The 57,671-nt window shown below is 50.6% G+C and carries 57 protein-coding genes, 2 tRNA genes and 7 pseudogenes (2 of these 66 cut by a window edge); 35 read left to right on the top strand and 31 right to left on the bottom strand.

Translation table 11 applies throughout. The features are described from left to right. From ttdA to ureG, 10 genes are all read left to right on the top strand, one after another. Positions 1-217 carry the final stretch of a L(+)-tartrate dehydratase subunit alpha gene (gene ttdA / locus OGY07_RS15350; protein ID WP_120714909.1) on the top strand. Its footprint begins 695 nt before the window's first position, so 217 of the gene's 912 nt are visible here — the last part of the coding sequence; its start codon lies beyond the left edge, outside the window; the stop codon is at positions 215-217. Further along, positions 214-819, top strand: coding sequence for a L(+)-tartrate dehydratase subunit beta (ttdB, locus tag OGY07_RS15345; RefSeq protein WP_042324302.1), 606 nt, complete (start codon positions 214-216; stop codon positions 817-819). The genes ttdA and ttdB overlap by 4 nt, the downstream gene beginning before the upstream one ends. A 48-nt stretch (positions 820-867) precedes the next feature. Then, a complete protein-coding gene (locus OGY07_RS15340) occupies positions 868-2,331 on the top strand; it encodes an anion permease (protein ID WP_060570855.1) in 1,464 nt (487 codons plus the stop codon). A 141-nt stretch (positions 2,332-2,472) separates the two neighbouring features. Then, entirely contained in the window at positions 2,473-3,297 is an 825-nt protein-coding gene (locus tag OGY07_RS15335; RefSeq protein ID WP_286601886.1) for an urease accessory protein UreD, read from the top strand. A 9-nt stretch (positions 3,298-3,306) separates the two neighbouring features. Beyond that, a complete protein-coding gene (locus tag OGY07_RS15330; protein WP_042289336.1) occupies positions 3,307-3,609 on the top strand; it encodes an urease subunit gamma in 303 nt (100 codons plus the stop codon). Positions 3,610-3,618: 9 nt separating this feature from the next. Next, positions 3,619-3,939 (top strand): urease subunit beta, encoded by a 321-nt coding sequence (locus tag OGY07_RS15325; RefSeq protein ID WP_042289337.1) that lies wholly within the window; start codon positions 3,619-3,621, stop codon positions 3,937-3,939. Beyond that, on the top strand, positions 3,932-5,635 hold the full coding sequence (ureC, locus tag OGY07_RS15320; RefSeq protein ID WP_286601514.1) for an urease subunit alpha: 1,704 nt from the start codon (positions 3,932-3,934) through the stop codon (positions 5,633-5,635). Before OGY07_RS15325 ends, ureC begins: the two co-directional genes overlap by 8 nt. 9 nt (positions 5,636-5,644) lie before the next feature. After that, entirely contained in the window at positions 5,645-6,109 is a 465-nt protein-coding gene (ureE, locus tag OGY07_RS15315) for an urease accessory protein UreE (RefSeq protein ID WP_060570858.1), read from the top strand. Further along, on the top strand, positions 6,109-6,783 hold the full coding sequence (locus OGY07_RS15310) for an urease accessory protein UreF (protein WP_286601510.1): 675 nt from the start codon (positions 6,109-6,111) through the stop codon (positions 6,781-6,783). Before ureE ends, OGY07_RS15310 begins: the two co-directional genes overlap by 1 nt. A gap of 9 nt (positions 6,784-6,792) precedes the next feature. Beyond that, complete coding sequence (gene ureG, locus OGY07_RS15305; protein WP_042289346.1) at positions 6,793-7,410, top strand: urease accessory protein UreG; 618 nt, start codon at positions 6,793-6,795, stop codon at positions 7,408-7,410. A 35-nt stretch (positions 7,411-7,445) separates the two neighbouring features. On the opposite strand, the gene OGY07_RS15300 is transcribed toward ureG, so the two are convergent. Beyond that, positions 7,446-9,497 carry a S8 family serine peptidase gene (locus OGY07_RS15300; RefSeq protein ID WP_286601508.1) on the bottom strand — a complete coding sequence of 684 codons (2,052 nt, stop codon included), beginning with the start codon at positions 9,495-9,497 and terminating at the stop codon, positions 7,446-7,448. A gap of 303 nt (positions 9,498-9,800) precedes the next feature. On the opposite strand from OGY07_RS15300, the gene OGY07_RS15295 reads away from it, so the two are divergent. Continuing rightward, entirely contained in the window at positions 9,801-10,469 is a 669-nt protein-coding gene (locus tag OGY07_RS15295; protein ID WP_286601506.1) for a LuxR C-terminal-related transcriptional regulator, read from the top strand. Between the two features lie 21 nt (positions 10,470-10,490). Here OGY07_RS15295 and tsaD read toward each other — a convergent pair whose 3' ends face one another. Continuing rightward, positions 10,491-11,504, bottom strand: a complete 1,014-nt coding sequence (gene tsaD, locus OGY07_RS15290; protein WP_042289353.1) for a tRNA (adenosine(37)-N6)-threonylcarbamoyltransferase complex transferase subunit TsaD — start codon at positions 11,502-11,504, stop codon at positions 10,491-10,493. 227 nt (positions 11,505-11,731) lie between these two features. On the opposite strand from tsaD, the gene rpsU reads away from it, so the two are divergent. From rpsU to rpoD, 3 genes are all read left to right on the top strand, one after another. Next, positions 11,732-11,947, top strand: coding sequence for a 30S ribosomal protein S21 (gene rpsU / locus OGY07_RS15285; RefSeq protein ID WP_001144069.1), 216 nt, complete (start codon positions 11,732-11,734; stop codon positions 11,945-11,947). A 235-nt stretch (positions 11,948-12,182) separates the two neighbouring features. Then, on the top strand, positions 12,183-13,928 hold the full coding sequence (gene dnaG, locus OGY07_RS15280; RefSeq protein ID WP_042289356.1) for a DNA primase: 1,746 nt from the start codon (positions 12,183-12,185) through the stop codon (positions 13,926-13,928). Between the two features lie 258 nt (positions 13,929-14,186). After that, a complete protein-coding gene (gene rpoD, locus OGY07_RS15275) occupies positions 14,187-16,034 on the top strand; it encodes an RNA polymerase sigma factor RpoD (protein WP_042289358.1) in 1,848 nt (615 codons plus the stop codon). 89 nt (positions 16,035-16,123) lie between these two features. Here rpoD and mug read toward each other — a convergent pair whose 3' ends face one another. Continuing rightward, positions 16,124-16,630, bottom strand: coding sequence for a G/U mismatch-specific DNA glycosylase (mug, locus tag OGY07_RS15270; RefSeq protein WP_042289361.1), 507 nt, complete (start codon positions 16,628-16,630; stop codon positions 16,124-16,126). Positions 16,631-16,755: 125 nt separating this feature from the next. Here mug and OGY07_RS15265 point away from each other — a divergent pair. From OGY07_RS15265 to OGY07_RS23385, 10 genes and pseudogenes are all read left to right on the top strand, one after another. After that, a tRNA-Ile gene (locus OGY07_RS15265) sits at positions 16,756-16,831 on the top strand. A 135-nt stretch (positions 16,832-16,966) separates the two neighbouring features. Beyond that, positions 16,967-17,146 carry a hypothetical protein gene (locus tag OGY07_RS15260; protein WP_072197146.1) on the top strand — a complete coding sequence of 60 codons (180 nt, stop codon included), beginning with the start codon at positions 16,967-16,969 and terminating at the stop codon, positions 17,144-17,146. A gap of 453 nt (positions 17,147-17,599) precedes the next feature. Continuing rightward, a complete protein-coding gene (locus tag OGY07_RS15255) occupies positions 17,600-17,758 on the top strand; it encodes a hypothetical protein (protein WP_233467549.1) in 159 nt (52 codons plus the stop codon). 428 nt (positions 17,759-18,186) lie between these two features. Continuing rightward, positions 18,187-18,501 (top strand): hypothetical protein, encoded by a 315-nt coding sequence (locus tag OGY07_RS15250; RefSeq protein ID WP_200035268.1) that lies wholly within the window; start codon positions 18,187-18,189, stop codon positions 18,499-18,501. A gap of 360 nt (positions 18,502-18,861) precedes the next feature. Continuing rightward, complete coding sequence (locus OGY07_RS15245; RefSeq protein ID WP_233467550.1) at positions 18,862-19,488, top strand: adhesin; 627 nt, start codon at positions 18,862-18,864, stop codon at positions 19,486-19,488. 246 nt (positions 19,489-19,734) lie between these two features. Then, positions 19,735-20,034: a hypothetical protein gene (locus OGY07_RS15240; RefSeq protein WP_286601499.1), complete on the top strand. Its 300-nt coding sequence runs from the start codon at positions 19,735-19,737 to the stop codon at positions 20,032-20,034. 15 nt (positions 20,035-20,049) lie between these two features. Then, entirely contained in the window at positions 20,050-20,328 is a 279-nt protein-coding gene (locus OGY07_RS15235) for a hypothetical protein (protein WP_286601497.1), read from the top strand. Positions 20,329-20,521: 193 nt separating this feature from the next. Then, positions 20,522-20,773: a MafI family immunity protein gene (locus OGY07_RS15230; protein ID WP_286601495.1), complete on the top strand. Its 252-nt coding sequence runs from the start codon at positions 20,522-20,524 to the stop codon at positions 20,771-20,773. A 455-nt stretch (positions 20,774-21,228) separates the two neighbouring features. After that, positions 21,229-21,366: pseudogene (locus OGY07_RS15225) on the top strand (transposase); the annotation flags it as partial. After that, a pseudogene (locus OGY07_RS23385) lies at positions 21,366-21,476 on the top strand (hypothetical protein); the annotation flags it as partial. The pseudogenes OGY07_RS15225 and OGY07_RS23385, both read left to right, overlap by 1 nt. 37 nt (positions 21,477-21,513) lie before the next feature. Here OGY07_RS23385 and OGY07_RS15220 read toward each other — a convergent pair. From OGY07_RS15220 to OGY07_RS15165, 12 genes and pseudogenes are all read right to left on the bottom strand, one after another. Continuing rightward, a pseudogene (locus tag OGY07_RS15220) lies at positions 21,514-21,773 on the bottom strand (integrase core domain-containing protein); the annotation flags it as partial. Between the two features lie 2 nt (positions 21,774-21,775). Then, positions 21,776-22,453 carry an NADPH-dependent F420 reductase gene (locus tag OGY07_RS15215; protein WP_286601493.1) on the bottom strand — a complete coding sequence of 226 codons (678 nt, stop codon included), beginning with the start codon at positions 22,451-22,453 and terminating at the stop codon, positions 21,776-21,778. A gap of 19 nt (positions 22,454-22,472) precedes the next feature. Next, positions 22,473-23,138 carry a 4'-phosphopantetheinyl transferase family protein gene (locus tag OGY07_RS15210; protein WP_286601491.1) on the bottom strand — a complete coding sequence of 222 codons (666 nt, stop codon included), beginning with the start codon at positions 23,136-23,138 and terminating at the stop codon, positions 22,473-22,475. A gap of 86 nt (positions 23,139-23,224) precedes the next feature. Continuing rightward, entirely contained in the window at positions 23,225-23,536 is a 312-nt protein-coding gene (locus OGY07_RS15205; protein WP_060570869.1) for a hypothetical protein, read from the bottom strand. 55 nt (positions 23,537-23,591) lie between these two features. Beyond that, entirely contained in the window at positions 23,592-24,368 is a 777-nt protein-coding gene (locus tag OGY07_RS15200) for an SDR family NAD(P)-dependent oxidoreductase (protein WP_286601490.1), read from the bottom strand. Between the two features lie 8 nt (positions 24,369-24,376). After that, positions 24,377-25,147, bottom strand: a complete 771-nt coding sequence (locus tag OGY07_RS15195; protein WP_060570871.1) for an SDR family NAD(P)-dependent oxidoreductase — start codon at positions 25,145-25,147, stop codon at positions 24,377-24,379. Between the two features lie 2 nt (positions 25,148-25,149). Further along, positions 25,150-26,277: an oxidoreductase gene (locus OGY07_RS15190; protein ID WP_072197148.1), complete on the bottom strand. Its 1,128-nt coding sequence runs from the start codon at positions 26,275-26,277 to the stop codon at positions 25,150-25,152. Positions 26,278-26,281: 4 nt separating this feature from the next. Further along, positions 26,282-27,370: an AfsA-related hotdog domain-containing protein gene (locus OGY07_RS15185; protein WP_082636860.1), complete on the bottom strand. Its 1,089-nt coding sequence runs from the start codon at positions 27,368-27,370 to the stop codon at positions 26,282-26,284. Positions 27,371-27,378: 8 nt separating this feature from the next. Next, positions 27,379-29,220, bottom strand: coding sequence for an asparagine synthase (glutamine-hydrolyzing) (asnB, locus tag OGY07_RS15180; RefSeq protein WP_060570874.1), 1,842 nt, complete (start codon positions 29,218-29,220; stop codon positions 27,379-27,381). 26 nt (positions 29,221-29,246) lie between these two features. Further along, positions 29,247-30,257: a 3-oxoacyl-ACP synthase III family protein gene (locus tag OGY07_RS15175; protein ID WP_060570875.1), complete on the bottom strand. Its 1,011-nt coding sequence runs from the start codon at positions 30,255-30,257 to the stop codon at positions 29,247-29,249. A gap of 11 nt (positions 30,258-30,268) precedes the next feature. Next, complete coding sequence (locus tag OGY07_RS15170; protein WP_060570876.1) at positions 30,269-30,496, bottom strand: hypothetical protein; 228 nt, start codon at positions 30,494-30,496, stop codon at positions 30,269-30,271. Between the two features lie 137 nt (positions 30,497-30,633). Next, positions 30,634-32,115 carry an MFS transporter gene (locus tag OGY07_RS15165; RefSeq protein WP_286601484.1) on the bottom strand — a complete coding sequence of 494 codons (1,482 nt, stop codon included), beginning with the start codon at positions 32,113-32,115 and terminating at the stop codon, positions 30,634-30,636. A 172-nt stretch (positions 32,116-32,287) separates the two neighbouring features. Here OGY07_RS15165 and OGY07_RS15160 point away from each other — a divergent pair, with 172 nt between their 5' ends. Then, positions 32,288-33,205, top strand: a complete 918-nt coding sequence (locus OGY07_RS15160) for a LysR family transcriptional regulator (protein WP_286601480.1) — start codon at positions 32,288-32,290, stop codon at positions 33,203-33,205. A 30-nt stretch (positions 33,206-33,235) separates the two neighbouring features. Then, positions 33,236-33,466, top strand: a pseudogene (locus OGY07_RS15155) (Rpn family recombination-promoting nuclease/putative transposase); the annotation flags it as partial. On the opposite strand, the pseudogene OGY07_RS15150 reads toward OGY07_RS15155, so the two are convergent. Next, positions 33,463-34,014: pseudogene (locus OGY07_RS15150) on the bottom strand (DUF2913 family protein). The pseudogenes OGY07_RS15155 and OGY07_RS15150 sit on opposite strands and share 4 nt — an antisense overlap. 163 nt (positions 34,015-34,177) lie before the next feature. Here OGY07_RS15150 and OGY07_RS15145 point away from each other — a divergent pair. Then, positions 34,178-34,459 (top strand): annotated as a pseudogene (locus OGY07_RS15145) (transposase); the annotation flags it as partial. An 86-nt stretch (positions 34,460-34,545) separates the two neighbouring features. On the opposite strand, the pseudogene OGY07_RS15140 reads toward OGY07_RS15145, so the two are convergent. The 6 genes and pseudogenes from OGY07_RS15140 to OGY07_RS15115 form a co-directional block, all read right to left on the bottom strand. Continuing rightward, positions 34,546-34,908: pseudogene (locus tag OGY07_RS15140) on the bottom strand (tyrosine-type recombinase/integrase); the annotation flags it as partial. A gap of 540 nt (positions 34,909-35,448) precedes the next feature. Further along, positions 35,449-37,782 carry a primase-helicase zinc-binding domain-containing protein gene (locus OGY07_RS15135; RefSeq protein WP_148733696.1) on the bottom strand — a complete coding sequence of 778 codons (2,334 nt, stop codon included), beginning with the start codon at positions 37,780-37,782 and terminating at the stop codon, positions 35,449-35,451. A gap of 14 nt (positions 37,783-37,796) precedes the next feature. Then, a complete protein-coding gene (locus tag OGY07_RS15130; RefSeq protein WP_094316788.1) occupies positions 37,797-38,117 on the bottom strand; it encodes a DUF5375 domain-containing protein in 321 nt (106 codons plus the stop codon). Further along, positions 38,114-38,341, bottom strand: coding sequence for a hypothetical protein (locus OGY07_RS15125; protein WP_001472076.1), 228 nt, complete (start codon positions 38,339-38,341; stop codon positions 38,114-38,116). Before OGY07_RS15125 ends, OGY07_RS15130 begins: the two co-directional genes overlap by 4 nt. Beyond that, a complete protein-coding gene (locus OGY07_RS15120; protein ID WP_116311778.1) occupies positions 38,338-38,886 on the bottom strand; it encodes a host cell division inhibitor Icd-like protein in 549 nt (182 codons plus the stop codon). Before OGY07_RS15120 ends, OGY07_RS15125 begins: the two co-directional genes overlap by 4 nt. Beyond that, entirely contained in the window at positions 38,883-39,149 is a 267-nt protein-coding gene (locus OGY07_RS15115; protein ID WP_000556587.1) for a helix-turn-helix transcriptional regulator, read from the bottom strand. The genes OGY07_RS15120 and OGY07_RS15115 overlap by 4 nt, the downstream gene beginning before the upstream one ends. A 539-nt stretch (positions 39,150-39,688) precedes the next feature. Between OGY07_RS15115 and sid the strand changes: the two genes are divergently transcribed. From sid to OGY07_RS15100, 3 genes are read left to right on the top strand one after another with little or no spacing between them, the layout of a single operon-like run. Further along, a complete protein-coding gene (gene sid / locus OGY07_RS15110; RefSeq protein ID WP_165383411.1) occupies positions 39,689-40,432 on the top strand; it encodes a capsid size-determining scaffold Sid in 744 nt (247 codons plus the stop codon). Between the two features lie 3 nt (positions 40,433-40,435). Beyond that, positions 40,436-40,675 (top strand): STY4826 family bacteriophage gene regulatory protein, encoded by a 240-nt coding sequence (locus OGY07_RS15105; RefSeq protein WP_000468229.1) that lies wholly within the window; start codon positions 40,436-40,438, stop codon positions 40,673-40,675. 15 nt (positions 40,676-40,690) lie between these two features. Beyond that, positions 40,691-41,257: a phage polarity suppression protein gene (locus OGY07_RS15100; protein ID WP_148733700.1), complete on the top strand. Its 567-nt coding sequence runs from the start codon at positions 40,691-40,693 to the stop codon at positions 41,255-41,257. Positions 41,258-42,228: 971 nt separating this feature from the next. On the opposite strand, the gene OGY07_RS15095 is transcribed toward OGY07_RS15100, so the two are convergent. The 5 genes from OGY07_RS15095 to OGY07_RS15075 form a co-directional block, all read right to left on the bottom strand. Further along, complete coding sequence (locus OGY07_RS15095) at positions 42,229-43,506, bottom strand: DUF6575 domain-containing protein (RefSeq protein WP_004177629.1); 1,278 nt, start codon at positions 43,504-43,506, stop codon at positions 42,229-42,231. Between the two features lie 2 nt (positions 43,507-43,508). Continuing rightward, positions 43,509-43,892: a hypothetical protein gene (locus OGY07_RS15090; RefSeq protein WP_123611198.1), complete on the bottom strand. Its 384-nt coding sequence runs from the start codon at positions 43,890-43,892 to the stop codon at positions 43,509-43,511. A 9-nt stretch (positions 43,893-43,901) separates the two neighbouring features. Next, the gene (locus OGY07_RS15085; protein ID WP_025983243.1) at positions 43,902-44,579 is read right to left on the bottom strand and encodes a DNA-methyltransferase; all 678 of its coding nucleotides are present in this window, start codon (positions 44,577-44,579) and stop codon (positions 43,902-43,904) included. A 138-nt stretch (positions 44,580-44,717) separates the two neighbouring features. After that, a complete protein-coding gene (locus tag OGY07_RS15080; protein ID WP_004177636.1) occupies positions 44,718-45,980 on the bottom strand; it encodes a tyrosine-type recombinase/integrase in 1,263 nt (420 codons plus the stop codon). A gap of 164 nt (positions 45,981-46,144) precedes the next feature. After that, positions 46,145-46,229 (bottom strand) — tRNA-Leu (locus OGY07_RS15075). A gap of 198 nt (positions 46,230-46,427) precedes the next feature. Here OGY07_RS15075 and ahr point away from each other — a divergent pair. Continuing rightward, positions 46,428-47,447: an NADPH-dependent aldehyde reductase Ahr gene (gene ahr, locus OGY07_RS15070; RefSeq protein WP_211934872.1), complete on the top strand. Its 1,020-nt coding sequence runs from the start codon at positions 46,428-46,430 to the stop codon at positions 47,445-47,447. Between the two features lie 135 nt (positions 47,448-47,582). Continuing rightward, positions 47,583-49,085, top strand: coding sequence for a helicase HerA-like C-terminal domain-containing protein (locus OGY07_RS15065; RefSeq protein ID WP_042289380.1), 1,503 nt, complete (start codon positions 47,583-47,585; stop codon positions 49,083-49,085). A 79-nt stretch (positions 49,086-49,164) separates the two neighbouring features. On the opposite strand, the gene lptG is transcribed toward OGY07_RS15065, so the two are convergent. The 3 genes from lptG to ytgA all read right to left on the bottom strand — a co-directional run bounded on the left by lptG (position 49,165) and on the right by ytgA (position 51,460). Continuing rightward, positions 49,165-50,247: an LPS export ABC transporter permease LptG gene (gene lptG, locus OGY07_RS15060; protein WP_042289381.1), complete on the bottom strand. Its 1,083-nt coding sequence runs from the start codon at positions 50,245-50,247 to the stop codon at positions 49,165-49,167. Beyond that, positions 50,247-51,347 (bottom strand): LPS export ABC transporter permease LptF, encoded by a 1,101-nt coding sequence (gene lptF / locus OGY07_RS15055; RefSeq protein ID WP_060570895.1) that lies wholly within the window; start codon positions 51,345-51,347, stop codon positions 50,247-50,249. Before lptF ends, lptG begins: the two co-directional genes overlap by 1 nt. A 62-nt stretch (positions 51,348-51,409) precedes the next feature. After that, the gene (gene ytgA, locus OGY07_RS15050) at positions 51,410-51,460 is read right to left on the bottom strand and encodes a protein YtgA (protein WP_211180521.1); all 51 of its coding nucleotides are present in this window, start codon (positions 51,458-51,460) and stop codon (positions 51,410-51,412) included. A gap of 153 nt (positions 51,461-51,613) precedes the next feature. Here ytgA and pepA point away from each other — a divergent pair, with 153 nt between their 5' ends. The 3 genes from pepA (at position 51,614) to OGY07_RS15035 (ending at position 56,543) form a co-directional block, all read left to right on the top strand. Beyond that, on the top strand, positions 51,614-53,125 hold the full coding sequence (pepA, locus tag OGY07_RS15045; RefSeq protein WP_060570896.1) for a leucyl aminopeptidase: 1,512 nt from the start codon (positions 51,614-51,616) through the stop codon (positions 53,123-53,125). Between the two features lie 119 nt (positions 53,126-53,244). Then, positions 53,245-53,688 carry a DNA polymerase III subunit chi gene (gene holC / locus OGY07_RS15040; protein WP_042289386.1) on the top strand — a complete coding sequence of 148 codons (444 nt, stop codon included), beginning with the start codon at positions 53,245-53,247 and terminating at the stop codon, positions 53,686-53,688. After that, a complete protein-coding gene (locus OGY07_RS15035; RefSeq protein WP_286601467.1) occupies positions 53,688-56,543 on the top strand; it encodes a valine--tRNA ligase in 2,856 nt (951 codons plus the stop codon). The genes holC and OGY07_RS15035 overlap by 1 nt, the downstream gene beginning before the upstream one ends. An 86-nt stretch (positions 56,544-56,629) precedes the next feature. On the opposite strand, the gene OGY07_RS15030 is transcribed toward OGY07_RS15035, so the two are convergent. Beyond that, positions 56,630-57,671, bottom strand: the 3' portion of a protein-coding gene (locus tag OGY07_RS15030) for a YjgN family protein (protein WP_286601465.1). 158 nt of this gene lie beyond the right edge of the window; only the last 1,042 of its 1,200 coding nucleotides appear in the window; its start codon lies off the right edge, out of view; the stop codon is at positions 56,630-56,632.

Raw genomic sequence — 57,671 nt, 5'->3', positions numbered from 1 at the left:
GCGTCTGGAAGAAGGATTGAACCGTCTGGGGATCGGCCCGCAGGGGTTAACGGGCAACAGCTCCGTCATGGGCGTACACATTGAATCCGCCGCGCGTCACCCCTCGACTATCGGGGTGGCCGTCTCCACCGGCTGCTGGGCGCACCGTCGCGGTACGCTGCTGGTGCATGCCGATCTCTCCTTCGAAAACCTGTCTCATACCCGGAGCGCGCTATGAAAAAGATCCTGACGACCCCGATCAAGGCCGAAGACCTGGAGGATATCCGCGTTGGTGATGTGATCTATCTGACCGGCACGCTGGTCACCTGCCGCGACGTCTGCCATCGCCGCCTGATCGAACTCAAGCGCCCGATCCCTTACGACCTGAACGGTAAAGCCATTTTCCACGCCGGGCCGATCGTGCGCAAAAACGGTGAAAAATGGGAGATGGTTTCCGTCGGCCCGACCACCAGCATGCGCATGGAGGCGTTTGAAAAAGAGTTCATCGAGCAGACAGGCGTCAAACTGGTGGTTGGCAAAGGCGGCATGGGGCCATTGACCGAAGAAGGCTGCCAGAAATTCAAGGCGCTGCACGTGATTTTCCCCGCAGGCTGCGCGGTGCTGGCAGCCACGCAGGTGGAAGAGATAGAGGAAGTCCACTGGATGGAACTCGGCATGCCGGAATCCCTGTGGGTGTGTCGGGTGAAGGAGTTCGGTCCGCTGATCGTCTCTATCGACACCCACGGCAATAACCTGATCGCCGAGAACAAAAAGCAGTTCGCCGAGCGTCGTGGTCCGATCGTCGACGAAATTTGCGAGCACGTTCACTACATCAAATAACCCTTCCGGAGAGGCGCCCCGCCTCTCCCTCTTCGCAGGGATACGACAATGGCACCTTTAGCTGGTTGGTGGCGATACCTGGCTCCGCTGGTGGTCATCGCCATTATTGCTGTTTTGCCCGTCCCCACCGGTCTTGAGAACCACACGTGGCTCTATTTTGCGGTCTTTACCGGCGTCATTGTGGGACTGATTCTGGAACCTGTTCCCGGCGCGGTGGTGGCGATGATCGGCATTTCGACGATCGCCGTCCTCTCGCCGTGGTTGCTGTTCAGCCCCGAACAGCTGGCGCAGGACGGGTTTAAATTCACCGCCAAAGCGCTATCGTGGGCGGTATCTGGTTTTTCTAATTCAGTTATCTGGCTGATCTTTGCCGCTTTTATGTTCGGTACGGGCTATGAAAAAACCGGGCTGGGGCGACGCATCGCGCTATGGCTGGTGAAAAAGATGGGGCACCGCACGCTGTTTCTCGGCTACGCGGTCATGCTCTCTGAGCTGATCCTCGCGCCTGTTACGCCCTCAAACTCCGCGCGCGGCGCCGGGATTATCTACCCGATAATCCGTAATCTGCCGCCGCTGTATCATTCGCAGCCGAATGACGCCAGTTCGCGCTCTATTGGTTCCTACATCATGTGGATGGGGATCACTGCCGACTGCGTCACCAGCGCCATTTTCCTCACCGCGATGGCGCCAAACCTGCTGCTGATTGGCCTGATGAAGGGCGCGGCGCACACGGCGCTAAGCTGGGGCGACTGGTTCTTAGGGATGCTGCCGCTGAGTATTTTGCTGGTTCTGCTGGTCCCGTGGCTTGCTTATGTGCTGTACCCGCCGGTGCTTAAGTCCGGCGATCAGGTGCCGCGCTGGGCAGAAGCGGAGCTGAAGGCGATGGGCCCGCTGAGCACGCGTGAGAAAAAGATGTTAGTGCTGATGGTCGGCGCGCTGGTGCTGTGGATTTTCGGCGGTGACTACATTGACGCGGCGATGGTTGGCTACAGCGTGGTGGCGTTAATGCTGGTGCTGCGCATTATCTGCTGGGATGACATCGTCAGTAATAAAGCCGCATGGAACGTCTTTTTCTGGCTCGCGTCACTGATTACTCTTGCGACCGGGCTGAACAATACCGGTTTTATCACTTGGTTTGGCAACCTGCTGGCAGGCAGCCTGAGCGGTTATCCCCCGACAATGGTGATGGTCGCGCTGATCGTGGTGTTTTATCTGCTGCGTTATTTCTTCGCCAGCGCCACGGCGTACACCTCCGCACTGGCGCCAATGATGATCGCCGCCGCGCTGGCGATGCCGGACATTCCGCTCCCCGTATTTTGCCTGATGGTCGGCGCGGCGATTGGTCTGGGTAGCATTCTTACCCCGTATGCTACCGGCCCCAGCCCCATCTACTACGGTAGCGGTTATTTGCCGACGGCTGACTACTGGCGGCTGGGGGCGATTTTTGGCCTGATCTTCATGCTGCTACTGATCGTCACCGGTTTGCTCTGGATGCCTCTCGTTTTGCTTTAACCCCCGTTGGGGCGGCCGGGCTGCCGCCCCCTTTTTTCTGATTTCCCTCCTTTCCCATAAGCGTCTCATATGACCGCTTTGCCGCCGTGCTGAGGCATACTTTTTGCCATGCACCTATCTTTAAACTGACAGGGGAACGCTCTGGACACGGTTGCGCACGAGACACTCATTCGGGGCTGGCAGGCCGAACTGGACCTGCGGTTTACTCGTGCCGCGCACAAAACGGTGCTCAACTCAGCGCGTCACGTTGGTCCGTTAGCCGTTCAACGACCGTTTTACCCGGAAGATGATGTTTGTCATCTTTATTTGCTTCACCCGCCTGGCGGTATTGTCGGCGGCGATGAACTGCACATTTCCGTCACCCTTGACGCCCACAGCCACGCGTTAATCACCCAGCCCGGCGCGGGAAAGTTTTACCGCAGCGCAGGGCAACTGGCGCAACTGCGTCAGGATTTCACCCTTGCGCCGCACGCCACGCTGGAATGGCTGCCGCAGGATACGATCCTGTTTCCCGGCGCTCGCGCCAGCCTGCGCACCGTGTTCCATCTGACAACCGAAAGCCAGCTGCTCGGCTGGGATCTGCTCTGCCTGGGTCGCCCGGTAATGCAGGAAACGTTCAGCCACGGCACGCTGGTCAACCGGCTGGAAATCTGGCGCGACGGCATACCGCTGCTTATCGAAGGCCTGAAAATTCGCGGGGGCGATCTTTCCGCCGTCGCGAACCAGCCGTGGTGCGGCACGCTGTTTTGCTATCCGGGGACAGAGGCGATGCTGGACGGAGCCCGTGAACGGCTTATGCCGCTTGGCGAATACGCAGGCGCGACGCTCGTTGACTCGCTGCTCACCGTACGCTTTCTGGCGGCAGACAACCTGCTTATCCAACGCGCGATGCGCGATATCTGGCGCTTTTTACGTCCGCTGTTAACTCACAAACAACCGCATCTGCCGCGTATCTGGCAGACCTAAGAGACACCGATGGAACTGACTCCCAGAGAAAAAGACAAGCTGTTGCTCTTTACCGCCGCGCTGGTGGCAGAACGCCGTCTGGCGCGCGGCCTGAAGCTGAATTATCCGGAATCGGTAGCGCTGATCAGCGCCTTCATTATGGAAGGCGCACGCGACGGCAAAAGCGTGGCCTCGCTGATGGAAGACGGCCGCCATGTACTCACCCGCGATCAGGTGATGGAGGGGGTACCGGAGATGATCCCGGACATCCAGGTAGAAGCAACGTTTCCGGACGGATCCAAGCTGGTGACCGTCCACAATCCGATCGTGTAAGGAGAGGTTATGATTCCAGGCGAATACCGGATCGCGGCAGGAAATATTGCGCTCAATCACCAGCGCGAGACCTGCACTCTCGTGGTGGAAAACCACGGCGATCGCCCCGTTCAGGTTGGATCGCATTACCACTTTTTCGAAGCTAACCCCGCCCTGCGCTTCCCGCGCGAGGCGGCGCGCGGATACCGCCTGAATATCCCCGCCGGCACCGCAGTGCGCTTTGAACCGGGGCAAAAGCGCGAGGTCGAGCTGGTGCGCGTGGCAGGCGCGCAGCGTATTTTTGGCTTTCGCGGCGAGGTCATGGGCGCGCTGGAGGTCAACAATGGCTGAGATCTCCCGGCAAGCGTATGCCGATATGTTTGGCCCCACCACCGGCGATAAAGTGCGTCTGGCGGACACAGATTTGTGGATCGAAGTGGAAAACGATCTCACTACCTATGGCGAAGAGGTGAAATTCGGCGGCGGTAAAGTGATCCGCGACGGTATGGGCCAGGGACAGATGCGCGCCGACGTCTGCGTGGATCTGGTGATCACCAACGCGCTGATCGTCGACCACTGGGGGATCGTTAAAGCGGATATCGGCATCAAAGACGGCAGGATCTTCGCCGTCGGCAAAGCCGGTAATCCGGACATTCAGCCTGACGTGACGATCCCGATCGGCGTCGGGACGGAGGCGATCGCCGGAGAAGGTAAGATCGTCACCGCTGGCGGCGTCGATACCCATATTCACTGGATCTGTCCGCAGCAGGCGCAGGAGGCGCTGGTTTCCGGCGTGACGACGATGATCGGCGGCGGCACCGGACCGGCGGCGGGCACCAACGCCACCACCTGTACGCCCGGCCCCTGGAACATCGCCCGGATGTTGCAGGCCGCGGATACCCTGCCGGTCAATATCGGTCTGCTCGGCAAGGGAAATGGCTCCAATCCGGATACGCTGCGCGAGCAGGTGACCGCCGGGGCGATCGGCCTGAAAATTCATGAAGACTGGGGGGCGACGCCTGCGGCTATCGACTGCGCGCTGACCGTCGCCGACGAAATGGATATTCAGGTGGCGCTGCACAGCGACACCCTGAACGAGTCCGGCTTTGTCGAAGACACGCTGGCGGCTATTGGCGATCGCACGATCCATACGTTTCACACCGAAGGCGCGGGCGGCGGCCATGCGCCGGATATCATCACCGCCTGCGCGCACGCCAATATTCTGCCGTCATCAACCAACCCAACGCTGCCTTACACCGTGAATACTATCGATGAGCATCTCGACATGCTGATGGTGTGCCACCATCTCGACCCCGATATCGCCGAAGACGTGGCGTTTGCCGAGTCACGCATTCGGCGCGAAACCATCGCCGCCGAGGACGTGCTGCATGACATTGGCGCGTTTTCGCTGACCTCGTCGGATTCCCAGGCGATGGGCCGCGTCGGCGAAGTGATTCTGCGCACCTGGCAGGTAGCGCACCGGATGAAAGTACAGCGCGGCGCGCTGGCGGAAGAGCGCGGCGATAACGACAACCAGCGGGTGAAACGCTACATCGCCAAGTACACCATTAACCCGGCGCTGACTCACGGTATCGCCCATGAGGTCGGCTCCATTGAGGCCGGAAAACTGGCGGATCTGGCGCTGTGGTCGCCGGCGTTTTTCGGTGTCAAACCCGCCGCCATTATCAAGGGGGGAATGATCGCCTGCGCGCCGATGGGCGATATCAACGCCTCGATCCCCACGCCGCAGCCGGTGCACTACAGGATGATGTTCGGCGCATTGGGCGCTGCGCGTCATCACACCCGGTTAACCTTTTTGTCCCAGGCCGCCCACGACAGCGGCGTCGCTCAGCAGTTGAATTTACACAGCGCCACCGCGGTGGTGAAAGGCTGCCGGACGGTGAAAAAAGCCGACATGATCCACAACAGCCTGCAACCCGATATCACCGTCGACGCCCAGACCTACGAGGTGCGCATTGACGGCGAACGCATTACCAGCGAGCCGGCAGACGTGCTGCCGATGGCGCAACGTTACTTTTTATTTTAAGGAGCCGACATGCTGCTATTAACGCAACGGGTTGAGACGACAGCGCAAGCCACCGCCACCCTGACGCTGCCGATTGATATCCGCGTAAAAAGCCGGGCCAAAGTGCGACTGAACGACGGGCGCGAGGCGGGATTGATGCTGCCGCGCGGCCTGCTGTTGCGCGGCGGCGACCGCCTGCGTAGCGAAGACGGGACGGAAGTGGTGGAGATCATCGCCGCCCATGAAGCGGTTTCGGTGGTGCGCTGCGCCAACCCGTTTCTGCTCGCCAAAGCGTGCTATCACCTCGGCAATCGCCACGTACCGCTGCAAATTTTGCCGGATGAACTGCGCTATCATCACGATCATGTGCTGGACGCCATGCTGCGCCAGTTCGATCTTGACGTGACCTTTGCGCATTTACCGTTTGAGCCGGAAGCGGGCGCCTACGCCAGCGAGTCCCACGGGCATAACCATCATCACGGTCATGCGCACTGATGCGTGACGCCCTCCAGCAGTTGCGCCTGCTACAGCTCGCCAGCAGCAGCCTGCCGGTGGGATCGTTTACCTGGTCTCAGGGGCTGGAGTGGGCGGTGGAGAGCGGTTGGGTCAACAGCGTCGATGCCTTCGCCCGCTGGCAGCTACAGCAAATGGAGCACAATTTTTTTACCGTCGACCTGCCGTTGTTCGCCCGGCTTTATCGCGCCTGCGAGCAGGACGATATCACCGCCGCGCGCCGCTGGACGACGTACCTGCTGGCCTGTCGGGAAACCCGCGAACTGCGTGAAGAAGAGCGCAGCAGAGGCGCGGCGTTTACGCGGCTGGTGGTGGACTGGGTGCCGGAAAGCCCGCCCGCGTGGCGCGCGCTGTTCGCTGACAGCCAGCTCTGCGGGATGGCCTGGCTTGGCGTACAGTGGCGGCTGCCGCTCGCCGATCTGGCCTTAACGCTGGGCTACAGCTGGATCGAAAGCGCCGTGATGGCGGGCGTTAAGCTGGTGCCCTTCGGCCAGCAGACGGCGCAGCGGCTGATGATAACCCTCAGCGAACATTACGCACAGGGTATAACGCAGGCGTTGTGCTGTCCGGATGAACACCTCGGCTCTGCTACGCCGCTGGCGGCTATCGCCTCCGCCCGTCACGAAACCCAATACTGCCGATTATTCCGCTCCTGAGGAGAGACAATGAGTGAGTACAAACATCCCCTGCGCGTCGGCGTGGGCGGCCCGGTAGGATCGGGCAAAACCGCCCTGCTGGAAGCGTTATGCAAAGCCATGCGCGACACCTGGCAACTGGCGGTGGTCACGAACGACATTTACACCAAAGAGGACCAGCGCATCCTGACAGAAGCGGGCGCGCTTGAGCCGGAACGCATCGTCGGCGTCGAAACCGGCGGCTGTCCACACACCGCCATCCGTGAAGACGCCTCAATGAATCTGGCGGCAGTGGATGCATTAAGCGCGAAATTCGGTAATCTGGATCTGATCTTCGTCGAAAGCGGCGGTGACAACCTGAGCGCCACGTTCAGTCCGGAACTGGCGGATCTGACGATCTACGTTATCGACGTAGCTGAAGGAGAGAAGATCCCACGCAAAGGCGGCCCGGGGATCACTAAATCTGACTTTCTGGTGATCAACAAAACCGATCTGGCCCCTTACGTCGGGGCGTCGCTGGAGGTGATGGCGCGCGACACCAACCGCATGCGCGGCGCGCGTCCGTGGACCTTTACTAACCTGAAGACGGGCGACGGTCTGGAGACGATTATTGCGTTTCTGAAAGAGAAAGGGATGCTGCGAATCTGACTAAAAGGGCCTGGCGATAAGCCAGGCCTTCATGGTTATTTGCAGCTGTTATTGGATGTGCCCTGTTGACGCCATGCGCCCCACTGGCCGCCCGTTCCCGGTGTTTCCTGTCCCGGGTTGACATACCACTGGTTGAACCAAATTTTACCGTTGTAAGATACTTTGGTGCATTTGGTCGGATAGGCTATTTTGCCGTTATAGGCTGGCGCCGTATTGGTCGCCGGCACGTCGTCATTTGCCGGCGCGTCGTCCTTCGCCGGCGTATCGTCTTTTGACGGCGTGTCTTCCTTCGCTGGCGTCGCAGGTTTACTTACCATGATGGTCATGCTGTCCTGCGCGGTACGGCCATCAGCCCCTGTCGTTGTCAGCGTAAAGGTAGCCTGCCCTTCCGTATTGGCAGGAATCACCGCATAGGCATGAGCATTGTCGATGCTGTTCACCTGCACGCCGTTCAGTTTTTCCTCCAGGAAGAAGGTGCCAGCACCTTTTGTCACGCTCCAGTTATACGATGTCGCGTTCAGGCTCTTGCTGCCGTCCAGAGGATAGGTGCTTACGCCAGTGGTTGGGGAAACCATAGTGTAGTCTGCTCCTGCGGCGGCGGTAGGAGCAGGAATAGCAGGAATATCGCTGCCATTCTTCAACGCCAGGATCCGGGCGACAGCACGCGCCATATCGGGTTGCGTGCCGACCTTCGCCGAGTCGCCATTCGCAATTGGCGTGCCGGTTTCAGCCAGGATTTGACGCATCTGGCGCGGTGTAACGGTGATCCCGTTCGCTTTGGCAATACCTGACAGGCTGGCCACCACGCCTGCCACAATAGGCGTTGCTGAAGACGTCCCGCCAAAACTTCCGGTATAATTTGCATTGGTTCTGTTATAGAGATTGCCATAGCCCGTCGTTGTGACATCACTACAGCCTCTTGATGAACTGGTGACACGCGACCCATAGGTGCTAAAGTTCGCTTTTTTACCGTCTTTTGAACAGAATGCCCCGGCGATAATCGCGCCTGAATCACGCACTTGCGTATCCCAACGACCATTAAAGGCGGGAGAGTCCAGATTAATATTGCCATTCCCTGCGGAAGTAATCACAAACACGCCTTTATCCGTGAGCGCCTTGATGACGTTGAAATAACTGTCCAGATATTCAATGGGAATATAACAGGCTGATTTACAGGTCCCGGTAATTTCTCCGCCATACGTCTGCATATTTAACGAGACAACATCACCCGCTTTTAATAACGGAATAACATTAAAGAGATTCGACGCAGGCCAGGCCGCATAGCCCACTTTGCTTTTATAACTTAGACCACGAACACCAGAACCAATATCGCGCGCAGCTAAAATACCAACAGAAGCCGTATTATGTTCCCGCTCATTGCAGGTATCTTTATTTGGTCCCTGAACGAATGAAGCAGGTGGTAAATTCACATGATTTGCATTCCAGCCGCAGTTCTCAGAAGAAACAATAGTGATATCCTCACCCTCGTTCCCTATATACTGATTAACGCTGTCGCGGTTCACCCCACCAATATAATAACCAGAACGCTTGTCATCCGGGGCTTTTAAATAATCCTGCTGCTGTCGATAATCGGGCACAGACACGGCCGACAGGCCGCTGTTCACTGTCGATTTTAATAGGGTTGAAGACTGACCCGCTTCTTGCTTTTCTGCCTGAAAACCTACGGGCATAGCTTCAGGATAAACAGTCTCAACATCCTGATTTTGTTGAATAGTGTTGATCACATGTTCGATATAATTTCGATCTTGCTTTTTATTTTCTGGCAGCTCAATACGCAGATAACGATCGAATCCATACCGTGCGTTTAGCTCCGCAATTTCAGCTGCGCGTTCGCGGCTCAGGTTGTCCGCGTGGTACATGCGGGTGGCGACGAGTGCGGGATCGTCAAGTTTTAACGGGTAGGTTTGAGATTTACCCGGTTTTAGCTTAACGACAATAGCGTCATACGAAACGCCTTCCTGAACCTCTTGCGCCTGATGTACATGCTGTAAGGCGGTGCCGGTTTGAGCGTAAGCCGCACAGGTTACTGCTGCGCAAATTAACATTGATAAAATGCTTTTTTTCATGTTAGCCGATATTCCTTTATGACATGATCTGTGTTGTTCCTTTTTTCAGCTTAAAATAGTCATTACCCAACGGCCAAGTAGAGCTTTCTTTTAAAGAATAAGAAAATTCTTTTTCTTTCGCGCCGAGCTAAAAAGCAGAGGCGTTACACAAGTCAACTCATAAAAAAGATAAAAACGGTCAAAATAAAAAAATCGTATATCGACATTAATGCAAGCACATTTTTATATGAAAGTGTTCTTTTAATTTTACTCACCAACGTATGGTGCTTATAAAATATTCGCCTTCTTATGCTGGAGAACGTGATGTCAGTAAAAATAGCGATTGCCGATGAGCACCCCCTGATCCGCCGGGGTATACGTGCAATGATTGAAGGGTTAGACAGATCATGCGCGAGCTCTGGTTCCCATTTCTCGCTGCTGGAAGACGTCGGGTCGACCTCTTCCTTGCTTACGTTGCTGGCAGGAGAAACTCCCGACATCCTGCTGTTGGGATATATGCTTAACACCGTACAACACCTTCATCCGCACTGTGATTTGGACGGACTGGCGCTGATTAAAAAATTGCACCAGAAATACCCTGCGTTAAAAGTGGTGCTGATAGCCCCGTTTAAAAGCCCGCAGCTTATCCGGCTGACGCTTGAAGCCGGGGCAAAAGCCTATGTCAGTCACGCCCTCAGTGAGACAGTCCTGCGCGATACGCTTAATTGCGTCATAAAAGATGAGGTCTACATCGAACCGTCGCTAATGAAAGGCTTCCTTCAAAACGAGGAGTCGCTCTCCGCCAGAGAAATAGACGTGTTGCGTTTTCTGTGCAAAGGGGGAAATCTGACGGATGTCTCTCGTCAGATGCACCTGAGTATTAAAACCGTAAGCGCGCATAAAATACGGGCAATGGAGAAATTGCGGGTGAAAAATGACAGTCAGCTCTATTGCCTGCTGGCCAGATCCCGGATATTAGATATTATGACCTGACATCCGGGATGACACGCCGCCTCAGGCGGCAGGCAACTCCGCCAGCGGCCAGCGCGGACGCACGCTGACGCCCAGGTCGGCCAGCGCGCCCGCTTTAAAACGCACCATACCGGCATAGGCGATCATCGCGCCATTGTCAGTGCAAAATTCCGGGCGGGCGTAAAAGACTTCGCCACGGCGTTTTTGCATCATCTCTGCCAGCTTCGCGCGCAGGGTACGGTTAGCGCTGACGCCCCCCGCCATCACCAGACGTTTGAAACCGGTTTGATCCAGCGCGCGTTTGCATTTGATCATCAGCGTATCGACGACCGCGTCTTCAAATGCGCGGGCGATATCGGCGCGGGTCTGATCGTCGTCGCCATTGCTGCGAATGGTGTTAGCAGCAAAGGTTTTCAGGCCGGAAAAGCTGAAGTCCAGCCCAGGGCGATCGGTCATCGGGCGTGGGAAGACAAAGCGCCCGGCGGTACCCTGTGCGGCCATTTTCGACAGCATCGGACCACCAGGATAGTCCAGCCCCAGCAGCTTCGCGGTTTTATCAAACGCTTCGCCAGCGGCATCGTCAATCGACTCGCCCAGCAGGGTATACTGACCGACGCCGGTCACGCTGATAAGCTGCGTATGGCCGCCGGAAACCAGCAGCGCCACAAAAGGGAATTCTGGCGGGTTATCTTCCAGCATTGGCGCCAGCAGATGCCCTTCCATATGGTGTACAGGAATGGCCGGCACGTTCCAGGCGAATGCCAACGAACGTCCAACCGTTGCGCCCACCAGCAGCGCGCCAACCAGACCCGGACCGGCGGTATACGCCACCGCGTCAATCTCTTTGGCGTTCAATCCGGCTTCTTTCAGCGCCGCCTGGATCAACGGTACCGTTTTGCGGACGTGATCGCGTGAAGCCAGCTCAGGCACCACGCCGCCGTAGTCAGCGTGTAATTTCACCTGACTATACAATTGGTTGGCTAACAGACCTTTTTCGTCGTCGTAAATGGCGATGCCGGTTTCATCGCAGGATGTTTCAATTCCCAGTACACGCATGACTTGTTTTACCTCACTCTTATACCGCGCAGTTTAGGTCGAATGCGGGTCGATGTATACCCTGCGACCTGACTTCGTGTATACTCTGGCCCCTTACAAAAGTCCCTTTCAAAAAAGGCCGCGGTGCTTTACAAAGCAGCAGCAATTGCAGTAAAATTCCGCACCATTTTGAAATAAGCTGGCGTTGATGCCAGCGGCAAACCGATTTAATCAAAGGTGAGAGGCACATGCCGGTAATTAAAGTACGTGAAAACGAGCCGTTCGACGTAGCTCTGCGTCGCTTCAAGCGTTCCTGCGAAAAAGCAGGTGTTCTGGCGGAAGTTCGTCGTCGTGAGTTTTATGAAAAACCGACGACCGAACGTAAGCGCGCTAAAGCTTCTGCAGTGAAACGTCACGCGAAGAAACTGGCTCGCGAAAACGCACGCCGTACTCGTCTGTACTAATCTGTTGAGGGCCAGGGCTCTCAATTCAGACAGAGTTGTAGTTGTAAGGCCGTGCTTCCGAAAGGAATGCGCGGCTTGTTTTCGTTTATGAATCAGCAATTACACAACATCATTCACCCTGTATCAAGGCGGCAAGTGAGTGAATCCCCGGAGCCTAGAGAAGTCAGTAACTGGGGGGGAACGAGCGCAGCCAACGCAGAGACAGCTTGAAGGATGAAGTTTACTAACGGGGCTTATGGCTGGACGAATCCCACGCGTATTTATTAATGACCTGCTGGCGCGCACCGACATCGTCGATCTGATCGACGCGCGGGTGAAGCTCAAAAAGCAGGGCAAGAATTATCATGCGTGCTGTCCGTTCCATAATGAAAAAACCCCCTCTTTCACCGTAAACGGTGAAAAACAGTTTTATCACTGCTTTGGATGCGGCGCGCACGGCAACGCGATCGATTTCCTGATGAACTACGACAAGCTCGAGTTCGTGGAAACCGTCGAAGAGCTGGCGGCAATGCACAATCTTGAGGTTCCATTTGAAGCAGGCACTGGCCCCAGTCAGATAGAGCGCCATCAACGGCAAAGCCTTTATCAATTGATGGACGGTCTGAACACGTTTTATCAGCAATCTCTGATGCAACCCGCCGCTACCCCTGCGCGCCAGTATCTGGAAAAGCGAGGACTCAGTAGCGAAGTGATCGCGCGTTTTGCTATTGGTTTTGCGCCCCCCGGCTGGGACAACGTCCTGAAACGGTTTGGCGGCAATAGCGAAAATCGCCAGTCGCTGGTCGACGCGGGCATGTTGGTCACCAACGATCAGGGACGCAGCTATGACCGCTTCCGCGAACGGGTGATGTTCCCCATACGCGACAAGCGTGGCCGGGTGATTGGCTTTGGTGGTCGGGTGCTGGGCGATGCCCTGCCGAAGTACCTCAACTCCCCGGAAACCGATATTTTTCATAAAGGCCGTCAGCTGTATGGTCTGTATGAAGCGCAGCAGGATAACGCCGATCCACAGCGACTGCTGGTTGTGGAAGGTTATATGGATGTGGTGGCGCTGGCGCAATACGGCATTAACTACGCCGTGGCGTCGTTGGGCACCTCGACCACCGCCGATCACATTCAGCTCCTGTTTCGCGCGACCAACACGGTGATTTGCTGTTATGACGGCGACCGGGCAGGACGAGACGCCGCCTGGCGCGCGCTGGAAACCGCGCTGCCGTATATGACCGATGGTCGTCAGCTACGCTTTATGTTCCTGCCTGACGGCGAAGACCCGGATACGCTGGTGCGTAAAGAGGGTAAAGAAGCGTTTGAAACCCGGATGGAGCAGGCGTTACCGCTCTCCGCGTTTTTGTTTAACAGCCTGCTGCCGCAGGTCGATTTGAGCACCCCGGACGGACGCGCGCAGCTCAGTACGCTGGCATTACCGTTAATCACTCAGGTGCCGGGCGAAACGCTGCGCATTTACCTGCGCCAGGAGTTGGGCAACAAGCTGGGCATCCTTGACGACAGCCAGCTTGAACGATTAATGCCAAAATTGTCTGAAAATGGCCCTTCCCGGCCCGCTCCACAGCTAAAACGCACGACCATGCGTATACTGATAGGACTGCTGGTGCAAAATCCGGAACTGGCGCCACTGGTCCCACCGTTGAACGGTCTGGATCATAATAAGCTGCCCGGACTTGGCTTATTTGCAGAACTGGTCAACACTTGTTTGTCCCAGCCAGGTCTGACCACCGGGCAACTTTTAGAACACTATCGTGGCACAAATGATGCGGCCACCCTTGAAAAACTGTCGATGTGGGACGATATAGCTGATAAGGACATTGCTGAAAAAACCTTCACCGACTCACTCAACCATATGTTTGATTCGATGCTTGAGCTGCGCCAGGAAGAGTTGATTGCTCGTGAGCGCACACATGGTTTAAGCAGCGAAGAACGCCGGGAGCTCTGGACTCTGAACCAGGAGCTGGCGAAGAGATAACTGAAAGACAACATCATTCGCGTTGTATCAAGGGCAGCATGAAATGCAACCCGGGAGAGTAAAGCTCGGGAACTCAGCGCCCCCAGGGACAACGTAAATGAGGAAGTATTTAACGGCTTAAGTGCCGAATAGCGATCGGGGAGACCCCGACAGCCGCACTGAGAGGCAGCGGCAAAAAAACAAATACGCCCTCGCTTTAAATGTTGGCGGCAACGCTGGCTGACACCAATCAAACGAATTAAGTGTGGATACCGTCTTATGGAGCAAAACCCGCAGTCACAGCTGAAGCTTCTTGTTACCCGTGGTAAGGAGCAAGGCTATCTGACCTATGCCGAGGTCAATGACCATCTGCCGGAAGATATCGTCGATTCAGATCAGATCGAAGATATCATCCAAATGATCAACGACATGGGTATTCAGGTGATGGAAGAAGCACCGGATGCCGATGATCTGCTGCTTGCTGAAAACACGACCAGTACCGATGAAGACGCAGAAGAAGCGGCTGCGCAGGTTCTCTCCAGCGTAGAGTCGGAAATCGGTCGCACCACCGATCCGGTGCGCATGTACATGCGCGAAATGGGCACCGTTGAACTGTTGACCCGCGAAGGCGAAATCGACATCGCAAAACGCATTGAAGACGGGATCAACCAGGTTCAGTGTTCTGTTGCGGAATACCCGGAAGCCATTACCTATCTTCTGGAACAATACGATCGCGTTGAAGCAGAAGAAGCGCGTCTGTCCGATCTGATCACCGGTTTCGTTGATCCAAACGCGGAAGAAGATCTGGCGCCTACCGCCACCCACGTCGGCTCAGAACTGTCTCAGGAAGACATGGACGACGATGAGGATGAAGATGAGGAAGACGGCGACGACGACAGCGCGGATGACGACAACAGCATCGACCCGGAACTGGCGCGCGAGAAATTCGCTGAACTGCGTACGCAGTATGAAGTGACGCGTGACACCATCAAAGCGAAAGGCCGTAGTCATGCGGATGCGCAGACCGAGATCCTCAAGCTTTCTGAAGTGTTCAAGCAGTTCCGCCTGGTACCGAAGCAGTTCGACTACCTCGTGAACAGCATGCGCGTGATGATGGACCGTGTGCGTACTCAGGAACGCCTGATCATGAAGCTCTGCGTTGAGCAGTGTAAAATGCCGAAGAAGAACTTCATCACCCTGTTCACCGGCAACGAGACCAGCGAAACCTGGTTCAACGCGGCTATCGCGATGAACAAACCGTGGTCTGAAAAGCTGCACGACGTGGCCGATGACGTTCACCGCGGCCTGCAAAAACTGCAGCAGATTGAAGAAGAGACCGGCCTGACCATCGAGCAGGTGAAAGACATCAACCGTCGTATGTCCATCGGCGAAGCAAAAGCCCGCCGTGCGAAGAAAGAGATGGTTGAAGCGAACTTACGTCTGGTTATCTCTATCGCCAAGAAATACACCAACCGTGGCCTGCAGTTCCTGGATCTGATTCAGGAAGGCAACATCGGTCTGATGAAAGCGGTAGACAAGTTTGAATACCGTCGTGGTTACAAGTTCTCCACCTATGCGACCTGGTGGATCCGTCAGGCGATCACCCGCTCTATCGCAGACCAGGCGCGCACCATCCGTATCCCGGTGCATATGATTGAGACCATCAACAAGCTCAACCGTATCTCCCGCCAGATGCTGCAAGAGATGGGGCGTGAACCAACGCCGGAAGAACTGGCCGAACGTATGCTGATGCCGGAAGACAAGATCCGTAAAGTGCTGAAGATCGCCAAAGAGCCGATCTCCATGGAAACCCCGATCGGTGACGATGAAGATTCGCATCTGGGTGATTTCATTGAGGATACCACCCTCGAGCTGCCGCTGGACTCTGCCACTACCGAGAGCCTGCGTGCCGCCACGCACGACGTTCTGGCTGGCCTGACCGCTCGTGAAGCCAAAGTGCTGCGTATGCGTTTCGGTATCGACATGAATACCGACCACACGCTGGAAGAAGTGGGTAAACAGTTTGACGTTACCCGCGAACGTATCCGTCAGATCGAAGCGAAGGCGCTGCGTAAACTACGCCACCCGAGCCGCTCTGAAGTGTTGCGTAGCTTCCTCGACGATTAATTTCGTCGTCTGTATCACTGACGCCACCTTCGGGTGGCGTTTTTTTTTACTGCTCGGTAGATCCTGCATCGGGGCAATACTATCCCGCGCTACAATCCGCGGGTGATCAGCGCCTCGTCCAGCTCCCTGAATGCCTCGACCAGTTTATCCAGCGTAATGCGGCTCAGCCCGCTGGTATTGGGTAACACCCACACCTCGGTGGCGCCAATGGTGATGCCCTGTTTTCCCCATTGGACGCCCCGCTGGCTGAATCCCTGTTCAAACGCCTGCTTACCTAAAATGGCCAGCGCCTGCGGCTGATAATCTTCGATCTTCGCGATCAGATTACGCCCACCGTCATGCAGTTCTTTGCGCGTCACTTCATTTGCCTGAACCGTAGGCCTGTCGACCAGTTTAGTGACGCCGCAGCGAAAGTCTAACAGCCGTTCAGCCTCTTCCGGCTTAAGCTGGCGGTCGGTAAATCCGGCCTGATGAATCACTTTCCAGAAACGATTTGCCGGATGCGCAAACGGAAACCCCGTTCCCGCCGACGAAAGCCCGGGATTGATGCCACAGAACACCACCCGCAGCCCCGGGGCCAAAATATCCTTAACCATATTTTCTCCAGAACAATACAACACGAGAAAAGTATAACGGATTGAAAATACGTTGTTTAATAAAACAGCACCTGTGCGGTTATGGCTGGATTGCAGGAGGGAGTTACTTTATAATTCACCGCCACGGCCCCTTAGCTCAGTGGTTAGAGCAGGCGACTCATAATCGCTTGGTCGCTGGTTCAAGTCCAGCAGGGGCCACCAAATTTTAGTTTTAGATTCATTTACTTAAGCCACCTTTAACAGGTGGCTTTTTTATTTAACAGATATGAGTGTCGCAAAAGTGTCGCAGGAATATTGTGATTTATGCGATGGCTGTACTCCTAAAACCCCCATCCAGTGAGCATAGGCGGTTATGCCGGCTGGAAGATCCAAGTTGTTGATGATACTGCTGGTGAAACAGGAGGGTATTACCTGATTTTACAGCATGGAGATACTGAAGGTTTTGATTATTGGTTTGAAAAAAAAGAGTATCTTGACAATCAACTAACTGATTTTGATATTAAGTGGAATCGTTAGATGAAAAAAACATCTGTTAACATACTGTTTTATAAAATAAAAAATGATAACCCTACAGTTAATTTCTTTACCGTCTGTGTCTCCTGACTGTCAGACTGTACCATCGCAGGCTTCTGAAGGGCTTAGGACATAACGCTGATTATGCGTGGTTCGCCCCTCTGAACTGCGCATAATTCCCACGTGTTATGTTGAACGGCCGCAGGCTATTTATCCAGTGGACTCTTCACCGGGGCGGTAGCGTGTTCAGGTGAAAAAAGCGCGTCGGGACAAAAAGTTGGCGGGCAGGAAATACAATAGGAAAAATCGGCTGTAACTCACGGAAAGAACAGGGAAAAACCGGGTTCATCGCAGCAACCAGCGTCGGAAAGAGTTGTTGTTGAGAATAACTCGCTGAGTGGCTGGGAGAATCTGCCAAAAGGGTTGACGGATACAGGAAAGGCAGCCACATCCTGGGTGAAATACGCGCAGGACCACAATCTTTCGCCGGAACAGGTTCAGGCCGGGCTGACGGATATTGTGCGGGGTGACTTACCGGAAAGTGCGGACATTATCAAAGCGATCCTGGAAAATAATCCAGGGAGCGATACGGTAATGGCCCTGCTATCAGCATAAGATGCGAAAGACTATGCTCTGGCATTGCTGACGTCGATCCCGGCAGAAAAGGCTTTATCACTGGTTGGTAAAGGCCTGAAGGTCATTGATAACAAAACCCTGATCAGTGCTGCGGAGAAGATCTCAACAGCGAAGCCCGGTTTGTAGTCAGCAGCACCGAGAGATCTGAATGAGCAACTGTTCTGGAAGCAAGTCGAATCAAATCCTTCACAAGGTGGTAAGTTACCGGGTATGAATAATGACCTTCGATTCCCTACATCTGCTGGATTCCAGAAAATGGAAGCGACACATTATCTTCCTGATGGATCGTCAATATCAGTACATTACCAGTACAATGTTAATACTGGTAAAGCATATGATATGAAAATTGTTACACCACAAAGAAATCCGTTACAACCAGGTCCTTCACTGACCGATGGAGGTAAAAAATGAAAATAAGAGACCCTCGAGACCCATTGGGCAGGATCGTTGATATTTTTAGCGTTTATTGGTTTGGTGATGAAAATTATTTTTTAGGTTTACTGAAAGGATATGGTGGGTTGATGGCATATAGAGCGACTCAAGTATCAATGATCTCTCCTGAAATAGATTTTCAAGCCATATATTTCAAAAACGGTATTTATCACTGGGCTCTAATTAAAGAAAAATTGCTTGATGATATCATCGAACGTGATGAAATTGCCTACAAGCGATTTCTGGAGATACTGAAATCCGAAGGGCATGTTGATGAGGAATTTTATTAATTGATTTTATTAGATTATAAATAATAAAAAAGGAGACTCCGACAGTTAATCTCTTAGCCGTCAGAGTCTCTTGGCTATCAACCTGCACCATCGCAGGCTTCTGAAGGGCGCAAAACATAACGCTGATTATGCATGGTTCATCCTCCTGAACTGTGCATAACCCTGCATTATGTTGAATAGCTGCAGGCAATTTACCCGGAGAGTGGGTTCTTCAACGGTGGAGGTAGCGTGTTCAGGCGAAAAAGGCGCGTTGGGGCAAAAGTTGTCGCACCGGAAGTGCGGCGGGCAAAAAGACGGTAACCATCGGAAAGTAAAGGGGAAAATTGGCTTCGCCTCAGCAATCCACGTCAGGGAGAGTTGATGTTGAGAATAACTCGCTCGGAGATGGCTGGAACAGTTTGCTGTCAACCGGAGAGAGACTACGTTGATGCTGCTGCGTCCTGGAAGCAGTTTGCGACAACTCAGGGATTGTCACCGGAAGAAACACAGGCCGGACTGGATAAGATCGCAAAAGGCGAATTACCGGAAGGTGCTAATATCGCAAAAGTGATCGTGGAAGGTTATCAGGACGGTGTAATGATAGCGGGGGCATGGTACCTGGGGCCTGCCGCTTCGGTCGGTAAAATGGTCAGTGGTGGAGTTATCGCGGAGATAGCCAATGGAAGTTACCAGTGGTTTGATTTAAGCCAGCCAGGCAATGAAAACAAAAGCTGGGACTGGAAAAGCAGTGCCAGTTCAGGCATTGCGGGTATGCTTGCACCAGGAAGAACTGTCGGACAGAACGTCGGAATTGCGATGGGTGGTGCATTCTTTAATGATGGTCCAGATACTGGTTCTATTGGTGGGGCGGCTATTGGTGCATGGTTCGGTGGTAAATTTGGTGAGTTTGCTCCTTTCCCTGGGGAGGTAAATGACCTGATTGGTGGTATCGGTGGGGAAGTTATAAGTAATAAAATTAAAGATAAGGTTAGTGAAAATGAAAAATAAAACCACGTTATCTGTTTTTCTTCTGAGTACTATTTACTACGGACTTTGTTTTTATGCTTTTATTTTCCTAGTAAATAATGTAATTATTGAATTATTGATATCGGGATATGTTGACTTTTCCAAAAAATCATTAACTTATTTATCTGTTGTGAGTTTGATTATTGGGTTGGCTTCAGGTGCAAAAATATGGATCTTCGCGAAACTTGACGAGCGAAAATCGCGTAAGGTGCCTCCGTCAGATCCTGAGTGAGATTTGCAACAATCCTAACTCATATAGTTGAAATTGTTGTTGAGAATAACTCGCGGAGTCTGCCTAAAGGGCTGAATGATATTGATTTATCTCAACAGTCGCTTGCGGCCAGTATGATCCAGAATGGCGTTTCACCGGGTGAACTTACGGCGGCGCTGGTTAAAAATTCGCAGAGCCAGATACCTGAAGGGCAGGATGCCGTTAAAGGATTGCTGACAGCATGGACAGAGTTTTTTTGGGGCCCGGTTAGTGCGTTGACGGCTGACGGAGAAATGACGCCGCAACGGGCAGCATAAATCCTGGCGAGTGGTGTGCCGACGAGTGAAGCCAAGCTGGTGCAATACGTAGCTGCTAAAGCCTTTTTGTCTATTGCGAAAAGTTCAGATCTTGGACTATCACCTTCAAACCAGAAATATGTTTATATCCTTTCACCAGAAGCGAAACAGCATATTTTATATGGGGATAGCCCAACGCAAGGTAGACATCTCTATCCTGGAAATCCAGAAAAAATTGTCTTTTCTCAAAGTTGGTCAGCAGATAAGGTTGTTCATACTGTGGGAGACATTGCTACCTCCCCCGATACTCAATAGTTTGCTCAGACCGGAACTGATGGAGCGTATACAAACGCAGAAAGGCCAGCAAGGTAGGTTGCCTGGGAAGAACGAGTGATGTCAGAGTTTGTGTGGTATACGAGCCCGCCAGGGGGAAAATTGTAACAGTGTTCCCGGATAGTAATCCGACTCCTCCAACTTTCAGACCTATTAAAAAAATAGCGTGGGTGAAATGGGTATTAATGACGAAATTAGAGAATTTGGTGAAGGATTAAAAGATCGTCTGGAACCTTCGTTAGTTGACTTTGCCCTTGGTTATCTTGGGTTTTCAGAGAATATATTAGCATTCGAAACGCTATGTGATCATATTACTGATTATGATGTTGTGATCAGTAAGGATGAGTACACACAAGTGATTAAAATAGTTAATTATCTTGGTCTGGAAATTGTTAGTAGGTATACATATATAAATCCAGAAAAATAACCGCTAAAACGTACAAATGCTCCCAACACCAACGTCAGGAGCATTTTTAAAATCCTAACAATGCGCCAGGTGCTCTTGGCCAGCGGTAGCATATGAAGATGAAAAAGGCGCGTCGGGGCAAAAAGTTGTCGCACCGGAAGTGCGGAAGGTAAAAACGACGGTAATCAACGGAAAGTAACGGGAAAAATCGGCCTCGCCTCTGTAATCCGCGTCAGAGAGATTTGTTGTTGAGAATAGCTCGTTCAGTGACTTAACCGAAGCCGAATCGCAGAGTAAGACTCCTCAGCAGGTCGCGAAAGTAACGCGTCGAAGCAGAAAATGAGCGCTATAAGAAGGAAAACTGTGCCGGGATGAGCGCGGAAGTGTGCTCGGTAAAAATGTACACTCAGCGTCAGGAAGAACTGAAAGATATCCTGTCAACGGGCGCAGACTTTATCCCGGTGGTCGGGACCATCAAAAGCTGGCGTGTGCACAGGGAAAGCCTCAACACGTTCTTCGGCTATCCACCGGATATCCGCAAAGCTATCGACACCACGAATGCTATCGAATCGTTGTGCAGTGTGATCCGTGCCGCGATTAAGAAACGCAAAATATAGAAACTAGCTGGAAGATTTGCACTAAGGAGGAGGTTTCATTAGATCTCAATGATAAACTTCATCATCTTGTTGATTTAATTGAGGACAAAGTAAAACCACTTTGTGACATTAAATATTCACTGGGTGTTAACTTTGTTTTCTCTTTTATAGTGAAAATAGAAAATGGTGGACAGTTTTCTGTCTATAAAACGCCTGATGAACATCATCGGGCGTTTTGTATTTCAGGGCCAAGTGTGGCCGCTCTGGTCATAAATTGCCACGGATTCTTTTACCATTTTCCGGGCTTGGACCAGATCTACAGGGCGCGAGAGTAAAAACTCATTTTTCAGGATCCCGTTTAGTCGCTCAGCCAGTGCATTCTAACCATCGGTCATTGAACAGGATATTCCGTTTCTCTCATGGACTGTTACACACCCCGATTAAATATCCAGTAGCCATCAGCAACCCAGGTATCACGATTGGTGGCAAACAGACGCTCTTTCAATACATCCTGCTTTAGTGCAACGCAATATACAGGCCGGTAACGCTCAAAGCGCCAGCTGCCACTTAACTCACCTGCATCCACAACGTCGAAACCGATACTTTCAATGAAATTCGCTACCGTGGACTTCGCTTCGATATTATCACTGGCGATCGGAATTGCCCGGCGATCAATCATTCCTTTTGGCCGCGCATCACGATGTAAATCCTCAACCGTAATAGAGTTAAAAGCCTTAACAATAATGGCACCTGGTACGTTTTTTGCAAATAGCTCGCTTGTTGTTATCTCACCATTTTTTAACGACTGGATAACGCCATCACGATGAGGGAAGTAATTTAGCGGATCAACAACGATTTTATTTATAAGTAATTCTTTTGGTAATTTTGGTATAGCATAGAGGGGAACTGCGGCTATCACTATATCACCAAAATTGATTGCCTGTTCAGGTGTAGCCGCCTTGCATTCTAATGTTCTTATTAATAACTCGAGAGATTCGGGACCACGAGTATTACTAACCATAACCTCAAATCCATTTCTTACCGCTTGTAACGTAATAGCCTGTGCCATTGCTCCTGCACCAATAATTCCCACTTTCAAACTCATAATATCCATCTCCATATCATTAAATAGCAATAACGCCAATTATATTTGGCAAAAAATCTATCGGAAATAGATGCCAACTCTGAAAGATATTTACATTCAATAAATTTTTATAAGCCAGAAGTTTTTCATCAACAAGTGGAACCTTAATTTCCTTCGCATCACCAGAGAAGCCACAACCGATACATTTCAGCACAGCCTCTTTTCTTGTCCATGCGCGTAAAAAACACTCTGGCCAATCAGCCTTACTTAGGATTTCTTCGGCTTCTTCATCTGTAAATATATAGCCCGCAAGATGTTGATGTATTGGACGATTTTTTAGCTCAATATCAATACCAAGAGGCTTGTTTTTCGAGAACGCGATTACAATAACGTTACCCGTATGGGACACATTAAAGTTTATCTTTTGATCAAAATCCACTATGTATGGTTTACCATACTCATTTTTTGATATAGCCCCTTGAAAGGGCGCCGTGTTAAACATAAACCCTAGTGCTCTGCGTAAAAAAGCTTTACCTGCAATATATCGGTTACGTGCAGAAACACTCGAAAATTCCTGAGACATTATTTTCTCGTCTTCAGAAAGGAAGATGGCATCATCCTGTGTAAAATCAGAATAATTTCCCACGAAAACGGTAATGTCTTCACCATCGTTATCTTTTAAGTAAGCTACTTCGCGCCAAAGCATATAATTATTTACCCCACTTCATACTAATAAATAGTATAGAGATGTACCCATCAGAATACCGACCCTTCTACAGGGTCGGATAAAAACTAATTCTCTATATTTTTTAACGAAAGTTGAATTTTATCATTAATAAAGCTCAACATTTTACCATATGTTTTAAACGGGGAGTTTTGAAATGAAAGATCTTGCTCTGTTGCAAGTTTAATTTTATATCCAAGCACCTTAAATAACTGTTGTTCTACATCTGAAATGATAGTCAACAGACTCAATGAATCTAGCTGTCCCGTTGAAGAATACAGTTCAGTATCATCTCCTTCAGAAAAATCAAAAGGTTGGTCCATAAATGGCTCTTGTCGATAAATAGCAGTTTTTAAAATATCGTTAAGTCCGTTCTCCATAATAACCCCAAAATGTAAACTGTAATTATTTCATTTGTAAAAAATATACCAAAGTTCATAGAATATTTCTTAACTCTATAAACTCACCGCTTATGATTCCTTTGCATTCTTGCTCAATGATCCTTTGATAAATTTCTATTGCACGTTTCTCAGGACTAACTGCGTATCCGGGCTTATTAAACCTTTCTCTTAATTTTAAATGCTCGGGAAATTCGTATAATCGATCCTTTGAAATTATCCCTAAAGATAAATCAGTCAGAATATTACACATACCTAATACAGCAAAAAACACGTCTGGGTTTTCTTGAGCATAAACGCCGCACAATGCATTCAAGGCAGCCTTAGATATACTATATGACAACATACCAGCACGGTATCGTGTACCAGCAATAGAAGCTGATGCCACAACAAGTGCCGGTTTAAAACCTGATAGAAAAAGCACGTCAAGAATTAACTTATTAGCCAGAACATTAACCATCATGGCCTGTTGTAATTGTGAAAGATCATATTCATCAGTATGCAATGGTGCATTCGAAGAAACACCAGCATTAAGATGTATAACCGACACACCCAGTGTAATAACAGGGTTAAATTCTTGTTCAAATAATGCTGCGACCTGCTCAGGATCTTGCAAATCACACGATTTGAAAATAAACCGATCGTGCCCGGCAAGCTGAGTCGGTTTATGTCGTGCTGTACCGTATACTGTCCAACCTTTATCGAGATAAACACAAGCCAGAGCCAGACCTAAGCCTCTGCTCACTCCAGTAATGAATACTCTCTTAGAGGCTTCCTGCTGTTTCTGGTTCTCGGGTGAACTCAAAGTACGCATGATTTCCCTTAAAATTTCCCGGCACTAAATCCGCCATCAACGGAAAGCAATGTCCCCGTTACATAGGATGACTGCTCACTTAAAAGCCATAATATGGCGGCAGTGATCTCTCCTGGCTCGGCAAAACGTTTCATTGCGGTTGACTGAATTTTCTCTTCTGTTGATGCAGGGTTAGCACGAAGTCGCTCCTCTGTGTTCATTCCACCTAACGTCGGGCCCGGGCAAACCGCATTGATCCTCACCACACTCTTCCCTTCAGGTGGATTAGCACTTTCAACTGCAGCAACCTGTGTCAACATATTTAATGCCGCTTTACTGGTAGAATATGCACTTTGCCGTGGTTGTCCTAAAACTCCGCCACAAGACGAGACATTTACAATTGAACCTTTCTCACCCAGAGCCATAAGGCGAATCTGGTGTGACATCAATAACAATGGTCCAATAAGATTAACCTGTAAAACACGGTTCCACTCGTTTAAATCCAGTTCTTGTACCGAGGCCCTTTTAGTGGTTATACCTGCATTATTAACAGCAAGATCTAAACGCCCATGCTCCTTACGAATTAAATCGAAAAGCTCAATTACGGAACGTTCATTTGTGACGTCAAGCTGAACATAACGTGAATTACTACCCAGTTTTTCCTGCGCATTCAATCCGTCTTCTTTATTTCTTCCCGTGATGTAACAAAAAACACCCTTTTCGATCAAGCTTTTACTTACATTAAACCCAATCCCACGGGTTCCGCCAGAAACTAATGCGATTTTTCCAGTATAAGACATTTTTATTTCTCCTGATATTTTAATTGAATATTATTGGGGCGCAAATAGCGTGGATTCACACAACAAAATACCCTGTCTGCTGATGGTTCTTTCTTATCCCTCAAGCAATACGAATCCCAACGGCAACGGAAAACACTATCATAATCTCCTGCCAACTCTTTATTAACAAACTGATGATCTGCAACAACCGCTCGCCCAAAACCAATAAAATCGGCGTCTCCACTGTCAAGAATCTCATCGGCCAATTTCAGACTATCAATATTAGAAGCAAAACCAATAGGCAAAGCTGTTCTTTGTTTAAAGAAACGCCCAGCCGATCGAGAAATATCAATTGTGAAGTTTTTATCGCTCAAGAACTTACTATAAGTCTCAGCAATTCCTGTAGCACCAATGATTGCATCAGCCCCAGCTTCTTCAATAGCAATAATGACATCACTTAAAATATCGACATGAATTCCTTCTTTACCCAAACCATCATCGATTTGTAGACGCACAAATATTGCCATTTTACCACCAACAGAAATTTTAATTCTGCGAATGATTTCGACCAGAATTAGCGATCTTCCCAGCGGTGAACCGCCCCACTTATCTCTTCGCCGATTAGTTCTCGGTGAGAGAAAAGAACTCAATAGGTAGCCATTAGCTGCATGTATTTGAATTGCAGGCGCACCTATACTTAATGCCAGACACGCAGCCTTATGAAACTGATCAATATATTCTTCAATGCGTTCTTCATTCAAGCATGTCACATCACCAGGAATATTGGATAGATTATTACTTAAAGAATTTTTTTCAGGCTTTACACCATAATGTTGCAATTGAACGCCTAAAATAAATTTTTTATTATTCGCACTTTCAATAACTGGCTTTAAATAATTCGCATGTTCTTCAGAAACAATTTTCATGCTGCGATCTGTATATTGTGACAAAGGGTCAACTGATGCATTTCCTAAAAAGCCAAAACCACATCCTCCTTCCATGAGAGAATCATATATCGAAAAAAATTCTGGAAGAGGCCTTCCCAGTGGGTCACAAAGATCAAACCCAACCGAGGAAAAATACATTCTGTTTGTTGCTAACTGATTTTTCCCAAAAGATATAGGCTGCGTCAAATTTGAATAATCAGACATAATTTCACTCGCTGTTCACGTTAGTGCCAACAGAATTTTCGACAAATCCTCGCTTGATCATCTCTTTAAGACTTTCTAACTCTTCAAATGAGACTCGCTCAAATAACCAAATACTCTCCCCATTTCCTTCACCAACCCTATAAATAGATGTGCTGAAAGATATCGAATTATCATAAACAAAAGTTATAATCGCCTTTTCTATATCTTTATTCTTTACCCTGCTAGTAACACACCCCTTGCCTGATACACTTTTCAATACAACAATATTCTGACTAAGATCATGTGACGTAATCAATACTGTTAGTGGCGAGTGACTTAAAGGCTTAAATACATTATCAGTATTGAGCAGCACATTTCTAGCCAACTTAAATTTCTCAATCGAAATCACGGGTGCCACAGTTTTGATTTTTGCAATCAGCTTCGCCTGTTGATAGAACGAAATTGAATACGCAATTTCCTTTGGCGCTGATGATTTTGTTAAAGTAAAATCATCAACAACAACTTCCACCGGATACATAAGTTCACAATAAGAGTAAAAATCAGCTTGCATTTGACTTAAACTTACAGTGACCTTCCCTAACGGATGTTGAGAGTAGGTATACAATTGATAATAAATTGCCTGTCTGGCTGCTTCCATAAACATAATGCCGGGAACATGCTCATGCTGCTTTCTGTAAAAGAAATAGTGATCTGCATTATTGACTAACTGAAAACTGGTTGAATAACGTTCAACATGGCATTCATTCAGGAAAGAAGTAACATTCTCAGCATTAATAAAATCATGATCGAAATTATTTTTTTTAATCAACAAATCAAGCCTCTGAAATGGAATGCCTTGGTAGATCAGTTCAGTATTACCTTCAAATTCCACTTCTGATAATAACTCGTCATAATCATCAATATAAATATAATCACCATTTACATTACGATGATAAAATGCTTTTAAAGTAACACCAATATTCTTAGAAATAGGGCCTTTCGGCATAACAATGGCGGGCATAACTTTTCTCGGATTGCACAATAACACGTCATCAGCGCTCCCTTTGTGCAATAATTTTGGCGCAATGGTATCTTTATTCTGAATTGCCATCATATCTCCTGTTATGCCGTAACGTTGACTTGGTACTGGTTCATCCAGCGATGCATCCAGAGCACCATTTCAATACTTCCTCGATTGTAAGGCTGGCTTATTTCTGATGAATCTCTTTTTAATAGACTGATAATTTTTTCACGGTCAATCAGTTCGTAAACCGGTGAGCGGTTATTTTCAAGAATCGTACGTAACTCAACTCGGAGTCCATTTTCATATGCACCATCCTGGGTGGCCGGATACGGTGTTTTGATTCGGTTAACAATCCCATCCGGTAGTAGGTGCCGTGTTGCGGCACGCAGTAAACTTTTTTCTCTACCGTCAAAACTTTTCATTTCCCACGGTGTATTAAATACATATTCGACTAACCGATGGTCGCAGAATGGCACGCGAACCTCCAACCCAACCGCCATACTCATACGGTCATTGCGGTCAAGCAATGTGGGTAAAAATCGAGTAATGGCGAGATAAGACGTTTTCCGCATACGCCAATCTATATCGCTTTCTCCTGGCAAAGTAGGGACTTCTTTCACCGCTTCGCTATAGCGTTCAGCTCGATAATCTTCACGTTCTAATGAAGTAACAAAGTCACGTGATAGCAACTGGAGACCACCAAAATAGCGTGACGATCCCGCAGTTAACCAAGGAAATGTATCCGCATCTCTGGCTGCTGGGTTTCTAAACCATTGATAGCCGCCGAAAATTTCATCAGCTCCCTCGCCTGAAAGGGCAACGCTAGAGTGGGTTTTTATCTCGCGAAATAACAGATACAAAGATGGCCACATATCTCCCCAATAAGCAGGTGGCGCATCTACTGCACGTAAGACCTTTTGCCTGACGGATTCATTGAGCATATCTTCACTGCGTAGCAATAACTCAGTGTGTTTGGTGCCCGCGTGCTGGGCGAGCATTCGAGCAAAGGGCGCATCGGCGGCTCCTCTCACCCCATCAGCTTGAAAAGTCTCGATGTTACGACTGAAATCAACAGAGAAGGACGGTAAATACCCTGAAGATAAGGATTTAGCCGCCATCGCGGTGACTGCGGATGAATCAAGCCCTCCCGACAGGAGAGAACATATCGGCACATCTGACACAATTTGTCTGCTCACTGTGTCAGTAAGCAACGTTCTGACTGTGTCAATAGTCGTTTCCAGAGAGTCAACATGTTCCCTAGCTTCCAATGCCCAGTAGGTCTCTTTTTGTAACCCATTTTTATCAAATATCAGCATCGTACCCGGGCGCACTTCAAATACGTCATCATATACAGTACATTCAGGTGTTTTCAGCATATCGAGTATTTCACAAAATCCATTTCTTGAAATACTTGGTTGAACAACACCGCTGACAAACAGAGCTTTCGGCTCTGAAGCAAAAATGACGCCGCTCTCAGTCAAAGCATAATAAAGAGGCTTTATCCCCATGCGATCGCGAAACATAAAAAGCTGATTACGTTGACAATCCCAGATGGCTACCGCGTACATGCCATTAAGATGATGGACAATATTTTCTTGCCAGTGTAAGTAGCCTTTGAGAAGCACCTCCGTGTCACTGGTTGTATCAAAATGATAACCTAATCCTTGTAAATCTCTTCTTAGTTCCTGAAAGTTAAACACTTGTCCATTAAATGCAATCACTGCATGGTTACCATTAAAACCTCTGGCTTCCATTGGTTGAGCACCATGCTCAATATCAATAATAGCTAATCGCTGATGTCCTAGAGATGCATATTTATCATTCCAGACACCTTGACCATCTGGCCCACGATGTGCTAATGATTCCGTCATGGCTTGTACACAAAACGTTCTGTCAGAATTTCTATTTTTAAAATCTACCCATCCAGTAATACCACACATTCCACACCCCTAATTTTTAAAAGTTTTCAGTTATCTAGCACTACTGTGGGCTTAATAATTTTTGTTTTTTCCAGATTTATCAACATCGCATTCCAGGAAAGGCCAACACCAAACCCACAGATGATTATGTTTTTCCGTGAATGACTCCAGTCTTTTCGACTTAACAATAAAGGAATAGAAGTCGAATTTGTATTACCAATACCGTCAACATCTGCAGGCAGTTGTTCATCATTCAGACTCATGACGTCTCTCAGGTATCCAAGAATTAACTCATTTGGCTGATGTAAGGCATAAAGTGCTATTTCATTTTTATCAACATTCGATTCTGATAACAGTGTATCAATAGCTTCAGGAACACGTTTTAGGGCAAAACTCATAACAGCAGCGCCATCCATTTTCAAATAGCCAACCGTTCCGGAAATTGCGCCTTCTTTTTGATAATGCATTCCTACACCAAGGGATTTTCTGCCTTCCCCATCAGCGCCATAAACAAATGTAAAAGTGTCCTCACCACTGGTGATCAATGATACCGATGCAGCATCGCCAAACAGCATTCTGGATTGATACTCTTTGTCATCAATGACACGGGAATTAACATCACCAGTACATACCAACACATTTTTACATACACCCGCCTTGACCAACGCAGCAGCCTGAATCAGCCCATTGGCGTAACCAGAACAACCCGAATTAAGATCAAGTAAAAAACAGTTTTCGCTGAGACCCAAAACCTGATGAAGAGAAAATGAGGTTCCTGGGCTCCATATATCGGGTGTTTGAGTGATAACGATCAAACCATCTATCTTATTCTTCTCAAAATCAATATTGTTTAGTAAATTATTTACTGCGGCAGTCATCAGATCTGTCGTTGATATATGCTTAGCAACCCTGATTGACTTTATTCCTGTTCCTCTAATAACACGTGAGACATTTTTCTCTCCATACATAAGAGTAAAATCAGATGCTTCCATCACCGTAGACGGTATTGCTGCTGTAATTGCTATAATATTAACGCCAAAAATTGAATGAGTATGCATTTTATAAAACCTTATTCCACCAGTAGGAGAACCAGATCATTCACGACTTTGATCTTTTTCATATCTTCTACGGTCACCTGCTTCCCTGTTTCTTTAGTGACTAATGCGACTGCCGCGAGAATTGCAAAAGAGTCCCATTTTTCATTCTCATTTAGATTGGTATATGGATAAATATCTTGAGGTTCCATATCCAAAACTAATGCGAGTTGTGGCCGAATAGTTTCAATATCTTTTTTCATCTTAATGCCCTTGTATTTTATGAGAGCAAAGTGTTACCTGGAGCACTCTGTTCCATAATAGTGACGAATAAAATTTTATTTTTTATCGAAAATGAATTTTAATAAACAGGATATCAGCTTGTTACGACTTTATTTGATCATTTTTTTTGTGAAATAAGGCGTGCCAGTAATCCAAGAATTGCCGGGGCCAATGTGCCGTACAATGTAACCCAACTGATACCATTTACAAAGGCATCATGTGCTGTGGCAACATTCACGCCACCCAGAAGTTCTGCATTGAAGTTGCCTGCGGCAATCGTATTGGCGACACTTGCCAGTGAATCGACATTTACGCTATGAACCAGCTCGGCTGAGACGCCAGATAGCAACACAAACCCCATCACGGCGATATTCACTGCGAGTGAAATCATGCGGGCGCTGAATTCCATTCCCGATGCCATGCCTGCACGTTCTGGAGGCAGTGAGCCGGTCGAGGTATTGGTTACTGGTGTATTTGTCAATCCTAACCCTACTCCAGCAATCAGACAGCCCGGTAGTAATGTCAACCAGCTAGCATGTCCACTGGAAATGGTTACGTGCAGTAACGCAAAGCCAATCGCGATGGTGAATAATCCCACTGGTATAATAAAACCTGGGCCGCGTTTCTGTAACAGGCGCTCAGCATAAGGCGGAACTACAATTGTAGGCAGGGTATAAGCCAGTACAATTAGCCCTGCCACCACGCTGCTGTAGCCCAACACTGACTGTAAATAGAGCGGAAAATAGATAACGAACGGCCAGAATGAAAAATTCATGCCGCTAGCTCCTAACATTGCTATTGAGAAGTTGCGAATGCGGAAAGCTTTAAAATCAAAAATAGGACGTTGGCTCTTCAGCTCAATGATAATGAACAGCAGCAGGCTTGCAATACTGAGCGCAATAATTTCCAGGCCCTTACCCGATGCCAGACTTAATTCATGCCCCTGTGTAATGAGATAGACAAAACCAAATACGGCGATCGGTAAGGTGATAATACCCCCAAGATCAATTTTCACCACGTGCGGATCACTCGACTCCACCACGCCCATCCGGGCAGCAAAAATGGTCACCACGGCAATCACAACATGAATAAGGAACACCCAGTGCCAGCTCAACAGAGCAAGAATACCCCCACCAATAACAGGGCCAAATCCAAGGCCAAGGCCGAACATAATTCCCCACCACCCAAAGGCAACTCCTCGCTCAGGCCCGTCTCTGAACTGATGTGAAAGCACAGCGACCTGACAGGAAAGCATGGCAGCCGCACTGGCACCTTGCAGGAATCTGGCACTAATAAGCACTGGTGCACTGCTTGCCATTCCACAAATGAGGGAGGCAATACCAAAAACAGTAATCCCCACAAGGAAGATACGCTTACGGCCAAATCGATCTGCCAGAGCACCCATAGCAACCAGACAAGAGCACATTGCCAGGGTGTAGGCATTCATAATCCATTGAAGTTGACTGAACTCTGCAGGCAACATTTTTTCGAGCGTTGGTAAAATTGATGGGATACTGGTGATTTCCAGCCCTAACATAATGGCGGATAAGCACACAGCACTCAGTGCTATCTTATTTTTTGATGATATGGTCGCAGCCATTCCTTTTTTGCTCCGTCGATTTAAAAAGATGACATTTCTTATGAAAGCATTTATTAAGATAATGTTTTCTTTTTAGCTAAATGTTCTAACAGTAAAAAAAAGTATCACTTTTCAAATTAATTAGACATGGTAAAATTTGGTATATCTGTGACAACAAAATGGAATAGTTGAGATGACCACGCTGGATATTGATTCCGTACGCGCATTTATCATGATTGCAGAGTCAAAAAGTTTCACTCGTGCGGCGACTGAACTGGGCACAACGCAAGGGGCTTTAAGCGTTAAGCTGAAGCGACTCGAGGATAAGCTTGGGAAAAAATTGATAGAACGTACGCCTCGTCAGGTGCGTCTCTCTGTTTTTGGAGAAAAATTTATCTCATCCGCGCGTGATTTTCTCAGCTCTCATGATCGGGCAATATCCAGCTTAGTAATGACTGATAGCAAATTCAAATTGGGCATTTCATGCTATGTGATGGGACCCGAAGTGCCGGAAATTCTTTCACAAATGAAGTCATTAGACCCTACGTTATTGATAGAGGTGACTGTTGACAGCTCTCACGTGTTAATGAATTCATTTAACAACGGTCAGTTGGATGCAGTGATTGTGCGTAATAATGATGACCGCCGCGAAGGGCTGGAACTGTGCCAGGAACGATTTGGCTGGTTTGCTACCGAAAAATATACCTTTATTCCCGAGCGCCCTGTGCATATCGCCAACCTTTCTCCTGACTGCGGTATACGCGATTTGACTTCTCAACGTTTACGCCAGTCGGGAATTCGTTGGGAAGAAGTGTTCGTCGGGGTGGGTATAACTGCCGTCATCGCTGCACTCAGCGCAGGCATTGCGGTAGGCGTATTGCCTTATCGTATCGCGCCGGTAAACCTGGTCGAAGTGAGCACTAAACTCTCTCTGCCAGCGCTTCCCTCGCTGGCGATCGTATTACATTCTTCGCTGTCAGACCAAAAAACGCGATCCATTATTCGTACTATTCAACGAGTGTACAAAAACCATCACCAGGAAATTGCTGCTCCAGATATTAATACGAATGAAAATCAGACGTTTTTTGAAGTTTTCAAGGTTATGACGTAACCAGAAGTAACCAGACGGAAGGGACACCGCGTACGCGAACTGCCACAGCGTGTGCCGCAACACGGAGACGCAATCATGACCATCGCACAACAGTTCGAACAGAAGGGTATTGAGAAGGGCATCCAAGAGGGTGAACAACGTAGTATTGAAAAAGGCAAACATGAAGTTGCCCGTACCATGCTGCAGAACGGCATTGACCGCAATACCGTCATGAAAATGACAGGTCTGACCGAAGAGGGCCAAGCGCAGATCCGCCACTAATAACCCTTTCCTGGCACTCCCTGTCTGGCCATCAGCGAATACTGGTGGGGCAGGGAGGCACCAGACTCAGGCTCTGCCTGCCACAGCGATTAAACAGCTTCTTTACCCCCGCTACGTTCCCCGTCAGACTCGCTGTCAGCGGATTTATCTGTCGGCCGCTGTCGTCAAAAGCGACATTGAGGTTGCCCCGTGAGAGATAAATGCCATTGACGTCCGCACTGAGCGCCACGGCATTCCGGCCGGACCATTCCCGATCACTCAGCAGACGGTAGTTCCAGTGCATATCTTTGGCTGTTTCCAGCGCATAGGTCAGCCGGAACAGATCGTTCTACTCAGTCAACTCGCCGGTGCAGAAGCGCCAGAGGTAATTCAGTTTGCTGGCCAGCTTCACGCTGACGCCCAGCTGGCGGCCCTGTTTCAGCAGCCACTCGGACATTACGCGAAAAACGACGTTGCTTCAGTGCAGTCGCCAGCCAGCGGGTAAGAAAGAGGTTTTCCTGTGCTGATGACAGCACATCGCCGTTCTGTCTGGCCAGCGCAAGCGCCACTAGGGCACACTATGCCAGATGGCCCGATTTTTCTGTCAGCGTCACTCCGCGCCCTTATCCTTATATTCAGCCCGCAAAATGCTAGCGGTTTCCCGTTAACGTTCATACTGAGTGTAGTTTAAGCGAAACAGTGGCAGAGTGGCATCCGGAAGCACCTGCATCCGCACAACAGTTGTCCCTCGACCTCTACCGGATGCTGAAAACGAAGAATAAATTCCAGTTAAATCAATGGCTCTCTGACGTCAGTCAGAGTGAGCTCGTTAAGCTTCAGCGTGTTGCTACCGGGATGGAAGCCGATGTAACAGCAGTACACGAAGCGATAAGCAGCAGATGGAGTAACAATGTTGTCGAGGGGCATGTAAATCGTCTGAAGATGCTGAAACGGCAGATGTATGGTCGGGAAAGGTTCGAGTTACTGAGACGACGGGTGATAAGTCCTCTGGCAGGAAAATCTCCACCCAAGTTGCGGAAGACCCAGTTTTGCAACGTTGGTAACAGTGGGCTCCTAAATCACCACAGCTGGGTTTACACTTAACCCCGATTTACCTTCGCATAATCAAACGGCGTAATAGCTCTCTCCCGATTCGCATCCAGAAAATCAGCCCACCACTGCAACATCAGCTTGCGCTCATCCAGATGTTCCGCTATATGGATATACGCCGCCCGCACCGAGTTACGTTCCATATGGCTCATCTGGCGCTCCACCGCATCCTTCGACCATAGCCCTGACTCAATTAACGAACTACAGGCCATCGTACGAAAACCGTGACCACAAACCTCAACTTTGGTGTCATAGCCCATCACCCTTAAAGCACTGTTTACCGTGTTCTCGCTCATGGGTTTACGCGGATCATGATCGCCAATAAAGATCAGCTCATGTTCGCCACAGAACCGAAGGCCGGACTCAAAACACAATGTAATAAACTGAAAACAAAGAGAATAAAAAAGAACACATGTTTATGTGCCCCCTTTTGTGCCCCCATGATTTTTTAAGCCCCTTAAGTTCACAACTGATTGGTATTCAAAAGGAAATTGATATTTTCCCCATCGGTTAGGTTCCGATATACGGATCCTAACCGGGGTAATATTGAACATCAGTAAAATTCTTTTTTTCCATATAACTGTTCACACTGTTCACCTTTTCATTTTTCTTTTTAATATCATAACGATAAGTGGTGAATGGTTGGTGAAGAGTGAACAGTCGACTCTTCACCTTTGTGATTTGTGCTCGTTCTGGAACCGTCCGCTCAGGCGATGTGAGGGGTGATAAAAAGTTTTTTCAGGTTTTACTGTTCACACTGTTCACCTCTGGTTTTTTATCAATAATTTCATGGTGATACAGGGTGAATATACGGTGAAGGGTGAACAGTGGATTGTTCACCCTGTGGCAATGGCCAGAAAGGAAAAGACCGGCTGTTGCCGGTCTGAGGTAGGTTATATCGCTGTGGGTTCGTCGCACTTAGGCAGCCAGTCGCCGTAGCTTTCCTCTTTCAGCGACAGGTTAGTCTGTATCCCCTGCTTGGTGTGCCGCTTCTCATAATTCAGGCCGTACTCTTTCAGCATCATGGGCAGCCCCAGCCCGAACATTTTCAGGCTGAGCACGTTTCTGTATCCGTTGGCCTCCATATAGGCCAGATACGCATGATAGAGATATTTACGATAATTACGCGGGATGATGCTGGCATTCCCCATAAACATCCCGTTGGTCTGCGGGAGCATTTCCAGATAGCCGCAAAAATCAAATGTCGGGTCAGCATCGCGCTTGATGCTGAGTGCCTCGTCGGAGTTCTGCTGCGACTGGAGCAGTGCGCGTGCAGTCATCGGGTCGCTGAATTTCTGCATAAGCTGGCGCACAATCACAGCCAGCTCGCGCGCAATTTTATCCCTGAGCTGCGGGTCGCGTTCCTCCGGCGCAATCTGCTCCGGGAAGTGGATAATCACCCGGCGGCGCGACACACCGCCGCTGCGGTCGGTGAAGCGCATGGGGTTGTTGTTCACGGCCAGAATCACCGCCGGAATATGTGTTGAGTATGGGTTCTGGTATTTCGGGTCAACTGAGACCGCATCGCCGCCGGTGATGGCCTTAAGTCCTGCGCCGTCACCGCTCCATTTTTCCTGGTCTGGCAGACGGATAAGCGAGAAGCCAATCAGGGAGGCACGCTTGCGCGGGTCTTCCAGTGTGTCGATATCGGCTGACGTGGCGTTATCTTCCCCGGCGAGCAGGGTCGCAATTTCGGCCAGAATACTTTTACCGCTTCCACCGGGACCGGTGACTTCGAGAAAGAGCTGCCAGTCGTAACGGTTCGCCAGCACCATAAACAGCGCGGCCAGAATCACGTCGCGTTTTTGTGGATTTTTACCGGCCGCACGGTCGAGCCAGCGCCAGAAGTTCGGCGCGTGAGTCTCCAGCGTTTCCCCGTCCACCGGCGGGGTAAAATCCACATCGCACAGCGTGCGCAGCCAGTGCGATTTGTGGTGCGGGCTGAATACGCCGCTTTGGGTGTCGAGTACCCCGTTGCGAAAACCAATCAGACGGCGCGCAGGTGTATCCTGCTGCGGAATAATCAGTTTCAGGGTCTCCACCACCGAGGCGATTTTCCCGGATGAGAACGGGGCGCGTAAGCGCTGGAATAAATCAGCCACATTCCGTGAAAAAGTGGCGGCAGGGATATTTTTCCAGATGCCGTTTTCATAGCGGGACAGGAGCTGGCCGTTCGCATCCACCGCCAGCGCTTCGCCGTAATGCTCATGTACCCGCAAAGCCTTGTCGCTGGCGCTCATGGCGGTAAATTCGGCTTCGCTCATGGTATCAAACGGACTTTGCGCCGGTGGCCGGATAGTGTCATAAATCGCTTTCCGCGTGGCTTCCTCGCCGTACTGCATAAACGCATCATTCCAGTCACCGAACACCGGCGGCAGGGCAACAACGCCTTCACACGCTCCAGCGGCCGCTGCGGCTTTACTCTGGCCGTCGCCGTTAAGGTCACGGTCGGCGGCCAGGACAATCTGACTGGCCGGGTATTTGTGACGGGCAAGGCTCGCCAGAGAAAGGAGGTTCACGGAGGACAGCGCCACCATGACGGTTTCCCCGGTCAGGTGATGCACGGTGAGCGCGGTCGCATAACCCTCCGCAATCCACAGGCGTTTTCCGGCCTGTTTTTTCCCTTCGATGATATGACATGCCCCTTTGACCTGACCGCCTTTCAGGGTGCGCTTGAGACCGTCAGCATTGATAAGCTGAACGTTAACCAGCGCCCCGGCGTCGTCATACAGCGGGACAACCACATCACCGGCGCGGAACGTCACGCCGCCGGTTTTGTGTGTGGCCGTCAGCATGACACACTCATGACCGGGGAAACCCTTACGGGTCAGGTAGGCATTGCCGGTGGCCGGTCGGGTTTTCTCCATGAGCCTGACGGCCAGCGTGGCCGCCGCTTTGCGGTCGGCCTCCGTTTCAGCCTCTGCGACCGCAATCACTTCCGGGGCAACCGGCGGCAGGTTGCCGGTCACGGCATTCACCTTCCCGGCGGCCTCAGACGGGGTCACGCCAAACACTTTTTCTACCAGCTTAAGTCCGTCACCCGCGCCGCACTGGTTACAGAACCACGTCCCGCGCCCCTCTTTATCGTCAAAGCGGAAGCGGTCAGAGCCACCGCACACCGGGCAGGACTGATGGCGGTTTTTAATCACCTTCACACCCAGCGCAGGGAGAATGCGCGGCCAGTGGCCGCAGGCCTGTTTTACCGTTTCTGTTACGTTCATTTTCATTGTTATTTTCTCCCTCAGTGCAGTACAGGCGATGTGATATGACGGGCGCAAAGTTCATCCATCACCGCGAGCCCGAGAAAGGACAGTGAGGGCGCGGCCTTGAGTGGCCCGGCTTCCATTAAATCTTCCAGTAACGAACAGGCAATCTGACGGCCTTTTTCCTCGCCATGCTGACGCAGGTAGAAGCCCTCCAGCTCGGCGGCAATGGCGCTTTCCAGAGTGTCGAGGGTGAGGTGCGGGTAGCGGTGCTGACGTTCGCACAGGGTCAGCCATGCACAGGCCACGGCGCGACGATACAGCGCGGCGCGTAATACGGGCGGTAATGGCTTTTTCATACGTTGCTCTCCCCGGTCAGCCAGTGCTGATTGCAGCGTTCGACCACGCCGTCGAGCTGGGCGGTCATGAGGTAAATCACGGAGGTGAGCTGTAAGTGCTGCGCCGGGTCACGACGAACGGTGGCGCAGTCCTGCACCTGCATCAGGTCGCCGACGAGCTGGCCGACATTGCGCATATGCTCAAGACATTCGAGGTCACGGGCGGTAATGGTGGTGTGTCTCATGCGCGCACCTCCGCAACCGGCAGACGGCCAGCAAACGAGAGGACGTAATCGCGAACGAGAGAAAGGCGTGCGGCGTGCTCATCACCGGCAATGGTGCGGAGCATACAAATACGGGGGGTACGGTCTGCGCGACGAACAGCGGCAAACACAAAGACAAACTGCGGGTGTGATGGGGTGAGGGTCGTAGCCATAGCGGCAACCTCCATAGTTAGCTGATTACAGCTACCACCGAAGTTCTCACGCAATGGTGGTAGCCCAGACGGGGGTGAGAAACCGGCAACTATGGAAACCGGCCAGCCCGAAAGCTGCCCCGCCTGAGCCACCATTATTTTGACGGCGCAACAGACAAAGAACCGTTGCCCGATAAATGGGTGTGCAAAAGCATAGACACAAAAAAAGACGCATGGCGCGTCCGGTGTCGCCACAGTTAAACTCGGGTTCTCACGCCCGGCTGCCGATTTTGCGACAGCGGGAAAACTATACCTGGAAACGGCGAAAAGAAGCAAGCCAGAAAAAGGGGCTGTTTGCTGAACGATCATCATCATGCGTCATAGCCCCGGTTACGTTCGGCAATGCGATCTGCCATCCATGCGGTGATTTCAGACTGCGCCCACGCCACGTTTTTCCCGCCGAGGGAGATTTGTTTCGGGAAGGCTTCCCGGCTGATGAGGTCGTAAATGGTCGAGCGGGACAGGCCGCACAGATGCATCACTTCGGGCAGACGGATAAAGCGCTCGTGAACGGTATCAGAAACCGGCATCAGCGGCGCGGCAGGGGCAGAAGACGGGGAAGAAAAAGCGGTGTGCATCGGGCTACCTCACAAAGTCCATACAGTGCCGGTCGTGTCCGTCCGGCTTCGGGTAGCTCTCTATTTTGTGAATATTTTTACGCAGGGCAACAAGTCATTTTGTAGTACTCCACCACACAACAGAGCAATTTTTATACAGTGGCAAACAGTGACAATTGTTGACAATCTCTGATAACAAAATGGCAAACCGATAATTACTTTTATTTATATACTTACATTATTTAATCGCTAAAAAGTCTAAGCAACGGACTGGTTGAAAAAACCAATGGGTGAACAGTGGTGAACAGACGGTGAACAGTCAGACCTTCAACTGTTCACCCTTTAACTTACTGTATTACTTATATTTTTATTTAAGGTGAACAGTGGTGAATAGTTATAAGTAAAAAAACAAACGGTGAGTAAGGTTTTCCTGCGACCTTTCTCTGGCCAGCCAGTTTTTAAGGTCTGTTTGTGCCAGCATTCTGACAACGGCAATGAATCGTGTTGTTGTGCAGGAGGCGTCAGAATCATTTCAGGTTGAACACACGGAGAACCTGAACATGAAACCCGAACTCATTATCAAAGCCATGCAGACCGTTATCAGTAAACAGGATGAAGGCGCGGAACAACGCATTGCCGGTGCGCTGGCCGCACTTAACGAAGCAAAAGATGCACACACGGCCAGCATGGGTAAACTCAGCGACATTGAGGCTTCCATTCAGCGTTGTGAGCAAGAACGACAGACCGCGCTCAGTGAAAGTGCACAGGCCGAACAGGACTGGCGCAGCCGCTTTCGAACCCTGCGCGGCAACCTCACTCCTGAACTGAAAGCTGAACACAGTAAACGTATCGCCAGCCGCGAACTGGCTGATGAGTTCACCGGTCTGATTACCGAGCTGGAGAAAGACAAAAGCCACGCCATGCTTGGAGCATGCTCCTCCGGTACTGCTTATATCAGCGCCCATGAAAAAGCGTTCACCACTTACGCCAACAGCGAGTGGAAGAAGGCGCTGACCGGTATCAGCCCCGCACTGTTACGTGCCTTTCTGTTGCGTATACGGTCGCTGGAAATGAGCGGAGAAACCTCGCCGCGTGCGACCGTGACCCGCGAGCTGGGCGATGCCCTGAATCTGCAGTCAGCCCTGTATCATTTCGATATGGAGCAGGAGCCGGTTCTGTCCGTAACGGGCATGAATCGCCCGGTCATAACCGGGGTTGATATGGCGCTGTTAAGAAGCCCGGCCAGACGGATGAAGCTTGCCGCTGAACTGGCCGCAAAAGACCACGAACAGGCAGAGGGCTGAATTATGTTTCACTGTCCGTTCTGCAAAAAGACCGCGCACGTCCGTACCAGCCGTTATCTGTCGGAAAACGTCAAACAACGTTATCACCAGTGTACCAATATCGAATGTTCGGCCACTTTCCGCACCATCGAGTCGGTTGACGGTGTGATACGTGCCGCCCCGGAGAAACCCGACCCCGCGCCGGTGGCGCCACCACCGCCGCGTAAGGTGCAGGGCTGCTACAGTTCGCCGTTCCGGCATTAATCAGGAGAGAGACTCGTGACCACTGTGACCATACAGCAGGCCTTTGAGGCCTGTCAGACGAACAAAAATACCTGGCTGAAACGTAAAGCCGAACTGGCAGACCTTGAACGGGAATACCGTGAACAGCTCCTTGCCGGTGACGAACAAATCCCGCGCAGAATGCAGGATTTGCGCGACAATATCGACGTGAAAAAATGGGAGACTAATCAGGCCGCCGGTCGCTATATCCGCTCACATGAGGAAGTGCAGCACATCAGCATCCGCAACCGGCTCCATGACTTTATGCAGCAGCACGGCGCGGAGCTGGCCGCCACGCTGGCACCTGAGCTGATGGGATATCACGAACAAATTCCCGCAGTAAAACAGAGCGCTATGCAGCACTCGGTTGATTATCTGCGTGAAGCCCTGTCGGTGTGGCTGGCCGCAGGTGAAAAAATTAATTATTCCGCGCAGGACAACGACATTTTAACGGCTATCGGATTCAGGCCTGATGCGGCTTCGCGGGATGATAATCGCGAGAAATTCACCCCGGCACAGAACCTGATTTACACCCGCCGACGTGCAGAACTGGCCGCACGGTAGCACGCAAAAAAATCCCCGAAAATTCCGCTATTTTTCCCGAAAAAAGCCATGCATCCATAAGGTGCATGGTTTTGCATGCAAATCCCCGTATTTTTTATCCCACGCAACACCAGTACCGGCGCGGCCTGAGGCCGTTCATGCACCTGCATTAAAAGCGACCTCTTAAACGGGCAGGCGTGGCGGGGATAGCACTGCGCGCCAGCGGTAAAGTATTTATTTAATGATATTTAATTTCGCGGCCTGAGCGCGTCGCTGCGCTGCGCGGGTTCACGGGAGTGCCGGTGGGTGGTGCAGTGCTGTTCGGGGGCGTGATGGGCTTCTGAGGCTGCCAGTTGAGGGGGTAAGTAAAAGCCGCCCGGAGGCGACGGGAATCTGTCATTTCGTCGTTCATTGTATCGCTTCTAAAGCCCCTGACGTATTTGGGCCTGTCGCAATCCGAATCGCCATGCACCTGCATGTAAACCGCCCCACGAAGCGTGGCAGGCGAGGCGGAGAAAGCATTACGCGCTAACGGTGAAAATAATTATTTTTCGCTCACGTAGCGTCATGATGCCTCGACTTTAAGAAATTGCGATGTAATTAATTAATTTTTAATATGGAAGGTGCAACGTGCTAACTTGCAGTTATTCTAGCTCTGAAAATGGAGAGATTTATAACGCCCCAGATCATTATTAAATTGATTCCACTTCTAATCCTTTAACTGGGGTATACTCCCCAACATCTATCACTAACCTTTTACAACCGTTTTGTAATGGCTATATTTTGTTGCTTAAAAGCACTTCTATCCATCTAACTAAATTCGATTCAATTGATATTATTGACCCACTTTAAGATGCACACTTCAATGAATTAAAAAGAAAGTCGAACTCAATACCTTTATATAATAACAACCAAAGGTAAATTGACTTTAGAATAAGATGCAAAGAGATTCAATGGGGAATACCTCCCCATTGAATTCAAGCCACTTCAAATCATAAAGCCGATTTAAATTCTTTAACCCATGAAGACAAAGTTTTTGAGCGACGCTTAGCTGTGTCCACTGCTAATCCATTAGCTTTTTCGATAAGAAACTCTGCAGCGGTAGACTCATCAATTTCGGTGATCTTCTCCACACCACAATATTTCATCCAAGCCCAACCACAATCTGAGTTTTCGAATGCTTCTGCCAGCAAAGATATTTGCTCCTTGGAGTTTTGAGCATAAAAAACTTTCCAGCCAAGAGGTTGGAGAACAAAACCATTAGTTTTAACCAAACCCAACAACTTCGCTGCGTGCTTGTAATAATTTATTTGCCGCGGAGTAATACCCTCAGACTCTTCATTGAATAACTCATTATTACCAACAGAACGAACAAACTTAATAACCCTATGGATATCATCAGCTTGGGGGACAAGCTCACTAGAAAAGTATCTTTGGTTATGCTCTTGAATTTTCTCTTTTTCAGATGCTAATTTTTTTGCATCTATGGTAAATAAAGATGCCCCAGCATTTGACCTAACTTCTAATTTATAGTTGTAAGTTCTTAAACTGGAGAGTAAAGCCTCAAAATCATCCAAATCAACACCAAGACCTTTAATTGCCTCGTAATCAAGTTCAGATGATTTCAAAACAGAAAGAAATTCAATGAAATTGCTTATGAAAACGTCATTATTCTCGGCGATAAATTTTGATTTATAAGAACCTATGGATGAAGTATAAGGTATAAGTGAAAAGTCATCATTACAAATAACTTTGGCTACTTTGTTATATAAAGAATTCCAAGTATTAACAATTTTTTGGATTGGCTCCCACTCAATATTCTTTTCGCTTCGGTCACGATAAATTCTTATTTCATGGACATTATTTAATATCTCTCTCTCATCATTATAGACAACAGAAAACTCACCATCCTCATCTAATGCTATAAAATAGCCAGCTGGCGGAAGCGTTTCTGAGTCAATATCCCGATAAGGAAGAACATCTACTTTGCAGTCAGATAAATCATACGGAGTTGATATAACAATAACATTTTTATTAATAAAAAAATCTCTAACTTGAATAAGTCCAGAATCAAGATTAGAAATCTCTAAGTTATTCATCGGTGCATAATACCATGAATCAAAACTATCAGACTCATCAAACCAATAGACTAAATAGAACTCTTTAGTTTTTGCGCTCTTCGCTAAAAATGTCCTTGGCACATCATAAAAACTATAGATTTTCTCTATAGAAAGCTCACCAAGTTCATTCGTAATTGGTAAGTAATACATAATTAACCTACTATCTTAAAATTATTTTCAATTCGAGTATTTAGTCTTAACCAAGTTTCGAAATGAGATTTTTTATTTGGTTTTGACGCTTTACCATGAACAGGTTCAAGTGTGCCAATTGCAATCTTTTTTTTCCGTAAAGCAGCGTGAAAATTTCTTGCACACTGCACCTGCTCAAAGTCCCTGAACATGGATGTACCATAATCGCTAGGCCTAAGCTTGCCTGTTTTTTTAACGTAAGGTTCCTGGTTATGCCCCACAAAGTCCTTGTCAGTCGGCGGGTCATTTGCCACGATCCGAAAAGCTTCTCCTGTAGCATCGACTGCATCTTCAGGAGGAACATACTCAGGAAAATCAGCCGGCCAAGGATATTCAGAATAATCCATATCAATCCCTCAATTTATCAAAGAGTTAAGCCTCTCAGTCGCAATCCTAAGCGATTCTTTGCTAAGGTCATTACCCAGAAAGAATCTATCATTTTCTAGAGCAGCAACACCTACCGGGCAGGCTCCCATAAATGGATCGCAGACAATTTCACCAGCAATACTACTTTGTTTTAGCAATATTTCCATAAGCTTTGAGGGTTTTTCTGTAGGATATCCCTTCAAAATTCTTGGGCAAGAGAGGACATCAGGAATAGAAAGATCGTTAAGTTTTCGTTTTCCCTTCTCAAAGAATAGAATGAACTCATACTTCGCACGGTAATGGTAGCCCATCCCTATACGTTGTTTATCCCAAACTAAGGGTTTCCAAAACTTAAACCCCACCTTCTCAGCCACCGGCTTAGCGTAAAACGCTGTTTCCTGGTCACAAAAAAGATAAAAATGTGTATTTTTTTTCATGACCCTATAGATTTCTCTAAACAACTCTTCGAATCGTTCATTAGGAAAGATTTCGAACCACTCATTACTTGATTTCGTACTATTTTTTAATCTTGTTGTTGTGCCGACTTTCCGATGTTTTTCAAGTGACTCATAAGCAGGGTCAGTAATGACTAAGTCTAATGAATCATCTTTCAGAGTCTTAAGGAAATCAACAGCATCCATTTGAAAAACATTATATTTATTATTCATTTTTTTTATCACTGTCGGCTAATTATTCACATAAACAATATTGTATATCCATACAGTAATCCTTTCAATCCATCTTAATCTTACTGTGTAGTTTCGAAGTGCGATGTCTTACATGTCAAAATGAAGGCTGAAGTAGATTTACATGCTAAAAGATTTTGCATAATCATAAGGAGTGATGGATTTTTTTATGTTCATCTGAAGATAATCAGCCCACCACTGAACCATCAATCGACGTTCATCCAAATGCTCTGATGTGTGAATGTAAGCCGCACGGACATTATTACGCTCAGTGTGGCTCAACTGACGTTCTATTGCATCATCGCTCCATAACCCTGACTCACCGAGCGCACCACGCGCCATCGTCCTGAACCCATGCCCGCAGACCTCTGTTTTCGTGTCATATCCCATCGCACGCAATGCGCTGTTTACTGTGTTTTCACTCATAACCTTAGTTGCGTCATGATCACCCGGAAAAAGCAGCTCTTTATCACCACTAATCTGCTTTAACTGGGCTAACAAAATCATCGCCTGCCGACTAAGCGGAACGATATGCTCCTCTTTCATCTTCATGCCACGGTATGAGTAACGCACGCCTTTAATTTCTTCTCGCTTTGCAGGTACACGCCAAAGAGATTTATCGAAGTCGAACTCATCCCAACGCGCGAAACGTAACTCACTGGAACGCACAAAAGTTAGTAAGGAAAGCTCAACCGCGATCCGCGTCATTACACGGCCACGATATGCGGCAAGACGAGCAAGAAACTCAGGGAAACGGCTAGAGGGTAAAGCAGGATAGTGTCGTGCTTTGGTTGTTGATAAAGCACCAGCCATATCACTGGCCGGGTTAGAGTCGATGTAATCGTTCTGTACGGCATAACGCATAATGGCCGTGACACGCTGCTGAAGACGCTGTGCGACGTCATGTTTGCCACTGGCATCAACTTTTTTAATCGGGGATAACAGGTGGCTGGTTTTGAGCTGGCGAATGTCGGATGAACCGATATGAGGGAAGATATAAAGCTCAAGATAGCGAAGAACGCGCGATCGATGGTCTTCACTCCAGCGCTTGTTACTGGCATGCCATTCGCGAGCAATGGTTTCGAAAGTATATGCACCCGAATTCTCGGCCTGAGCTTCTTTCTGTTCGGCTTTTGGGTCCATGCCCTGTACTAACAGCTTTTTAGCTTCGTCGCGCTTGGCTCTTGCCTGAGCAAGCGTCACAGTAGGCCAAACACCAAAAGCAAGGCGATCCTCTTTTTTGTCAGAGGGGCGTCTGTATTTCATGCGCCAGTATTTAGACCCCTTAGCCGAAACTTCGAGATACAAACCGCCGCCATCGGCCATTTTGTAGGTTTTGTCTTTGGGCTTTGCGGTCTCTACCTGCCTGGCGTTGAGCTTCATTTTGGGGGCATATTTCTAATCGAAGTTAAGATGCCCCCAATTATGCCCCCAATGACATCCGGATTTCAACGGACAACCTCGGACGACTCAGGACATAAAAATCGCTTCAAGCATTGATTTTTAAGGGATAATTGGACTTTCTCGGATGGTCTTGGAAGTACTAATGGTGCCGAAGGCCGGACTCGAACCGGCACGTATTTCTACGGTTGATTTTGAATCAACTGCGTCTACCGATTTCGCCACTTCGGCACTGAAGAGGTATGCGGAAAACGTTGTGGATTATACCTGTCGCTCGCAACCATGCAAGCAGTAGCATCCGCCTTGTTCACTAAGTGTTGAAAAAATCAGCACACCTTCCCCATCTGACGCCATTATCCCCCCTTCTGCGAAGCATCGCGGTTTTCCATGCTCTACACTTCCAGTTCAACACCACACGAGGGAAACACGATGTCGATGATAAAAAGCTATGCCGCGAAAGAAGCGGGCAGCGAACTCGAACTCTTTGAATATGATGCGGGTGAACTCAAGGCAGAAGATGTCGAGGTAAAGGTGGACTACTGCGGTATCTGCCATTCCGATTTGTCGATGATCGATAACGAGTGGGGTATGTCGAGCTACCCGCTGGTGGCGGGACATGAGGTGATTGGTCGCGTGGCGGCCCTCGGCAGCGCGGCGCAGGATAAAGGGCTGAAGGTCGGTCAGCGCGTAGGCATTGGCTGGACAGCGCGCAGCTGCGGGCATTGCGACGCCTGTATCAGCGGTAACCAGGTCAATTGTCTGGAAGGCGCCGTCCCTACCATTTTGAATCGCGGCGGCTTTGCCGAGAAAATTCGCGCAGACTGGCAATGGGTGATTCCGCTGCCGGACAGCATTGATATTGAATCCGCAGGCCCATTGCTGTGCGGCGGCATCACGGTATTTAAACCGCTGCTGATGCACCACATTACTGCCACCAGCCGTGTTGGGGTAATCGGTATTGGCGGGCTCGGGCATATCGCCATCAAGCTCCTGCATGCGATGGGTTGCGAAGTGACCGCGTTTAGCTCCAATCCGGCGAAAAAGCAGGAAGTATTGGCAATGGGTGCCGATAGCGTGGTGAACAGCCGCGATCCCGAAGCGCTGAAAGCACTGGCTGGACAGTTCGATCTGATCATCAACACCGTCAACGTCGATCTCGACTGGCAACCGTATTTTGAAGCGCTGGCCCACGGCGGCAACTTCCACACCGTCGGTGCGGTGCTGAAGCCGCTGCCTGTCCCGGCGTTTACCCTGATTGCTGGCGATCGCAGCATCTCCGGCTCGGCAACAGGTACGCCTTTTGAACTGCGTAAGCTAATGAAGTTCGCCGGTCGCAGCAAGGTTGCGCCCACCACCGAACTGTTCCCCATGTCGCAAATCAACGAGGCTATCCAGCACGTTCGTGAAGGCAAAGCCCGTTATCGCGTGGTGCTTAAAGCCGACTTTTAATCGCTTCTACCGGGCGGCATTCGCTGCCCGGTCCTCTCCTCCTCTTTGGAACCCTCCTCGCAATCTGTTGAATAAAGCGGTGAAGAGTGCCGCACGGTTGCCTATACTCGACGCAGGATAAACGGAGGAAATCTCATGAGCGCACCCTTGTTAATTGCCCGCACGCCGGACACCGAACTGTTTTTACTGCCTGGTATGGCGAACCGTCACGGCCTGATTACCGGGGCGACAGGGACAGGGAAAACCGTCACGCTGCAAAAGCTCGCCGAGTCGCTATCCGGCATCGGCGTACCGGTATTTATGGCGGATGTTAAAGGCGATCTCACCGGGGTGGCTCAGGAAGGACAAGCCTCCGAGAAGTTGCTTGCCAGACTGCAAAACATCGGCGTCAGCGACTGGCAGCCGCATAATAACCCGGTGGTGCTGTGGGATATCTTTGGCGAGAAGGGACATCCGGTACGCGCCACGATCTCGGACCTCGGACCGCTACTACTGGCGCGCCTGCTGAATCTCAATGAGGTGCAGTCCGGCGTGCTGAACATCATCTTTCGCATTGCCGACGATCAGGGATTTTTACTGCTCGATTTTAAAGACCTGCGGGCGATTACCCAGTATATCGGCGATAACGCGAAATCCTTCCAGAATCAGTATGGCAATATCAGCAGCGCTTCCATCGGCGCGATCCAGCGCGGCCTGTTGACTTTAGAACAACAGGGGGCGAACCATTTCTTCGGCGAGCCGATGCTCGACATCAAAGACTGGATGCGCACCGATGCCAGCGGTAAAGGGATCATCAATATCCTTAGCGCCGAAAAACTCTACCAGATGCCGAAACTCTATGCCGCCAGCCTGCTGTGGATGCTCTCTGAGCTTTACGAGCAACTGCCGGAGGCGGGCGATCTGGAAAAACCGAAGCTGGTGTTCTTTTTCGACGAAGCGCATTTGCTGTTCAACGATGCGCCAGAGGTGCTGCTGGATAAAATCGAACAGGTGATCCGCCTCATCCGTTCGAAGGGCGTTGGCGTCTGGTTCGTCTCACAGAATCCCGCTGATATCCCGGATAACGTGCTCGGTCAACTGGGCAATCGTGTCCAGCACGCCCTGCGGGCCTTTACGCCGAAAGATCAAAAAGCGGTGAAAACCGCCGCGCAAACCATGCGCGCCAATCCAGCGTTCGACACGGAAAAAGCCATTCAGGAACTGGGCACCGGCGAAGCGCTGATCTCCTTCCTGGATGCCAAAGGCAGTCCATCGGTGGTGGAGCGGGCAATGGTGATCGCCCCCTGCTCGCGTATGGGGCCAGTCACTGACGACGAGCGAAACGGGCTGATAAACCACTCTTCACTCTATGGAAAATATGAAGAAGAACGGGATCGCGAATCAGCGTTTGAGTTGCTGCAAAAGGGTGTTCAGGCCGCGACTGAAGAGCAAAACGCGCCTGCAGCGAAAGGCAAAGAAGTAGCGGTTGACGATGGTATCCTGGGCGGGTTAAAGGATATTTTGTTTGGCAGCACCGGTCCGCGCGGCGGCAAGCGCGACGGCGTGGTACAAAGCGTAGCGAAAAGCGCAGCGCGACAGGTTACCAATCAGATCATTCGCGGGATGCTGGGAAGCCTGTTGGGCGGCAGAAAGCGTTAGCCTGACGGACACTGAACGCTGCACCCATTGTGCCCGGCAAGCGTAGCGCCACCGGGCAATCACAAGGATAAAACTGCGGTTACGACTTGCGCATCATCAGCCACAGGCTTATCAAGAAGAACGAAGCGCTCGGCAACAGCGCGCCGACAACCGGCGGTATACCGTAAACCAGCGTCAACGGGCCGAAGATCTGGTCCAGCACATAAAAGACGAAACCAAAGCTGATGCCGGTGACCACACGCACGCCCATCGGTACGCTACGCAGTGGACCGAAAATAAACGACAGGGCCATCAGCATCATTACCGCCACAGACAACGGCTGGAAGATTTTGCTCCACATATTGAGCTGGTAGCGTCCGGCGTCCTGGCCGCTCGACTTCAGATACTTCACGTAGTTGTGCAGGCCGCTAATGGAAAGCGCATCCGGGTCCAGCGCCACCACGCCCAGTTTGTCCGGCGTGAGGTTGGTTTTCCATATACCGCTCACCGTCTGAGAGCCAGTAATCTGTTTAGGATCCTGCAGGTTCGACTCGTCCACCTGCGACAGACGCCAGACTTTCTCGTCCGGGTCGAACGTCGCGGAGGCCGCGTAGCGAACAGACTGCAAACGGCGCTGATCGTTAAAGGCATAAATACTGATGCCGCCTAACTCTTCTTCACCTTTTACCCGTTCGATATAAACAAAACTGTTGCCGTCTTTCGCCCATAACCCCTGCTGGGTGGAAAGCAGCGAACCGCCGTACATCGCCTGCGCACGGTAATTACGCGCCATCTGTTCGCCCTGCGGCGCGACCCATTCGCCGATAGCCATGGTCAGCAGCACCAGCGGAATCGCGGTTTTCATGACGGAAAGCGCGACCTGCATCCGGGTGAAGCCGGAGGCCTGCATCACCACCAGTTCGCTGCGCTGGGCCAGCATGCCAAGGCCCAGCAGCGCGCCAAGCAGCGCGGCCATCGGGAAGAAGATCTGGACATCTTTCGGCACGCTGAGCAGGGTATACATCCCGGCGCCCAGCGCATCGTAGTTCCCCTGCCCGGCCTTTTTCAGCTGGTCGACGAACTTGATGATGCCAGAGAGCGACACCAGCATGAACAGCGTCATCATGATGGTGGTAAAAATGGTTTTACCGATATAGCGGTCAAGGACACCAAATGGCTGCATCACACCGCTCCTTTACGTGAAAAACGGGCACGCAGTCGGCGCACCGGCACGGTATCCCACAGGTTCAGGCCAATGGCTAACGCCAGATACAACAGGTTGACCAACCACATCCAGATAGCCGGATCCAGCTTGCCTTTACCGCCGTTGGATTTCAGCGAGGTCTGGATCAGGAAGAACATCAGGTACAGCAACATCGCCGGTAACATCGAGAGCACACGTCCCTGGCGCGGGTTTACCACGCTCAGCGGCACAACCATCAACGCCATCATAAATACTGTGAATACTAATGTGATACGCCAGTGCAGCTCGGCACGGGCGCGATCGGTGTCGGTCGTCCACAGCGTGCGCATGTCCATCTGGTCGGTATCGTTCGGATCCAGCGCAACCGCCTGATGACCGATAATCGCCCGATAATCCTGGAAGTCAGTAATACGGAAATCGCGCAATAGCGCGGTGCCTTCGAAGCGGGTGCCTTTATTCAGCGTGACCACCTGGGAGCCGTCGCGCAGTTGGGTCAAGTGTCCGGAATCTGCCACGACCACGGATGGACGCGCGTTGCCTTTCGGGCGAATTTGCGCCAGGAAGACATCCTTAAAGTCGCTGCCGTCTACGCTTTCGATAAACAGCACCGAGCTGCCATTGGTCGCCTGCTGGAATTGTCCCTGCGCCAGCGCGGCCATACCCGGGTTGGCTTTGGCTTCCGCCAGCACTTCGTCCTGATGTTTTGACGACCACGGTCCCGCCCACATGACGTTGACCGCGGCGATGATCCCGGTGAACAGCGCCAGTATCATGGCGGCTTTGACCAGCACCGCCTTGCTCAGGCCGCAGGCGTGCATAACCGTAATTTCGCTTTCGGTATAGAGTTTGCCCAGCGTCATCAAAAGCCCGAGGAACAGGCTGAGGGGCAGGATGAGCTGCGCCATTTCAGGTACGCCAAGCCCCAGAAGCGAGAGCACCAGATTTGCCGGAATGTCACCGTCAACCGCCGCGCCGAGGATCCTCACCAGCTTCTGACAGAAAAAGATCAGAAGCAGGATAAAGAGAATCGCCAGTTGGCTCTTGAGCGTCTCCCGCACCAGATATCTTATGATTATCACTTTAAATACGCCCGTAAAAACTCGTCTTTTGCAGGAATTTAGCTTGTTTCATGGCTTATCCGTCATTTATTCTCTTGAGTCGTCGAAATCGTCGCTAAAATTATTATACTCAGCGGATTCGCCGCTCAGAACGCGTTCTGACGTGCCAATGCCGTAATAACGTTAAGATTAACACGAAGTCACCGCAACAGCGGACATGAGTTACGAAAGCTTGCAATTCTAACCGCAGGTGCCGCCGTTGTCTTTAAGATTCAGGAGCGTAGTGCATGGAGTTTAGTGTAAAAAGCGGTAGCCCGGAGAAACAGCGGAGTGCCTGCATTGTCGTGGGCGTCTTTGAACCACGCCGCCTTTCTCCGATTGCAGAACAGCTCGATAAAATCAGCGACGGGTACATCAGTGCCCTGCTGCGCCGTGGCGAACTGGAAGGAAAACCGGGGCAGACGTTGTTACTGCACCATGTTCCAAACGTTCTGTCCGAGCGTATCCTCCTCATCGGTTGTGGCAAAGAGCGCGAGCTGGATGAACGTCAGTATAAGCAGGTTATTCAGAAAACGATAAATACCCTGAATGATACCGGCTCAATGGAAGCCGTCTGCTTCCTGACAGAACTGCACGTCAAAGGCCGCAACAATTACTGGAAAGTGCGTCAGGCGGTGGAAACCGCGAAAGAGACCCTTTACAGCTTCGATCAACTGAAGACCACCAAAAGCGAGCCGCGTCGCCCGTTACGTAAAATGGTCTTTAACGTCCCGACCCGCCGTGAACTGACCAGCGGCGAGCGCGCCATTCAACACGGTCTGGCAATCGCCGCCGGGATCAAAGCGGCGAAAGACCTCGGCAATATGCCGCCAAATATCTGTAACGCCGCCTACCTGGCGTCACAAGCGCGCCAGCTGGCTGACAGTTACAGCAAAAACGTTGTAACCCGTGTCATTGGCGAACAGCAGATGCGCGAACTGGGGATGTGCGCCTATCTCGCGGTCGGACACGGCTCCCAGAACGAATCGCTGATGTCGGTCATTGAATACAAAGGCAGTCCGGACGAAGACGCGCGCCCGATTGTGCTGGTCGGGAAAGGCTTGACCTTTGACTCTGGCGGTATCTCCATCAAACCAGCCGAAGGCATGGATGAGATGAAGTACGACATGTGCGGCGCAGCGGCGGTTTACGGCGTAATGCGTATGGTCGCTGAACTGCAACTGCCGATTAACGTCATTGGCGTGCTGGCGGGATGTGAAAACATGCCGGGCGGTCGCGCCTATCGTCCGGGCGACGTGCTGACCACCATGTCCGGTCAGACCGTCGAAGTGCTGAACACCGACGCCGAAGGCCGTCTGGTGCTCTGTGACGTGTTAACCTACGTTGAGCGTTTTGAGCCGGAAGCGGTGATTGACGTCGCGACCCTGACCGGCGCCTGCGTGATTGCGCTGGGCCACCACATCACTGGACTGATGTCGAACCATAATCCGCTGGCGCACGAGCTTATCGGCGCGTCCGAGCAAGCGGGCGATCGCGCATGGCGTCTGCCGCTGGGTGACGAGTTCCAGGAGCAACTGGAGTCTAACTTTGCCGATATGGCGAACATTGGCGGACGTCCGGGTGGGGCGATTACCGCGGGCTGCTTCCTGTCGCGCTTTACCCGTAAGTACAACTGGGCGCACCTGGATATCGCCGGTACAGCCTGGCGCTCCGGAAAAGCAAAAGGCGCAACCGGTCGTCCGGTAGCACTGCTGTCGCAGTTCCTGCTGAACCGTGCGGGTTTTAACGGCGACGAGTAATTGTCGTCTGTTGCCCGGTGGCGCTAAGCTACCGGGGCGACGTAGAAATGCTGATTGCAGGCCGGATAAGCATCGCGCCATCCGGCTTTGCATATAAATCCACAACAAGAAGCCCCTATATGAGAAACGCAACGTTCTACCTTCTCGACAACGACAACACCGTGGACGGCCTCAGCGCCGTCGAACAGTTGGTGTGTGACATTGCCGCAGAACGTTGGCGCAGCGGCAAGCGCGTACTGATCGCCTGCGAAAATGAAAAGCAGGCGCTGCGTCTGGATGAAGCGCTATGGGCAAGACCTGCGGAAAGCTTTGTTCCGCACAATCTGGCCGGGGAAGGCCCGCGCGGTGGCGCGCCGGTCGAAATCGCCTGGCCGGAAAAGCGCAACAGCAGCCCACGCGATCTGCTCATCAGCCTGCGCGTCGGCTTTGCAGATTTTGCCACCGCTTTCACAGAAGTGATAGACTTCGTTCCTCACGAAGATTCTCTGAAACAATCCGCACGCGAGCGCTACAAAGCCTACCGCGTGGCGGGTTTTAACCTGAATACGGCAACCTGGAAATAATGGAAAAGACATACAACCCGCAAGATATCGAACAGCCGCTTTACGAGCACTGGGAAAAGCAGGGCTATTTCAAACCCAATGGCGATGAAAGCCAGGAGAGTTTCTGCATCATGATCCCGCCGCCGAACGTCACCGGCAGTTTGCATATGGGTCATGCTTTCCAGCAAACCATCATGGACACCATGATTCGCTACCAGCGTATGCAGGGCAAAAACACCTTGTGGCAGGTCGGCACCGACCACGCCGGTATCGCAACCCAGATGGTGGTTGAGCGTAAAATTGCCGCAGAAGAAGGGAAAACCCGTCACGACTACGGCCGTGACGCCTTCATTGATAAAATCTGGCAGTGGAAGGCGGAATCCGGCGGCACGATTACTCGCCAGATGCGCCGTCTCGGCAACTCCGTAGACTGGGAGCGCGAGCGCTTCACCATGGACGAAGGTCTTTCCAATGCCGTGAAAGAAGTGTTCGTCCGTCTGTACAAAGAAGACTTGATCTACCGCGGCAAACGTCTGGTGAACTGGGACCCGAAGCTGCGCACCGCGATCTCTGACCTCGAAGTGGAAAACCGCGAGTCGAAAGGCTCCATGTGGCATATCCGCTATCCGCTGGCCGACGGCGCCAAAACCGCCGACGGTAAAGATTATCTGGTGGTCGCTACCACCCGTCCGGAAACGCTGTTGGGCGATACCGGCGTGGCCGTGAACCCGGAAGATCCGCGTTATAAGGATCTGATTGGCAAGTTCGTGGTGCTGCCGCTGGTGAACCGCCGTATTCCGATTGTCGGCGACGAACACGCCGACATGGAAAAAGGCACCGGCTGCGTGAAGATCACCCCGGCGCACGACTTTAACGACTACGAAGTGGGCCGTCGTCACGCTCTGCCGATGATCAACATTCTGACTTTCGACGGTGACATCCGTGAAAGCGCGGAAGTGTACGACACCAAAGGCAACGAGTCTGACGTTTACTCAAGCGATATCCCGGCTGAGTTCCAGAAGCTGGAACGCTTCGCCGCACGTAAAGCGGTGGTTGCCGCTGTAGACACGCTGGGCCTGCTGGAAGAAATTAAACCGCACGATCTTACCGTGCCGTACGGCGATCGCGGCGGCGTGGTTATCGAACCGATGCTGACCGACCAGTGGTACGTCCGCGCCGACGTGCTGGCCAAACCGGCGGTAGAAGCGGTTGAAAACGGCGACATTCAGTTTGTGCCGAAGCAGTATGAAAACATGTACTTCTCCTGGATGCGCGATATTCAGGACTGGTGTATTTCCCGCCAGCTGTGGTGGGGTCACCGTATCCCGGCATGGTACGACAACGAAGGCAACGTTTATGTCGGCCGCAGCGAAGACGATGTGCGTCAGGAAAATAACCTGTCCGCCGACGTTGCGCTGCGTCAGGACGACGACGTCCTGGATACCTGGTTCTCTTCCGCGCTGTGGACCTTCTCCACCCTCGGCTGGCCGGAAAACACCGACGCCCTGCGTCAGTTCCACCCAACCAGCGTGATGGTATCCGGCTTCGACATCATCTTCTTCTGGATCGCCCGCATGATCATGATGACCATGCACTTCATCAAAGATGAAAACGGCAAGCCGCAGGTGCCGTTTAAGACCGTCTACATGACGGGGCTTATCCGCGACGACGAAGGCCAGAAGATGTCCAAGTCCAAGGGTAATGTGATCGATCCGCTGGATATGGTGGACGGCATCTCCCTGCCGGAACTGCTGGAGAAACGTACCGGCAATATGATGCAGCCGCAGCTGGCAGAGAAGATCGCCAAACGCACTGAGAAGCAGTTCCCGGACGGTATTGAACCGCACGGCACCGACGCCCTGCGCTTCACCCTGGCGGCGCTGGCGTCAACCGGTCGCGACATCAACTGGGATATGAAGCGTCTGGAAGGCTACCGTAACTTCTGTAACAAGCTGTGGAACGCCAGCCGCTTTGTCCTGATGAACACCGAAGATCAGGACTGCGGTTTCAACGGCGGTGAAATGACGCTGTCGCTGGCAGACCGTTGGATCCTCGCGGAATTCAACCGGACCGTAAAAGCGTACCGTGAAGCGCTGGACAGCTTCCGCTTCGACATTGCCGCAGGCATTCTGTATGAATTCACCTGGAACCAGTTCTGTGACTGGTATCTTGAGCTGACCAAGCCGGTGATGAACGGCGGTACAGAAGCAGAACTGCGCGGCACCCGCCATACGCTGGTGACCGTACTGGAAGGTCTGCTGCGCCTGGCACATCCGATCATTCCGTTCATCACGGAAACCATCTGGCAGCGCGTGAAGGTGATTTGCGGCATTAACGCAGACACTATCATGCTCCAGCCGTTCCCGGCTTATGACGCCTCTCAGGTTGACGAAGCGGCGCTGGCGGATACCGAATGGCTGAAGCAGGCGATCGTGGCTGTACGTAATATTCGTGCGGAAATGAACATCGCGCCGGGCAAACCGCTGGCGCTGCTGCTGCGCGGTTGTAGCGAAGATGCCGTTCGTCGCGTGAACGACAACCGTAGCTTCCTGCAAACGCTGGCGCGTCTGGAAAGCATCACCGTACTGCCTGTGGATGATAAAGGTCCGGTTTCCGTAACCAAGATTATCGACGGCGCCGAGCTGCTGATCCCAATGGCGGGCCTGATCGACAAAGAGGCCGAACTGGCGCGTCTGGCGAAGGAAGTGGCGAAGGTGGAAGCCGAAATTGGCCGTATTGAAGGCAAACTGGCCAACGAAGGCTTTGTGGCGCGCGCACCGGAAGCGGTGATCGCCAAAGAACGTGAGAAGCTGGAAGGCTACGCCGAAGCGAAAGCCAAGCTGATTGAGCAGCAGGCGGTGATTGCCGCACTGTAAGCAGACAGCCGGACAACGAGGCAGAATGTCTTGTCCGGCTCACAAGATTAAAGCCGGAGAAGCGGTCACGCCATCCGGCTTTTTTTTTACATAAAATAGAGCGTCGGCATCACGCCGCGGGACAGGCGCGACACCAGGCCGTTATCTAGCCGCTCATCGCTGTCGGTCAGCGCCAGCGTATCCAGATCGCCCACCACGCAGGTGTTCTCCGCCAGCCATTTAATCACCCACACGCGCAGCAGCGGATAGGCCAGCCCGCCGGTAATCCCTGAAATCAGATACAGACCGCCCAACCGGTACACCATCCCATGCCAGCTCAGCGTAGAGCGAAAACGGATATGTCCGTCGGCAAGTTGCAGGTTATTGAGGAAATGGTTACGAAACGCGACGATGAGATAGCTGGTCGATACCGCAAAGCCCAGATAATAAATAATCTGCATCATCATAATCTGTCGTTGGTATTCGATAAGAATTAGCGTCTCTATCTCGTCTTCCGACATCCCCGTCACGTCCAGTTCTGCGGCGGATTTGATCAACGCAACGGCCATAAAACCGATCACCGTGAGAAACGGAATTAACGCCGCCATTGCCAGAATCGCCGACTTAATGCAGTGCCGGAGGTTAATCTGTACCGAAAAACGGTGGATGCCAAAACTGCCTCCCTCGCCCACCATTGCCATCAGGCGACTGTAGAGAAAGCCGCTGATCGTGCCCATTCCCGCCAGCGATATCAGACCCAGCGCAATCGCCGAAAAAATAATTTCGCCCAAACTTTCGCGCGGGCAAACCCGGTACAGGCAATAAACCACCACGACCAGTGCCAATATCAACAATACCGGCAGAAACAGCAGATTCCACATCGCCTTCACAGAAGAAAATCGAAAGCCAAAGCGAACGCCGTTCAGCGAGGTCATCATCGCCTGACATTGCAGATTTTTCATCATCAGTATGGGAAGCGATAAGATCAGCAACGCCAGAATCGTCGCGCCAACCGCAACGTACTCCATGCTAATAAATCCGACGCCTGCGATATATATCACCACCAACATCAGCCAGCTCAGAAATATATCGCCACCTTTCATGTTCCAGCTAAAGGGTTGGCCGTTTAGCGTCATGTTGGCATAAATA

The sequence above is a fragment of the Citrobacter sp. Cs237 genome (assembly GCF_030332325.1).
GTDB classification, from domain to species: domain Bacteria; phylum Pseudomonadota; class Gammaproteobacteria; order Enterobacterales; family Enterobacteriaceae; genus Citrobacter_A; species Citrobacter_A sedlakii.
The sequence above is the reverse complement of the archived record's forward strand: the minus strand, read 5'-3'. Positions and strand labels throughout refer to the sequence as shown.

Coding starts and splice junctions, on each gene's coding strand:
- ttdB (WP_042324302.1), top strand. CDS start 214: ATGAAAAAGATCCTGACGACCCCGATCAAGGCCGAAGACCTGGAGGAT.
- OGY07_RS15340 (WP_060570855.1), top strand. CDS start 868: ATGGCACCTTTAGCTGGTTGGTGGCGATACCTGGCTCCGCTGGTGGTC.
- OGY07_RS15330 (WP_042289336.1), top strand. CDS start 3,307: ATGGAACTGACTCCCAGAGAAAAAGACAAGCTGTTGCTCTTTACCGCC.
- OGY07_RS15325 (WP_042289337.1), top strand. CDS start 3,619: ATGATTCCAGGCGAATACCGGATCGCGGCAGGAAATATTGCGCTCAAT.
- ureC (WP_286601514.1), top strand. CDS start 3,932: ATGGCTGAGATCTCCCGGCAAGCGTATGCCGATATGTTTGGCCCCACC.
- ureE (WP_060570858.1), top strand. CDS start 5,645: ATGCTGCTATTAACGCAACGGGTTGAGACGACAGCGCAAGCCACCGCC.
- OGY07_RS15310 (WP_286601510.1), top strand. CDS start 6,109: ATGCGTGACGCCCTCCAGCAGTTGCGCCTGCTACAGCTCGCCAGCAGC.
- ureG (WP_042289346.1), top strand. CDS start 6,793: ATGAGTGAGTACAAACATCCCCTGCGCGTCGGCGTGGGCGGCCCGGTA.
- OGY07_RS15300 (WP_286601508.1), bottom strand. CDS start 9,497: ATGAAAAAAAGCATTTTATCAATGTTAATTTGCGCAGCAGTAACCTGT.
- OGY07_RS15295 (WP_286601506.1), top strand. CDS start 9,801: ATGTCAGTAAAAATAGCGATTGCCGATGAGCACCCCCTGATCCGCCGG.
- tsaD (WP_042289353.1), bottom strand. CDS start 11,504: ATGCGTGTACTGGGAATTGAAACATCCTGCGATGAAACCGGCATCGCC.
- rpsU (WP_001144069.1), top strand. CDS start 11,732: ATGCCGGTAATTAAAGTACGTGAAAACGAGCCGTTCGACGTAGCTCTG.
- dnaG (WP_042289356.1), top strand. CDS start 12,183: ATGGCTGGACGAATCCCACGCGTATTTATTAATGACCTGCTGGCGCGC.
- rpoD (WP_042289358.1), top strand. CDS start 14,187: ATGGAGCAAAACCCGCAGTCACAGCTGAAGCTTCTTGTTACCCGTGGT.
- mug (WP_042289361.1), bottom strand. CDS start 16,630: ATGGTTAAGGATATTTTGGCCCCGGGGCTGCGGGTGGTGTTCTGTGGC.
- OGY07_RS15250 (WP_200035268.1), top strand. CDS start 18,187: ATGAAAATAAGAGACCCTCGAGACCCATTGGGCAGGATCGTTGATATT.
- OGY07_RS15245 (WP_233467550.1), top strand. CDS start 18,862: ATGTTGAGAATAACTCGCTCGGAGATGGCTGGAACAGTTTGCTGTCAA.
- OGY07_RS15230 (WP_286601495.1), top strand. CDS start 20,522: ATGGGTATTAATGACGAAATTAGAGAATTTGGTGAAGGATTAAAAGAT.
- OGY07_RS15215 (WP_286601493.1), bottom strand. CDS start 22,453: ATGAGTTTGAAAGTGGGAATTATTGGTGCAGGAGCAATGGCACAGGCT.
- OGY07_RS15210 (WP_286601491.1), bottom strand. CDS start 23,138: ATGCTTTGGCGCGAAGTAGCTTACTTAAAAGATAACGATGGTGAAGAC.
- OGY07_RS15205 (WP_060570869.1), bottom strand. CDS start 23,536: ATGGAGAACGGACTTAACGATATTTTAAAAACTGCTATTTATCGACAA.
- OGY07_RS15200 (WP_286601490.1), bottom strand. CDS start 24,368: ATGCGTACTTTGAGTTCACCCGAGAACCAGAAACAGCAGGAAGCCTCT.
- OGY07_RS15195 (WP_060570871.1), bottom strand. CDS start 25,147: ATGTCTTATACTGGAAAAATCGCATTAGTTTCTGGCGGAACCCGTGGG.
- OGY07_RS15190 (WP_072197148.1), bottom strand. CDS start 26,277: ATGTCTGATTATTCAAATTTGACGCAGCCTATATCTTTTGGGAAAAAT.
- OGY07_RS15185 (WP_082636860.1), bottom strand. CDS start 27,370: ATGATGGCAATTCAGAATAAAGATACCATTGCGCCAAAATTATTGCAC.
- asnB (WP_060570874.1), bottom strand. CDS start 29,220: ATGTGTGGTATTACTGGATGGGTAGATTTTAAAAATAGAAATTCTGAC.
- OGY07_RS15175 (WP_060570875.1), bottom strand. CDS start 30,257: ATGCATACTCATTCAATTTTTGGCGTTAATATTATAGCAATTACAGCA.
- OGY07_RS15170 (WP_060570876.1), bottom strand. CDS start 30,496: ATGAAAAAAGATATTGAAACTATTCGGCCACAACTCGCATTAGTTTTG.
- OGY07_RS15165 (WP_286601484.1), bottom strand. CDS start 32,115: ATGGCTGCGACCATATCATCAAAAAATAAGATAGCACTGAGTGCTGTG.
- OGY07_RS15160 (WP_286601480.1), top strand. CDS start 32,288: ATGACCACGCTGGATATTGATTCCGTACGCGCATTTATCATGATTGCA.
- OGY07_RS15135 (WP_148733696.1), bottom strand. CDS start 37,782: ATGAAAATGAACGTAACAGAAACGGTAAAACAGGCCTGCGGCCACTGG.
- OGY07_RS15130 (WP_094316788.1), bottom strand. CDS start 38,117: ATGAAAAAGCCATTACCGCCCGTATTACGCGCCGCGCTGTATCGTCGC.
- OGY07_RS15125 (WP_001472076.1), bottom strand. CDS start 38,341: ATGAGACACACCACCATTACCGCCCGTGACCTCGAATGTCTTGAGCAT.
- OGY07_RS15120 (WP_116311778.1), bottom strand. CDS start 38,886: ATGATGATGATCGTTCAGCAAACAGCCCCTTTTTCTGGCTTGCTTCTT.
- OGY07_RS15115 (WP_000556587.1), bottom strand. CDS start 39,149: ATGCACACCGCTTTTTCTTCCCCGTCTTCTGCCCCTGCCGCGCCGCTG.
- sid (WP_165383411.1), top strand. CDS start 39,689: ATGAAACCCGAACTCATTATCAAAGCCATGCAGACCGTTATCAGTAAA.
- OGY07_RS15105 (WP_000468229.1), top strand. CDS start 40,436: ATGTTTCACTGTCCGTTCTGCAAAAAGACCGCGCACGTCCGTACCAGC.
- OGY07_RS15095 (WP_004177629.1), bottom strand. CDS start 43,506: ATGTATTACTTACCAATTACGAATGAACTTGGTGAGCTTTCTATAGAG.
- OGY07_RS15090 (WP_123611198.1), bottom strand. CDS start 43,892: ATGGATTATTCTGAATATCCTTGGCCGGCTGATTTTCCTGAGTATGTT.
- OGY07_RS15085 (WP_025983243.1), bottom strand. CDS start 44,579: ATGAATAATAAATATAATGTTTTTCAAATGGATGCTGTTGATTTCCTT.
- OGY07_RS15080 (WP_004177636.1), bottom strand. CDS start 45,980: ATGAAGCTCAACGCCAGGCAGGTAGAGACCGCAAAGCCCAAAGACAAA.
- ahr (WP_211934872.1), top strand. CDS start 46,428: ATGTCGATGATAAAAAGCTATGCCGCGAAAGAAGCGGGCAGCGAACTC.
- OGY07_RS15065 (WP_042289380.1), top strand. CDS start 47,583: ATGAGCGCACCCTTGTTAATTGCCCGCACGCCGGACACCGAACTGTTT.
- lptG (WP_042289381.1), bottom strand. CDS start 50,247: ATGCAGCCATTTGGTGTCCTTGACCGCTATATCGGTAAAACCATTTTT.
- pepA (WP_060570896.1), top strand. CDS start 51,614: ATGGAGTTTAGTGTAAAAAGCGGTAGCCCGGAGAAACAGCGGAGTGCC.
- holC (WP_042289386.1), top strand. CDS start 53,245: ATGAGAAACGCAACGTTCTACCTTCTCGACAACGACAACACCGTGGAC.
- OGY07_RS15035 (WP_286601467.1), top strand. CDS start 53,688: ATGGAAAAGACATACAACCCGCAAGATATCGAACAGCCGCTTTACGAG.